The sequence below is a fragment of the Raineya sp. genome (assembly GCF_053497555.1).
This window is the reverse complement of sequence record NZ_JBRCWE010000092.1, coordinates 1-43,327: the sequence shown is the minus strand read 5'-3', so window position 1 is coordinate 43,327 and position 43,327 is coordinate 1. Positions and strand designations below refer to the sequence as shown.

Genomic DNA, 43,327 nt, shown 5'->3' with positions numbered 1-43,327 from the left:
ATACAGAAACGTAATTTTTATTTAGAATGAGTTTAGATTACACAAAGATATAACAAATTTTTGAGAAAAAAGTTTGCGTGAGCAAATATTTTTCGCAAAGCTCAGATATCAAAAAAAATAGAAGTACGATAGTCTAATTTTTATTCAGCATTTGCACAAATTCATCAAACAGATAACGCGAGTCGTGAGTGCCGGGTGAGGCTTCGGGGTGATATTGTACCGAAAAAGCAGGTTTATCGGTTCGGCGTAAGCCCTCTACGCTGTGGTCGTTGAGATTGATATGGGTAATTTGAACGCAATCGCTTTGCTCAATTTCTTCTTTATTTACCCCAAATCCGTGATTTTGGGAAGTAATTTCGCTTTTGCCCGTAAGCAAATTCTTGACAGGGTGATTTAAGCCTCTGTGTCCGTGATGCAACTTATGAGTGCCAATACCACTGGCAAGAGCTAAAATTTGATGTCCTAAGCAAATGCCAAATAGGGGGGCATTATTTTCTAAAATTTGCTTTACGGTTTCAACGGCGTAAGGCATAGCGGCAGGGTCGCCAGGTCCGTTAGAAATAAAATAGCCGTCAGGATTAAACTTCTGCATTTCAGAGAAAGGCGTTTGGGCAGGAAATACTTGCATATACACATCTCTTTCAGCCAAACAGCGTAAAATATTTCGCTTTACACCCAAATCCAGAACTGCTACCTTGTGGCGTGCTTGCGGATTTCCAAAAAAATAAGATTTTTGCGTACTTACTTGGCTGGAAAGTTCAAGCCCTTTCATTGGAGGCGTTTCTTGTAGTTTTTTTTGCAAAAAACCTATTTCCAAATTTTCTGATGAAATAACTCCATTCATAGCTCCTTTCAGGCGAATATGCTGTACCAAACGGCGAGTATCCACTCCTGCAATGGCTACAATATTGTTTTCTTCTAAATAAGTTTGCAAGGATTTTTCGGCTTTGTGGCGAGAAAAAATATGAGAAAAAGCATTGCAAACCATTCCTCGGATAGTAGGCTTTTCTGCTTCTTGCTCCTCGTGGTAGGTGCCATATACGCCTATATGGGCAGTAGTATTTACGACAATCTGCCCAAAATAGGAAGGGTCAGTATAAATTTCCTGATAGCCCGTCATTCCTGTATTGAAGCAAATTTCGCCCGTAGTGGTACCCTTTTTGCCAATCGCAAAACCTTCAAAGAGTGTCCCATCTTCTAAAAGCAAGCAAGCAGGAGCTAAGAAATTGTATTTCATCATATTGAATAGGCTTAAAAACTCGGCAAAAATAACGAGAAATTTGATTTCTACGAAAAAAAGTTTATTTTTGAGTAGCTTCAAGAAGCAAAAACTGGAAGCAAGAAAAAGATCTATCAAATTTTTGCCCCTAACTGCTATGATTGAAATTTCCAAAAAAAAGCCTGCTTTTCCTATTTCCAAAGAGTTGCGAAGCTATTTGCAAACTTATCAGCGTACTTGTGTTTTACCTGTAAGCTACGAAGATTTGCTTCGCTACACCGATGCCTTCCCTGTTTTAGATAAAAAGGGCAAAGATACGCTATGGAACTCTGTTATTTATAGCCAAGATATGACACAAGAGCTTGATAAAGCTCTTACCACCGTGTATGCTTTGCTAAAAACCGATGGCGATATTTCTGTAATGGAGCATTTGCACGTAGATAGAATTGATTACTGCGTGTTTGGCAATTCGCACCCTTTTCGTATCAGAATCATCAATAACTACAACGACAATTACGATTATTTTTATGTAAAAAAAGCCGATGCTTCTCGTATTTATGGCTTGGAATTGGAACATTTGCTTTCGCCCAACCGAATTAGCTTTTTAGTGCATAAAAATACACTTATAGAAGAACACATTGCGGGCATACCCGGCGATGCTTTTATCCAAAACTATCTCCAACGCCCCGAAATGAATACCGTTCGCATTGCCAAAGAGTTTGTAAAGTTCAATGAGCGTTGTTTTATTCGTCTTTTGGGCGATATGCGAGCCTACAATTATGTGGTGGATATTACCCCCGACTTTGATAATGAGCAATACCGAGTGCGTGCCATTGATTTTGACCAACAATCTTACGAGGGCAAACACCGAATGTATTTGCCACAATTTTTCAAAGAAAATAACCCCATTGTAGAATTGTGCCTCAAACACGTCAATAAAGAAACTGCCAAGCAATATCAGCACGAAGAGCGAACCCTCATTGGGCGAAGACTGGTTTCGGCACGTTATCGCGTAAAAGATTTGATTGATGTAATGCGAAAAGATACCATTTCAAGCTCTGAAAAAACCTATCAGCTCAAACACGAACTTGCCGAATATCACAAAAACAACGAATTTCTTAAATGTAAAACGATGGGAGATGTGGTGAGAATACAGCTAAAAGTGGCTTTGTTGAAATAATTTTGATGATAGGCATTTTCGGTGGTTTCGGCTACGCCCAACCACCGAAAATGGATTTTAGTATTACTCAATTATCAATTTACGAACTTCTTGTGTTTTGGCTTGCAAAGGCTTTAAGTCTTCGGTAGAAACAGGGACTTTTTCGCCAGTTTTGTAAGAAGCAAATTTTTCGGCATATTTCTTTTCGGCATATACCTGCTTGATAGCTTTCAGACCGTTGAGCAAATCTTGGGCTTTGCCCGTAGGTTTTACGGCTTCCAAAGAAGAGATAGCATCATCAAGCGATTTTTCTTGGTCGGCGATAATTTTTACCATTCTGCTGAAAACCAAATCTTTGGTGTTTTTGTCCATATCCGAAGGCATACCGATAATGCTTGTAGAAATATGCAAACCTTCCACAAACATTGCCCCCAAAATAATTGCAGAAATATTGGTTCTTTCGTTGGCACGCAGATATTTATCAATATTTTGTACGGTTTCGTTAGCAATCTTGATAAGCGAATCTTTTTTATCCAAGTTTTTACCAAAACGCTCAATTTTTTGTTGGTCTATGGCAGAGCTAACCCCAATTTTATCAGCCAATTTTTGGCAAGCCCCCATATAGTCGCTTCCCATCTGAATTTTCTCGTAGTTCAGTACATAGCCCAAGTCAATCACATAAGCACCGAAGTTCATAGCGGCAAGGTCGTTGGTAGTGAGGTATTTATCAACATTTTTGGTAGGATTGATGAGCTTTTCATAGAAATCATCAACACCTGCCGAAGCAAGTAAATCGGGCAGTTCTTGTACAGGAGGCAACTGCTTTACAGCATCAGCTACATTTTTGATAACTTCGTCTTTTACTTTTTGTGTGATAGTAGTGTCGGGTTTTTGTTCGCCTGAACCTTTATTTTCACAACCTACTACCCCCATACCTATTCCAAGCAAAGCGAAAATAGCGAAAACTCTTGTGGTTTGCATAAAAAACGTTTTTTGGTGAAAATTTGCAAGGCAAACATAACAAAAAAATCAAAACCAACAAGCACTTTACTGAAAATTTGAAAAAACTTTCAATGAATGTAAGACAAGGAAATATCCAATCGTTCAGCAATCTTTCAAACACATCAAATCTTTGTAAATGATTTTGATGACTTCTTTGCTTTCGGGGTTGTACTGCCAGTTATTATCAAAATGATAGACAATTTCGGGGTTCGGTTTGTGCGAAATGGTCAGGCTATGAAAGCGGGTATCTTTTTCCTGCTCCTGGCGAATTTTTTTGACAATATCTTCTCGCAAAGAAAACATTACAAAATCGGAAATCATTAGTACATCGGCTTCCTTATACTCGTTGCTTTGAAGCATACGAATTGCTTCTATAAGGGCTGGGGCGGCATCTGTACCGCCGTGAAAAGACATCATCAAAAACTCAATGAGCAAATCCATTGAGTTTGCCAAATCTAATAGATTGATGGTTTTGATACCTACGGAAAAATTGATAAGATAAGCCTTGCGGTTTTCGCTACTTGCCATTTTGAGAATAGCGAAACAGAGTGTTTTGGCTATTTGTTCAGGCGTGCCTTCCATTGAGCCACTCGTATCCACACAAACAATGAAAGGACCTTTTTCTTTTTTACGCACTTTTTGCTGACGAAAATACTGAATTTTATCGTGTTGCACCAAAGTTTTGCCCTGATACCGAAAGCTCAAAAGTTCTTTTTCAACGTATTTTTTCCAAAAAGCGTTTTCTGTGGCACTATCCCCCAAAAAAGCCATTTCCGAAGGAAGTACATTGGGCAGATAATTATCTTGAAAAACACCCCCAATTTCATCTTTTTTCTGAAAATCTGCTATCCAAGCCTTGCGGCTGATGATGTTTTCATAGATTTCCTCATTGGTTTCGGTGCGAGCTTCACGCATTTTGCCAAGCATTTCGGCAAGCTCTCGCAAACCCTGTTCTTTTTGCAGAATTTGAGCATATTTTTCAAGAAGTTCAAACCCTGCTTTGTGCCATTTGCCCGAAGACATATCCCAAAAATGACCTACCTCGTTTGCAAATGGACTAATAAGCTCTATGAATTTGCTAAACTCCTCAATTTTGCTTTCCAAGACTTGCAGAAAAGCCTCTTGCTCTTTTTCGGCTTGCTCTATTTCCCATTGCAAGCGTTTGGCAGTGAGTAGTGCTTTCCATTGCGTAAGCAAATCCTCGGCAATTATTTCAAGTTCTTGCAATTCTTTCTCATACTTTTTGCCTTCTTTTTCCAAAGCAAAAAGGTCTATATGGCGTAAAATAGCTTCAAACTTTTTTTCATAAAAGCTAATATCCAACTCTTGGGCAGTATACATTTCTTTAAGGTAATTAGTGAGGTAATACCATTGTTTTGCCCACCAAAAAGCTGGTGTAGCTTCCCATCGCTGAAAAAGGCTAATTTCATCAAGAAAAGGGTTTTGGGTATCTAATTGAGTCTGTATTTTTTTGAGCCATTTCAGCAAATCTAAAAGTATTTGCTCGCTGGCTTGCTTGTATTTTTCTGAAATACTTCTTACCTTCGGACTTTCCAAAATCTTATCAAGAGCTTGGGCTATGGGCAGGTTGTAAATTTGCAAAGAAGCGGAAAGTTTTTCCAAATCATTTGCCAAATGAAGTTTCTTTTTCAGATACTCTGCCAAATATTTGCGTGTGGGGCGGTCAAAGATTTTTCCAAATTCTACAAAACGATTTACCTCTTCTTGCATTTTTGTTTTTTCAAAAAAACACATTACAGAACTTTTTGTTTGATAGTGAATGTTATTTGCATTTACGGCTTTTTCTGCAAATAAGAAATTCCTTATTTGCAGAAAAACGTTTTCCTGCAAATATAAATTTTTATATTTGCGGCAAATCCTCAAAATAAAAAAACCTTGAAACTCTACAATACCCTTACGCGTCAGAAAGAAAACTTTGAGCCGCTGAATCCGCCTTTTGTAGGCATTTACTTGTGCGGACCCACGGTGTATAACGATGCCCACATAGGCAATGGCAGACCTGCCGTAGTTTTTGATGTCCTTCGCCGCTACCTTATTTACAAAGGCTATAAAGTACGTTTTGTAAGAAATATCACTGATGTAGGGCATTTGCTTGGCGATACCAACGAAGGCGAAGATAGAATTAGCAGGCAAGCGAAACTGGAACAGCTTGAACCAATGGAGATTGTTCAACGCTACACCATTCGCTATCACAATGTAATGGACAAACTCAATGTCTTGCGTCCCGATATTGAACCCACTGCCACAGGGCATATTTTAGAACAAATTGAAATGACACAAAAAATTCTTGACGCAGGACTGGCTTATGAAGTAAATGGCTCAGTATATTTTGATGTAGAAGCCTATCAAAGCAAAAAATACAACTACGGCGAACTTTCGGGTAGAGTAATTGAAGAATTGCTTGCAGGAGCAGGCGAGGAGCGAAGAACCTTAGAGGGGCAAGACGAAAAGAAAAATCCCGCTGATTTTGCTCTATGGAAAAAAGCCGCCCCTGAGCATCTGATGCGTTGGAACTCGCCTTGGGGCGAGGGCTTTCCTGGGTGGCATATTGAATGTAGTGTAATGAGTACCAAATACCTTGGCGAAACTTTTGATATTCACGGCGGCGGTATGGATTTGATTTTCCCGCACCACGAATGTGAAATTGCCCAAGCCAAAGCCGCTAATGCAGGCAAAATTCCTGTAAAATATTGGATGCACAACAATATGGTAACCGTAAATGGGCAAAAAATGAGCAAATCTTTGGGCAATTTCATTAGCCTTGCCGAGCTATTTGAAGGTTCTCATTCTTTGCTTTCGCAAGCCTATTCGCCTATGGTGGTGAGGCTTTTCATTTTGCAGGCTCATTATCGTAGCACTATTGATTTTTCTGATGAAGCTCTGAAAGCTACGCAAAAAAACTATTTCAAGCTCATCAATGCAGGCAAAGTGCTAAAAAACTTGCATTACAGCGAGTTTGAACCTACCACACACGATAGCAAGCTGGAAAATGAGATACAAAATGATTTTCAAAAAATTTTTGAAGCCCTTGATGACGACTTGAATACGGCACTGGCAATTACACATTTGCTTGCTATCACTAAAAAGATAAACACTTTACAGAACAATCCTGCCAAAATTTCTGCTATCCAGGAAAGCACTTTTGCTTACCTGCAAAAAATGTATCCTTTGGTGCTTACAGAAATTTTGGGCATTCAAGAAGAGCCTATCAAGGAGGTAGAACCGCTCTTGCAAACTTTGCTCAAATTGTATGCAGAAGCAAAAGCGGAAAAAAACTATGCAAAAGTTGATGAAATCCGTGCAGAACTCAAAAAGATTGGTATCACGCTCAAAGATACCAAACAAGGCATTGATTGGGCTTATACCGAAGAGTAGTTGCCTTTTAGGTATATTTTGCAATAAGGAGGTAGGAAACAAGATTCAGGAGATAGGAGATAGACGGAGTAAAACTTTTACCTCAAACACTTGAAAGACTGAACTTTTTGAACGCAAATAATTAAGATTTGCCTAAAATTTTCAAAATTAGTATGCTTGCATAATATTTTTTCGGAAAAATTTGAATTTTGCCAAACAAAATACTTAACTTGCAACTTAATTAGCCAAAAATGTTTCACTCTAAAATGAACGCAAATGAAAATTTTAGTTTGCATTACACACGTTCCTGATACCACCACAAAAATCAAATTCACGCCCGATGGCTCAAAATTGGATACCACAGGCGTACAATTTGTGATTGGTCCTTACGACGACTATGCTCTTTCGCGTGCCGTAGAACTCAAAGAACAATTTGGGGCTACTGTAACCGTGCTAAACGTAGGTACTGCCGAAACGGAGCCTTCTATTCGTAAAGCTCTGGCTTTGGGTTGTGATGATGCTATTCGCATTGATGCCGAGCCTACCGATGCTTTTTTCGTAGCCGAACAGATTGCCCATATCTGTAAGCAAAATAACTATGATTTAATCTTAATGGGGCGAGAATCCATTGATTTCAACGGCGGGCAAGTGCACGGCATTGTGGGCGAATTGTTAGGTATCCCTTCGTTTTCGCCTGTAATGAAATTGGATATTGAGGGCAATATTGCCAAAATGGCAAGAGAAATAGAAGGCGGAAAAGAATATTTGGAAGCTCCTCTGCCTTTGGTATTGGGTTGCCAAGAGCCTATCGCCGAATGGAAAATCCCTAATATGCGAGGCATTATGTCGGCGAAAAGCAAACCTTTGCAAGTAATAGCTCCTGCAAACCCACAAGAACTTACCAAAAGTCTTTCTTTTGAACTGCCACCGCCCAAAGGTGCTTGTAAGATGATACCCGCCGAGGAAGCCGAAAAGTTGATAGATTTGCTCAAAACAGAAGCCAAAGTGTTGTAGTGAGTACAGTATAAGAGTAAAATGTTGTAAATCAGCTTTATTTTGTCTTGTATTTTTTTTCATAAACCTCCAAAATTTTGAGTCCGATGTCAGTTTTAATATTTGTAGAAACCGCCGAAGGGAAAGCGAAACCCTCTTCATTAGAAGCTGTTGGCTATGGTGCAAAAGTAGCCGAAATGCTTGGCACAAGTGCCACGGCTTTGGTACTTGGCGATGCCCAAGAATTGGAAAAATTAGGCAATTATGGTGCAAGCAAGGTGCTTCACGTTGCCGATAGCCGTCTGAATACAGGTATCATTCAGGCATATAGCAATGCTATTGCACAAGCTGTGGAAAAGGAAAATGCCTCTGTGCTTGTACTTGCTAAATCTTCGTTGGGCGATGCCGTAGCGGCACGTGTAGCAGGCAGATTGAAAGCAGGACTTGCATCCAATGTGGTGGATTTGCCCAATTTGAGCAATGGTTTTGTAGTAAAAAGAAGCATTTACACAGGAAAGGCTTTTGCCAATACTGCGATTAACACCGAAAAGAAAATTTTGGCAATCAAGAAAAATATCTACGCTGTAACTCCTACAACCAATACGGCAAGTGTTGAAGCATTTGCTCCTACTTTGAACGATAGCGACTTTGCCGCCAAAATTACAAACACCGAAAAAGCCACAGGCACTATCTCTTTGCCTGAAGCCAATATTGTGGTTTCGGGGGGTAGAGGCTTGAAAGGACCCGAAAACTGGGGTATTGTAGAAGAACTTGCCAAAGTTTTGGGTGCGGCTACGGGTTGCTCCAAACCTGTTTCCGATTTACATTGGCGACCTCACCACGAACACGTAGGGCAAACAGGCGTAAAAGTAAGTCCGAACCTTTACATTGCTATTGGTATTTCGGGAGCTATTCAGCATTTGGCAGGAGTGAATTCCTCTAAATGTATTGTGGTTATCAATTCAGACCCCGAAGCACCCTTTTTCCAAGCCGCCGACTACGGCATTGTAGGCGATGCGTTCCAAGTAGTGCCTAAAATTATTGAAGCGGCAAAGAAGATGTAAAAAATCATTCAAAATCCCGAAAAAAATGTTTTTCGGGATTTTTTAATGCAAATGCCACCGCAAGCCTAAAAACCCTCTAATGCCTTGCAGAGGAGCAAAACCATAAGCCGTGTCAAAACTATCGCTAAATGGATTTTGAGGGTTGAAAAGCGGATTTTGAGGCATAAAGTTGAGTAGGTTTTTTACACCTGCATATACTTGCCATTTTTCCTGAATTGAAGTTGTAACCTGCAAGTTCTGAATACTATACCAAGGCGATTTTTCGGGACGAAAATCATTTTCTACTACTACAAGGGGCATGGGGCTGTACAAATTACCTGTCCAATCAAGGGTTGTACGAATTTTGGCAAAAGTATAACTTACGCTCCAAGTTGCTGAAAATGGTGAAACCAAAACCTGATTGCGGCGTTTTTGCTCTTGCACAAAAGATTGCAGAAGCGTAAAACCTAAGTTCCAACGCAAGCCCTGCGGGCTTTGAAAATTCAAATTACTTCCCCAGCCTCTCACTACCGAATAGCCCTGTAAGTTGTCATAGACAATTAGGTTATCATCTATTTCGTAATTGGGTAAAATACGATTGGTAAAGTAAGTGTAAAAAAGGTTATTTTCCCAAGTAAGCAAGTTTTTGCCTGCAAGCAATGTTTTTTCATAACTTATGCTTGCGTTCCAAGATTCTTCGGGTCTGAGCTGGCTGGCAAGCACTACGCTTCTTGCACCTGTAAGGGCGGCGTGGTCTTCGGTAAAAAGATTGACCACCCGAAAACCTTTTCCTACATTCAAACGCCAGATGTTATCTTCATTAGCCGTAAATTTGTAAGCCAAACGAGGCGTTAGGATATTTCCGTGAGCCGAATTGTAGTCGTAACGTAAGCCAAGCAAAAGCGAGTGTTTGGGGCTAAATGCTGTTTCATTTTGTAAAAAAATGCTTGGCAAATAGATTTTTGAGGGCTGATTGCGGTTACCATCGGCTGATGCAGTTGCAGGCGAATTATCATCATAAAAAGTGTAACGAAACGTACTACCCGCAAGCAAATGATTGCGATTATCTAACTTTTTCTCCCAAAGCATCTGTGCAAAAGCAATGCTTTGGGTAGCCTTGTAGGGTGTATTTCCATAAAAAGCATTTTGGTTGTGATGGTTGAAAGAGTATTGCAGTGATAGTTTTTCTTTCGTAGGCAAATCGTATCTGCCAAGCAGTTCAAAACGTTTGGTAAAAATGCTTTCGCCATAAATTTGTTCAGAGCCACGCAAAGCCTCTGTAAAAAGCATTTCGCCACCCAGGCGATTTTCGTAGATGTATCGCCAAGCTATAGAAGTATTTTTTTGGTCTTTTCGCTCAATTTGCCATTTGTTGAACACTGAAAAGCGTTTTTGTAAAGGTATATCCATAAAATTATCTACATTCATATCTCTTTTGCTATTGAACCAAAACAGATTAGAACTTAATAAAGTGGAAACCTTACCTATTTTTTGGCTGAAAGCCATATCGGCATTATATTCTTGGTGAGAGCTTGCAAATACATCAATGCTGAATTTTTCGGCTTGTTGTGGCGATTTGGTGATAATATTGATAAGCCCCGCAACTGCTTCCGAGCCATAAAGCGTTGAGGCTGTTCCTTTGATAACTTCAATGCGTTTAATTAGGCTCGTAGGAATACCACTGAAACCATACACCGTTCCCAAGCCACTTACTATGGGCATTCCGTCAATGAGTACCATTGTGTAAGGAGCTTCCATTCCATTGATTTGTATGCCTGTTGTGCCGCAAACACTACAAGTAATTTGGGGGCGTACCCCATTGATGTACTGCAAGGCATCGGCAAAATTGGAAGTAGGATTTTTTTGTAAAAAATGCTCGCTATACACTTCTACCAAAATCGGACTTTGGCTGGTTTCCGTTTCTCGCAAAGTGCCTGAAACTACCACTTCACCAATGTTTTCGCTACTTGCCAAAATTAGCAGATTTTCATTGGTTCCTTCGCTGATAGTAATTTTTTTTGCCCAAGGCAAAATGCCAATTCCCTGTACCAAAAGCGTGTACTGACCTACGGGAATATTATGCAAAGAAAAAAATCCTGTACTATCACTGATAGTTTGAAAAGAAGTTTTTTCCAGTTTTATTACAGCCCCTACCATTGCCTCACGGGTAACATCATCTTTTACAAAACCTTGCAAAGTGCCTGTTTGGGCGATTACGGAAACACTATACAGCCAAACCCAACCCAAAAAGAATAATTTTTTCATAGCTAAATTTATTTTTTTTTGCAACATTGTTGCAAATATAAAGTTTGTTTCCTGCAAATCCAAATTTTAGGCAAATCTAAAAATTTTTATTGATAAGCAAAAATAAAATTGTAGTAAATCTAAAAAATATCTGTGCTTTATTCTATAATTCAGTCAATACTAACAATTTGAACTTATTACACTTTTCTCCCTCTAGTCATTTCACGTTTGCCCAAAGCACCGGGCAGTTTTTCTACTTGTAAGCCGAGAGTTTTCAAATCTCTGCGAAGTTGCCCTTTAGCAGAATAAGTAACCCAAAAAGCACCTTGCTTCATTGCATCGGCAGTACGCCTGATTTGCTCTATTTCCCACAATTCGGGTTGTACGTTGGGGGCAAAGGCATCAAAATATACAATATCAAAAATAGCCTCGCTTTGGTATGTTTGTAAAGCGATTTTTCTTTTTTCCAAAACAAAATTATCAGAAATAACTACGGCTTTATTCCAATCGCTTTGGTGCATAGCCTCAAAATAAGACTCTAAATGGCTATCAATTTGCTCAACGTATTGTAAAGGTTTTATTTGCTCGTAGGCAAGAGGATAAGTTTCCAAAGTTTGGTAGTAAATAGAAAGTTTCCTCTGAAAGGCACTTTGCAGAGTGAGCAAGGCATTCAGCCCTGTACCAAAACCTATCTCCAAAATTCGGATAGTATCTTGAAAATTAGAATTTTCAGCGAGCCAATCGTGTAAGCCCGCCTGCAAAAATACGTGTAAAGACTCGGCAATAGAACCATTCCGAGAATGATAAGTTTCGTTGAGAGCCGTATTCAGAAGTGTTTTTGAGCCATCGGTAGCAGAGTAGAGCGTGAGCATATTTTTATGAATTTTTAGTAAATTTTGGAAATTTATTGTTTATTTTGCAAAAAAAATCAGAAATGCTGATTGAATTTAGTGTTCAAAACTTTGCTTCTATAAAAGACAAACAAACCCTTTCATTTGTTGCTGATAAGAGTAAGCATTTAGAAGAGCATTACGTAATTCAAACAAATGGCTTGCGACTGCTGAAATTAGCCCTTATTTATGGTGCCAATGCTTCGGGGAAAACCAATATTTTGAAAGCATTAGACTTTTTGAGGCAATTAGTAATCAATCCACTTTCGCATAAAAACGAAACTATCCATTTTCAGCCTTTTCTGTTTGATGAAAAAAGCCGAACAAGTCCAACTATTTTTGAAATCAAATTCTCGCATAATGCGAATATCTATTCTTATGAGCTTTGCTTTACAAATGAAGCTATTTTGAATGAAAAAATGGTTGTAAATAAAAATACCATTTATAGTAGGCAAACTGACCCTATCAAGAAACTTGCTCAAATTAAATTTAATGAGAAAATCTTTGATGATAAGGTTATCCTTAAAATTCTTGAAACCAATACTTTGTGGAATAATACCGTGTTGGGGGGATACCTCAAAACCAATACTTCTATTGCATATTTAGAAGGGGCAATAGAGTGGTTTAGTGGGCATTTAGAAGGTTTGTTGTTAAGCAGTTTTTTAGAAAACTTTATTCATTACCATATTTATTCGGGGGAAATTGATAAAGCGATACTTTTAGATATTTTGAAAAAAGCAGATTTTGGAATAGACGATATTTTTATCCGGGAATTAGTTGCGAGTTATATCTCCGATGATGAGCAAGCACCTAAATATATAAATGATTTGACAATTGAAGAGAGAGAAAAATTAGTACCTATTTTTGAAGTTTATTTTGTTCATAAAATTAGTAAAAACAAACACGAAAAGTTACCATTTCAGTTGGAGTCCAAAGGAACTCAACGATTTTATGAACTTGCAGGAATACTAACGTTGCTTATCAAAAAATCTTTCATATTTCCTATTGATGAAATAGAGGCTTCATTGCACCCCGACTTATTAGAACATTTCTTATTGATGTTCTTGCTCAATACTAAAAACTCGCAAATCATTGCAACAACGCATTACAGAGAATTTCTTGAAAATACAGATATTTTTAGAAACGATGTTATCTGGTTTGTACAGAAAGATGAAAACTTGGCTACAGAGCTGTATTCTCTTGCAGATTTTGATAAAAGGACATTCAATAAAAAGACAAATATTCTGCAATCCTATAAAGTAGGTAGATTGGGGGCTATTCCAAACCTAAAAGGTAGATATATTTAAGAAATGAAACGAAAAAAAACTCATATTTCCCAAATTAAACCTAAAAAATCTAAAATAGCAGTACTTGTAGAAGGAGAAACAGAGATATGCTATTTGGAAATGTTACAAAAAAATGAAGAGAATCTTCAATTTAGTATAGAACCCAAATTGCCTCAAAAAAAATCCATCAAAGAGCAGTACGAAAAAGCTATATCGTTACTGAAAGAGGGCTATCAAGCTGTTTTCTGGATAATTGATTTTGATGTTATTTTGAGTGATAATCAAGTGAAAAATTTTCTAAAATATCTTCAAAAGGCTAAACAGAAGAAAATTTTGACCATTATCAATAACCCTTGTTTGGAATATTGGTTTTTATTGCATTTTCGTTTTACGCAAAAGACTTTTAGAAGTTGTAGGAAAGCAGAAGAGGAGTTGAAAAAATACATAAAAGATTATGAAAAAACTAAAAAATACTTCATCAACCCCAATCAAGATATTTATGCCAAACTGAAAGAAAAATTGCTTACTGCAATTGAAAACTCAAAAAAATCTATCTGGCATATAGAAAATGAAAGTTTAGATTGGACAGCAAGCAGCTTTTCGGAAATGTATTTGCTTTTTGAATATATCAAACAATACAAGGAATGACTATCGCTATCGTTCAATACAACGCAGGAAACGTACAATCTGTTCTGTTTGCCTTGAAGCGTTTGGGTGTAGAGGGGATTCTTACTGATAAACCCGAAATTTTGCAAACCGCTGATAGAGTAATTTTTCCCGGTGTAGGTGAGGCAAGCTCTGCAATGAAATATCTGAAAAACAAAGGATTAGATAGGGTTATCCAAAACCTCACACAGCCCGTTTTGGGAATATGTTTGGGGCTACAACTACTTTGCAAGCACTCGGAAGAAGGAAATACAGAGTGTTTGGGTATTTTTGACTTGAACGTTAAAAAATTTCCTACCGATAAGGGCAGTAAAGTACCTCACGTAGGCTGGAATAGCATTGAAAATTTACAATCGGAGCTTTTTAGTGGCATAGCCAGTGGCTCGTATGTATATTATGTGCATAGCTATTATGCTGAAATAGGCACTGCAACTATTGCCCAAACGGAATATATTTTGCCTTTCAGTGCCGCTCTGCAATATAAAAACTTCTATGCCGTGCAGTTTCACCCCGAAAAAAGTAGTAATGTAGGCGAGCAAATTCTGAAAAACTTTCTACAAAAAGGCTGAATTTATCTTTGACAATCAAAAAATTGTAAAAAAATATAGCGGATTTGAAAAAATCTGTAAATTTGCCACTCAAAATTTTATTTTGCGAAAAAAAGCGTTGTTTTACCGAAAAAATTAAAATTTCAAAAACCAATGGCATATTTATTCACCTCTGAATCGGTATCCGAAGGACACCCCGACAAAGTAGCAGACCAAATTTCTGATGCTATCCTTGATGCAATGCTCGCCCAAGACCCCAATTCGCGTGTTGCTTGCGAAACGCTGGTTACCACGGGGTTAGCTGTAATTGCAGGTGAGGTTACCACACAAGCCTACGTAGATATTCCCGAAGTTGTACGCCAAACCATTGAACGTATCGGCTATACCAAAGCTGAATATCAATTTGAATCTAAATCTTGCGGTGTAATGGTTACCCTTCACGCCCAATCGCCTGATATTGCTCAAGGTGTTGATGAAGGAAAAGGCTTGGATAAAGACCAAGGTGCAGGCGACCAAGGAATGATGTTCGGTTATGCTACCAACGAAACCCCCGAATATATGCCAATGGCACTTGCTTTTTCACACCGAATTGTGAAAGAATTGGCTCGTATTCGCAAAGAACAGCCCGAACTAATGCCTTATTTACGCCCTGATGCCAAATCGCAGGTTACTATTGAATATGATGATAAAGGCAAACCCAAAAGAGTACATACCATTGTGGTTTCTACCCAACACGATGAGTTTGATACAGAAGCCAAAATGCTCAAGAAAATTAGCGAAGATGTGAAAAAGCACGTCATTGCACGTGTTATTCCTGCCGAGCTACTGGATAAAAAGACCGTTTATCACATCAACCCTACGGGAAAATTTGTTATTGGCGGTCCTCACGGCGATACAGGACTGACAGGTAGAAAAATTATTGTAGATACTTACGGAGGAAAAGGTGCCCACGGCGGAGGAGCGTTTTCGGGTAAAGATTCTTCCAAAGTTGATAGAAGTGCCGCCTATGCCGCCCGTCATATTGCGAAAAATATTGTTGCCGCTGGGCTGGCTGATGAGGCTTTGGTGCAGGTAGCTTATGCAATTGGAATTTCTAAGCCTGTTTCGCTCAATGTAAATACTTTTGGCACAGCCAAAGTAAAATTAAGCGATGCTCAAATTGCTGAAAAAATTGCAGAAATGTTTGATATGCGTCCCAAAGCTATTGTTGAGCGTTTGGGCTTGAAAAACCCTATTTTCTCTCCTACCGCCGCCTACGGACACGTGGGCAGAGAGCCATACAAAGCCAAAGTTGATGTTTCGTATGTAGAGGTAAAAGAGGATAAAAATAGCAAACAAGAAATCCGTAAGAAAACTAAAAAAGAGGTGGAATTCTTTACTTGGGAAAAACTGGATTACGTAGATGCTATCCGTAAAGCCTTCGGATTAAAGAAAAAATAAGTTTTTTCCGAGAAAATATTACCGAAAGCCTATCAAGCAATAGCCTGATAGGTTTTTATTTTTCAAACAATTTTACAGCCTTTTGGTTTCAAAAAAAAAACAATATACTCTGCTATGGCTCATTTTACAAAAAAATCTTTGTTAGAACTGGAAACTTTGTACCGCCGAAACCTAATGAATACCCTTTTAGGTTTCAAAAATGCCAATCTCATAGGTACAAGAGATAAAAAGGGTAATGAAAATCTTGCAATCTTTAATTCTTTGGTGCATTTGGGAGCAAATCCGCCTCATATTGCCTTTGTAATGCGACCTACTACCGTAGAAAGGCACACTTACGACAACATTCACGAAACAGGCTTTTATACTTTCAATCACGTGCATACGAGTTTTGTAGAAAAAGCTCACCAGACCTCTGCCAAATACCCCAAAGAGGTTTCTGAATTTGCGGCTTGCGGCTTGACGCCAGTTTACAAAAACGATTTTCCTGCTCCTTTCGTAGCTGAAAGCCAAATTCAGATAGGAATGAAATTCGTGGAAGCTATTTTTATCCCTACCAATGAAGTTTATTTGATAATTGGCGAAGTGCAAGAGTTTTTTGTACCTGATGATTACTTGCGTTCTGATGGTTTTATTGATTTGCAAAAAGCAGGAACGGCAGTGGTGAGTGGTTTAGATGCTTACTATCAAGCCCAAGAAATAGCACGTTTTAGCTATGCTCGCCCACAACAAGAATTGAAAAAAATGTAAGATAATTGTTTATAGGTATAGTTTGCGGTGAAACAGGAAACAGGAGACAGGAGACAGGAGACAGGATTTAGAACATTGGATATTTAGACGGAGCAAAACTTTTACCTCAAACTCTTGAACTTTTAAACTTTTTGAACGTAAATAACTTCTTACAATTTAAGTTTGAAAAGAAAAAGCGACAACACCATAGGTTGATGTTGTCGCAAAATGTTGTTTTATACGAGTTCTTCTTCGGCGGTGAGTTTGGCTACATAGTAATCTCTATTCATACGTGCGATGTTACGAAGCGAAATTCCTTTGGGGCATTGAGCTTCGCAAGCACCTGTATTGGTACAAGAGCCAAAACCTTCGGCATCCATTTGAGCAATCATTTTTTGCACACGGCGTTTGCGTTCGGCTTGTCCTTGGGGAAGTAAGCCCAAATGAGCGATTTTAGCCGAAACGAAAAGCATAGCCGAAGCATTTTTGCAGGAAGCAACACAAGCACCACAACCAATACAAGTAGCGGCATCCATAGCCTCGCTAGCTACGTGTTTGGGAATAGGAATTTCATTGGCATCAACGGTTACGCCTGTATTTACAGAAATAAAGCCTCCTGCCTGAATGATTCGGTCAAAAGCACTTCTATCTACTACCAAATCTTTGATAACAGGAAAAGCTTTGGCACGCCAAGGCTCAATATAAATTGTATCGCCATCTTTGAAACTACGCATATGAAGTTGGCAAGTGGTAGTTTGTTTGGGTCCGTGGGGCTGTCCGTTGATAAACAAACTACACATTCCGCAAATACCTTCTCGGCAGTCGTGGTCAAAAGCAACAGGGTCTTCGCCTTTGCGAAGCAAATCCTCGTTGAGTACGTCAAGCATTTCTAAAAAAGACATGTCGGGGGAGGCAGTAACTTTGTACTCCACCATTCTGCCTTTGTCGTTCTTATTTTTTTGTCGCCAAATTTTGAGAGTCAGACTTAACTTTTGTGTGCTATTACCTGCCATAGTTGTAATAGGTTTTATTTGCTATAAAAAATCTTGTTCATTCAAATTGTTTGCAGATATGGCACAATATTAAGACAATTTTTACCTAAAATCAATCTAAATAAGTGAAATTTTGAGACAAAAAATTATTACAAGGCACGAATATAATGCTAAACAAGGCTTAATCTTGCAGATATACGTCTAATAGCCCTTCGGGCAGAGCTACGTGTAGTTTTTTTTCTTTTCTATCTACTTGCAAAATCACTTCGTCGTTGATAGGGATTAGCACTTCTTTGCCTTGATATAGCATTACAAGCAAAGCCGTTTGTGTGGTAGTATAAACGTCTTGGATTTGAGCTAAATTGCCCAAAACTTTATCAACTACCAAAAAGCCAATAATTTCGTGAAAGTAAAACTGCTTTTCACCCAGCGGGGGCAGAAAAGAAAGCGGCAAAAAGAGCTTTGCACCAACGATTTCTTGAGCTTGTTCAATGCTATCAATATTTTTGAGTTTGAGCAGTGCTGTCTGAGGTTTGTTCGGCAATAGTCGTACGCCTTCTACTTCAAATTTTTGTAGTTTTTTTTCTATTTCTACCCAAACTTCTTGCAGAGCCTCATAATCTTCGGGGTAATCTACATCTAAAAAAATACTCACTTCTCCGTAAAGAGCGTGAGTTTTTAAGATTTTACCTAATTCAAAACAATCATCTTGGCGTAAGTCGGACATATATTTTGATGTTTGGAAACAACAAACAGGATATAAGAGGCAAGATTATTATTTTATAGGTTAAAATATTCAAGTTCAAACTTCAAACTTTCAAACCTACCAAGCCTCTTTTTCACTTTTTTCAAGCATATCTAATTTACAGCTTGCTTTTTTACGTTCTAATGGGCATTTCGGGGTATGGAATGAGGTTTTCAATGAGAAATATGATAGTGCCTTTTACAAAAAGTGCAATCACAATGATAATGACACCAACCAAAATACCCACAGCTATATTGTTCTGACTAATTTCTTGCAACTCATCTATTTCGGTATTGATAAGATTAAACAAGTACATTCCCAAAGCTACCACTATGAAAGAAAAAATATACCCAAGCGTAATGAAAATAAGAATATACTTCACCGCCCCGAAAAAAACACTGGTAGTTTCTGTTTCCATAGCACGTATGGTATTTACTACCTTGAAAATAGGCTCTTCCAGACCTGAAATAATGTAACCTACCGAAAAAATCACAGAAGCCAGCAGTATCGCAAAAGAAATATTTTGGGGCGTAATCTGATACTTTCGCCGGATAGCACGAAGAAAAATTCTTGTGGTACTGAAGGTTACCAAAACTGCCAAAATAAACGCCATTACTAAATGCAAAATGGCTATAAATAAATTTCCTGTCATATATTTATATGTTTTTGTTTTTGTACGTTGCAAGTTTAACAAAAAAATATAAATCGCACAAAGATAATTTTATTTTTTCAAAAATCCTTTTCATATTTGCTCAAAGTTTTGTAAATTTTGAAAAACTTTTACAAGTAGCAATGAGCCAATTAAGCAAGAATTTACGTTATTTACGCCACATCAGCGATTGTACGCAAGAAGAGTTTGCTCAAATTTTGGGCATTAAGCGTTCGGCTTTAGGTTCGTATGAGGAGGGTAGAGCCAATCCGAATTTTGCCGTAATGATGCAAATTAGTAAAATGTTTGGTATTACTATTGAGCAACTGATGTCGGTTGATGTAAGCACTTTGGAAATTAGCCCTATGAAAGTTGCTGAAAAGGTAGCTGTAAGTAGCGAAGGCGAAACAGATGAGCCTTTGAGTGAGGAGATTTTAGAAGTTTTGCACAAAGAAGAAATCCGCACCGAAAAGCCCGAAATTGAGGCGAAAAGCGATTGGCGAGCATTGGAAAAAGAAAAAATTCACCCCGAAACCAAAAAAGTTCGCAGGGAGGAAAAGCACGAAGAAGTAAAGGAAAAATTTTATCCTACGCTTGATGACGGCTTGTTTTCGGAAGAAAACCAAACCGAATTTTTTACAGATACAGATAAAGGCGATATTCCTTTTGTCAAGCAAAATAATCTTATCAATTATTTGGCTCATTACGCCGAAAAGCAGTTTGTAGAAAGTTTGCCGAAAATTCAGATAAGTCTGCTTCCCAAAAATCAGGAATACAGGGCTTTTGAAATGGATAAAACTTTTCCCTTGGAAAAATCTATTTGTATTGGCTCATACCTTAAAAATTGGTACAACGTACAAACAGGCGAAACATATCTTTTTCTTACACAAAAACAAGGCTTAATTTACGGAAAGGCTGAAAATCGTTTGAGAAATGAAGGCTACATTGCAGTTTCGGGGCTTTCGCAACATCATAAAGTATACTTGCGTGAGATTTTTGAAATTTGGCAGTTTCAGCTTTTTTTGAGTGCAGGCAAAATTGAAAATATCTGATGAAAGAAGGAGTATTTTTACGCAAGAATAAAAGAAAATGGGAGGAAATTGAGCAGGAAACTCGCGATGTAAGTTCTGTTCATCCTGATAGGCTCGGTGAAATTTTTGTAGAACTCTGCGATGACCTTTCGTATGCACGTACGCATCATAGCAATAGCCCTATTGCCAAATATCTCAATTCACTTACGGCACGCATACATCAAACTATCTACAAACAGCAAAGTATCCGTTTTTCGCAGATTGCCCAATTCTGGACAAAAGATGTCCCGCTGGTGATGGCTTCGGTACGTAAGCAGATGTTGGTGGCTTTTGTGATTTTTATGATTTCCTGTGCTATCGGCGTAATTTCTACCCTCAACGACAAAGCAGGCGAATACGAATTTGCTCGGGGTATTTTGGGCAGTGGCTATGTAGAAATGACTTTGCAAAACATTAGAGAGGGCAAGCCTATGGCAGTGTATGATGAAAAAGAGCCTATAATGATGTTTTTGGCGATAGCTTTCAACAATATTCGTGTTGCTTTTATGAGTTTTGTTTGGGGAGGTTTTGCAAGCATTGTAGGGATTTATGCTTTCTTGTTGCTTTCTATTGGCTCGGCGTACATTCTTTTTGTAAATGGTGTAATGGTAGGTACTTTTCAAACACTTTTTTACAAGGAAAATTTGCTTTGGGAATCGGCAAGTGTTATTTGGTTGCACGGTACCATTGAAATTTGGTCTATTGTTTTGGCAGGTGGTGCAGGCATAGTAATGGGTAATAGCATTTTTTTTCCAAAAACCTACTCGCGTCGCGAATCTTTCAGACGAGGGGCAGAAAAAGGTGGAAAAATAATGTTAAGTCTTTTGCCTTTCATTACACTTGCGGCGTTTATAGAAAGCTTTGTTACGCGTTATGCGGATATGCACGTTATTTTGAAACTGCTCATCATTATAGGTTCGCTGGCATTGGTGGTGTTTTACTTCGTAATATACCCTTTTGTTGTAGAAAAACGTGAAAAAATCCGTAAGGAGCAAGAAAACAACGAACTGCCAAGTGTATTTTACTAATTACAAACCTTCAATCTGTTTTTGTTTTTTAATATCGCGTTTGAGTTGTCGGAGTTCTTTGCGGGCAGTTTTACGTTTTTTATTTTTTTTTTCAGCATATCGGGCTAATTTTTCCAAATATCCTCTTGCTTTTTCCAATTCGCCTTGCTGACGATAGTGCCTGTAAAGCCATTCCAAAGATGTATGATAATAACCTGAATCGTAGGCTTTTATGCTTTCTGCAAAGTAAATAACTTTTTCAAAATACTCAATAGCTTTGGGGGTATCTTTCCCGATATGCGTTTGGGCTAAAATATAAGCGGCAAAACGACCACTAATAGCTTCGTAACCAAATTGTTTTTTTTCAATTCGGGCTAAAATTTCTTTGGCAAGCATTTCGGCTTCTTCGCTATGCCCCATAAAAAAGGTGCTGATAGCGTGTATTCGGTGAAAATAAGGATTTTGAGGATAAGTTTCGTACATTCTTTTGGCAATAGGGGCAACTAGATGTGTTTTGCCTTCGCCATTGTAAATGAACATCAAGAAATAATTTGCCATTACACGCGTGTAAAAGGCTTTGCGAGCCACTTCGTCCAATTGTTTGATGCCCAATGCTTTATTGCCTTTGGGAAAAGCCGCTACAATAGGGGCAAGAAAAGGGTAATTTTCGGGTATCCATTCGGCAAAATAGTTGTAAAGCCCGTCCCCGAACATAAATTCAGGGCTCAAAGCATTGATTTCTTTGCCTCTACGCATACTTCGTAGGGCATTTCTGCCTGCGGAAGCGGCTTTGAGCCACTGCTCGCGGTCGGCGTGGAGTCTGCCTTTGAAACCATACGCCGCCGCCAAAAAAAAGGAGGCTTCCACATTTTTGGGATTGGCTCGGTACAGATTTTCGGCTTTGTTGAGGGTGCTATCAATGTAGGCTAAAAAAATATTATCGTAGGCATTGTTATCGGTATCGGGCATAATTTTCCACCATTGGCTCAAAGCCATCAGAAAATAGGGCAGAGGATGTTCGGGATAGCGTTGGCGTATTCGGAGGAACTCTTTTTCGGCGGTTGGGAACTGAAAGTTATACATTTGGTCAAGGGCATCGGCAAGCTCGGCTTGCAAACTCTCGTCCATAAGCAAAATAGGCGGAATACTATCCAAAGCAGGATTTGCCTTGCTTTGTGCAAAGGCATTTTGTAAGCTAAAAAAAAATGAAATTAGCAAAACTTTATAGGTAATGAAGCAGATAATTTTGCTTGGTAAAATATTCAGATATTGAGTATTTGGCATTTTTTTCAGTTTAAGGACGGAAAAAAGCGACTGATTTCAACAAGCGATAACATCATTGGAAAGGCTTATCCAAAATTTAAGAAAGCAAGTTGGAAAGGTTTGAGGTTTGAGGTTTGAAGTTCAAGGTTTGAGTTTCTGAACTTTTGAACCTAATAATCAACTTGTATTCAAAAACATTGTGATAGCCTCAATATGAGTATCGCTTGCGGGTATTTTGTCGTAAATTTTTCCCTTCAAAGCTACAATTTTTGCACTTACTTTGCAAGTTTTTTATATTTGCACACAAACCAAGATTTTTGATGAAAACACTGGATTTGGCATTGCAAGGCGGAGGCTCACACGGGGCTTTTACTTGGGGCGTAATAGAAAGACTTTTGGAAGATGAGCGGTTGCAAATTGATGGCTTGTGTGGGACGAGTGCAGGGGCAATGAATGCAACCATCGTGGCTTATGGCTTGATGCAAGGTGGCAGAAAAGGAGCTATTGATTTACTCTATAAATTTTGGAAAAGAATTGCTGATGAGCAAAAATTTTCCTTCATACAACCCAGTCTTTATGAAAGATGGTTTGGCGATAGTGGTAAGTTAGATTATTCGCCTGCTTATCAGGTTTTAGATTTCTTTACAATGATGTTTTCGCCTTACCAGTTCAATCTGCTGGATTACAACCCTTTGGAAAGCATTTTGGAAAATTTAATAGATTTTGAGGCTCTCAAATCGTATAAAGGTTGTAAGTTGTTTGTGTGTGCTACGAATGTTTGTACAGGTAGGGCAAAGATTTTTTCAGGGGAAGAAATTAGCCTAAAAGCCGTTATGGCTTCGGCTTGCTTGCCTTTTTTGTTCAAAGCCGTAGAAATTGATGGCAATTATTATTGGGACGGCGGCTATATGGGTAACCCACCTATTTTCCCGCTTATCAATGATACCGAAACTTCCGATATTTTGCTGATACAAATCAATCCGATACGAATAAAAGAAGTGCCTCGCACTGCTGATGAAATTCGCGACCGTATCAATACATTGAGTTTCAACACGAGCCTGATGCACGAAATGCGGCGTGTAAATCTGATACAGCGACTCTTACAACTCGGGTTGAATTTAGACGGAAAGTCGCGAAAAATCAACATTCACCACATCAATCCCGAAGAGCTTATGAGCGAAATGAGTGTTTCCAGTAAGCTCAATGCCGACTGGAAATTTCTTTTGCGTTTGCGTGCTTATGGCAGAGAAGCCGCCGAAAAGTGGCTTGCTGAAAATTATGAAAAAATCGGGGTAGAATCTACTTGCAATTTGAGAGAAGTGTTTTTGTGAAATATGTTCGTAGTATGTTGCACCATTCTATAAAAGCTTTATTGCCTGATATTATTTGCTTATTGAAAAAACACAAAATAGAGAGGGCTTTTTTGTTTGGTTCGGTACTTACTGAAAAATTTAATCCAAATAGTGATGTAGACTTTTTAGTTTCCTTGCTTAATGATTTAGAGCCTGTTGAAGCAGGCGAACATTTATGGAATTTAACTTATGAATTGGAGGCACTTTTACAAAGGAAAGTAGATTTACTTACCGAACGCTCTCTGAAAAATCCATACTTTATTCGGGAAATAGAAAAAAATAAATTACCTATCTATGGAGTATTATTGTAAATCACTTGCCTACACTTCGCAAAGAGGTAGAAAAACTGCTGAATGAGCAATAATTTCAAATTAGATACATTTTTCATAAACAAAATTGTGAAAATCATTTTTATCTTGGGCATAGATTGATAACCAAAGAACACATACGGCTTATTTTTGGCTTGAAGGTCAAGCAGGCAAGACAAGAAAAAGGACTTTCTCTTTCCGAACTTGCCCACAAGACAGGCATTTCTGTTTCGTATCTCAACGAAATAGAGAAAGGCAAAAAATATCCGCAAAGTGAAAAAATTGCCACACTTGCCGAAACTTTGGGTGTAAATTACGATTGGCTTGTTTCGCTCAAACTCAACAAAAAACTCCTGCCACTTAGTAAATTGCTTGCTTCGGGCTTTTTTGAGGAATTTCCCCTTGAAATATTTGGCATTGAGCCAGCTCAGTTTTTAGAAATTCTTGTCAATGCTCCTGATAAAGTAACAGCTTTTATTAGTACACTGCTGGAAATAGCTCGCAGTTATGATATGCAAATTGAGGAGTTTTATTTTTCGGCTTTGCGTTCTTATCAGGAAATGCACGAAAACTATTTTGCCGATATAGAAACAGAAGCTAAAAAATGCAGAGAAATTTATTTTGCAACAAGTTCAATCCCTCAAACACAAACTCTGCAAAAAATTTTAGAGGAAAAATTTCATATTCAAGTACAAGAATTTGAGTTTGAACCCTCTCTCCAACATTTACGCTCATTACTGAAAGGTAAAACATTGCTTATCAATTGCTTGCTTAATGAAGAGCAAAGGCGTTTTGTGTTGGCACGCGAAATTGGATATGCTTTGCTCAAACCAACCTATAGAACTTATACGTTTTCTTGGGTAGAGGTAAAATCTTTTGAAGAAGTTTTGAGTAATTTTCGGGCATCTTATTTTGCAGGGGCATTGCTTTTGCCCGAAAGTGAGTTGCTTGCAGATTTAGAGATTTTTTTTGGCAAAGAAAGTTTTGAGGCAGATTTTCTTATAGACTTACTTGCCAAATATCACGTCAGTCCTGAAACTTTCTTGTATCGTCTTACCAATTTACTACCCAAGCATTTCGGCTTGAATGAACTTTTTTTCTTGCGATTTGACAACGCCGAAAAGCAGTTCAATCTGACAAAAGAACTTCATCTTTCGGGTTTGCACAACCCTCATGCCTCTGCACTTGGGGAGCATTATTGCAGACGTTGGATTTCTATTAGCATTTTGCAAGATTTGCAGCAAAAAACTAACCCCGAAAAAGAAATTTTGTGCAAATCGCAAATTTCGGAGTATTACAACTCCGACAATCGGTATTGGGTGCTGGCGATGGCACGCTCTCTTTCGCCCACACCTGCTTTGAGTAGCGTAGCCATAGGTATCAAAATTTCGTCTCATTCTCAAAAAAAGATAGTCTTTTTACAAAATAAAAATTTGCTAATGCGAAAGGTGGGAGAAACTTGTGAGCGTTGCATTGCTCATAACTGCCCCGAAAGAGCCGCCAAAGCTACTATTTTGCAAAAGTTAGAAAAACAAAAAGTAATTAGAGAAGCTATTAGTAAGTTATTGGAGTAAAGCAATGTTACTGCCCCAAGCGAAAACATCGCCTTGCCGAAGGAATAACTTGCCAACTTTGAAACAAATTCTATCTCAAAAGTGTTACACTACACAATACAACCTTATGTTTATTTATTTTGCAAGATATGTCAAAATTTTTGCGATATTTCAAGGTAGGTGAAGTTTTTGTATATTTCATAAGAGTATTCAAAAAACACGACCCCCGCTATCCTATCAATCAGAATATTCGGATAATGCACGGCATCAATAGGATTTCTATTGTGATGTTTCTAGTTTGTCTGATAGTGATTTTCGTAAGAAGATGCACTTGAAAAGTGCTTGATAGGATTGCATCGAAAACCAATCAGCGTAATATCATCAGTTTGAGCTTCATTGGCTTCTTTTTTCCATAAATACAAATTTTTGGAAAGTAAGTTTTTTTGCTGTTCTACGGGTAAAAAGCTAAACTCTTTGAGCAAACTTTTGAATTGCTTAGAGCCAAATTTTTTATTTTGCTTTCCGCCAAATTGGTCTTTGAAGCCATCGGAAGCCATATAGAAATAGGTGGGACATTCCAAATAAATTTTATGCTCATTAAATGGTTCAGGATTTCGGAAGTTGCTACCTACCGAACTTTTGTTAGCTTCTAATACGTTTAGATGATATTCTTGCACATAGTATAGCGGTATGCCTGCTCCTGCGTAATATACCACATTTTTGCCTCTATGAATAACTAATACGCCCAGTTCCATTCCGTCAATGAGTTGATTGACTTCTTTATGCAAACGAATAAGGGTTTCTTGGTGCATTTGCTCTAAAATTTCGGCAGGTTGTACGATACCTCTTTCATGAATCACTACGTTAAGAGCATTTATGCCTAAACTGCTCATCAGAGCACCAGGAACGCCGTGTCCTGTGCAATCACCTACGGCAATAATTAGCAAATCTTCTTTTTCTGCCACCCAATAGAAATCGCCGCTTACAATATCTTTGGGCTCCCAAATCACAAAATATTCTTCCAAAAGCCTATCCAGCATTGCTTTGCTGGGCAGCATAGCTTCTTGTATCACCAAAGCATACCCAATACTCTGGATAAAATCTTGATTTTTTAGCTCAATTTCTTGGTTACGAATTTCAATTTCTTTGTTTTTGGCTACAATCTGACGATTGGCTTTTTCCAATTCTTTCAAAGCATTCTTAATTTCATCGTTTTTTTCAGCAAGTTGGTAATTGATTTTATTGATTTTGCGATTGTTCAGGAAAATCCAAACGCCCCCCAGCAGTACTACAAAAGAAAATATAAAACCCAAAATACGAATTATTTGCTCTTTTTGAAGTTTTTCTTTCAGGATTTGGTTTTCACTTTCTTTTTGTTGTAAATCATAACGCACACGCATTTGGTCTATTTGTAGCATGCGTTGGTTACTGAATATAGTATCACGCAAAATCTGCCTTTTTTTGTAGTAGAAATAGGCTTTTTCAAGATTGTTTTGCTTTTCATATAGTTCGCTCAGAAGTTCGTAAATATTGCTTTCTTGCTCTTTGCTTTGAAAGTTTTTAGCAATTTCTAATGCTTCCATCAATTTTTGTTCAGCTTCTTTGTAGCGTTGGGTACGAGTAAATACTTTGCCAATATCTTGCAAAGCAGAAACTTTGGCTGTGGCATCGTTTTGTTTGATAGCAATATCTAAAGCTTTTTGGTAGTATTCCAAAGCAGTGTTATAGTTTTCACGAATAACCAAAATATCTCCTATTCTATTGAGAGCCGCCCCTAAATCTTGCTGGTTACCCAATTCTTGCCGTAAGATAAGGCATTTTTGAGCCATTTCTTCGGCTTTTTCTAAATCTCCAAGTTTCTGAAAAGCCTCACTCAAACGAATATACGTATAGGCTTCACCTCGTTTGTCTTTAAGTTTCTTGAAAAGTTCTTGAGCTTTCTGCATAAATTTGATACTCTCGGTGGTATTACCTGTCAGTCGGAGCAAATCGCCTAAATTGTTGTTAGCATAAGCGATTTCTTGTAAATTTTGGTATTTTTCAGCAATTTGGAGAGCTTCATAGAACTTTTTTTCTGCTTCGGGAAAGTCGCTAATATTTCGGTACAGAATGCCTCTGTGGTTGAAAATTTTGGCTAAAATAGCTTCATTTTTCAGTTCATTGGCAAGATAAACAGCATCGCGGTTGTATTCAAAGGCTTTGTTGATATTGGCATTGCGGTACTGCCAACCGAGTTCTATCAAAATTTGTAAGCGTATGCTATCAGGTTTGGGGTGCTTTTCGAGTTCTTTTTGCAAACTATCAATGAGAACTTTTTTCTGTGAAAAAAGCGGAAAAGCAAGTATCCAAACTATCCCCAATACAAACCAACGCATAAAGAAACTTCTAATAATGCCAGATTAAACTTGAATAGTTTTCCCCCAGTTTTCGGGATTTTTACGCCATTCTTGCAAAATAGCCATTGCTTTTTCATTTACCAAATCTCGCTTCATTGCCTCTACTACAACATCTTGGAAAGTAGTAAGTGAAACAAAGGGTACATTCATATTTTCAAAAACCTTTTCAGCTTGTTCGAAGCCATAGTTCATTATGGAAACAAGTCCGAGTACCTTGCAGTTTGCTTTTTGTAAAGCCTCTATTACTTTAGCCGAACTTCCTCCCGTAGAAACCAAATCCTCAATAACAACTACTTTTTGGTGGGGGATAACTTTTCCTTCAATCTGGTTGCCTAACCCGTGTTTTTTAGCTTCCGAACGTACATATACCAAAGGCAAATTCATTGCATCGGCAATGAGCGAGGCTTGTGGAATGCCTGCGGTGGCTACCCCTGCAATACACTCTACTTGAGAGAAATGATGTTTAATAGTTTCAACAAAGGCATTTTTAATAAAAGTGCGGATTTGCGGAAAAGAGAGCGTAAGACGATTATCACAATAAATAGGTGAGAGCCAACCCGAAGCCCACTGAAAAGGCTCATTGGGGCGTAGGCGTATCGCTTCAATTTCTAAAAGATAGCCCGCTATTTGTTCTGATGTTTTTTTCATTGCTTTCTTTCAATCTCAATAACAACAACAATAGTGAATTTGGTTTGAAAAAATGCTTTTATTTCCAAGAAAGTACCAAAATTCCTGCAATAATTAGCAAAGCTCCAAGCAGGATTCGCCACGTAAAAGTTTCGTTCAAAAAGATAAAAGAAAGTAAAAGCGTAATGAGTATGCTTCCTTTATCAATGAGAGCAACTTCTGAAACTGAACCCATTTTGATAGCTTTGTAGTAAAAAATCCAAGAAAGTGAGGTAGTAAGTCCTGAAATACCCAAAAATAACATGTCATTTTTGGTGAGATTTGAAAAATCTTTCAAAGAATTGAAAGCAAAAATATTGAGCCATACAAAGGCAAAGACAAAAAGTGTTCTGATAGCTAGCCCTGTATCTCCTGAAACATTTTTCAAACCTGCTTTAGCAATTACAGAGGTAAGCCCTGCAAAAACCATTGAAATCCAAGCTAAAACGTGGTATTGCTTCATTTAGAAGTATAAATTCTAATTTTAACTTAAAACTTTTGAACCTATTAGTATCTCCCCCTTTTCATATTACAACGGCTGATAGATTCTTGATAAATTTGAATATCGTTTTGGTTGAGTGAAAGATTGATAGCTTTTTGGTAGTTTTCAATAGCTTTGTCGTAATCGCCCTGTATTTCATACATTATGGCATATTCATTATAAATCTGATTCATAGCAATACCCGGCTGTTTGAGAGCAACTTCCAAATGTTCTTTGAGTTCTTCAAATTTGTTCATAGTAGAAAGACAAATGGCATAGTTGATGTATGCGGGCAAATATTCGGGCGAGTTTTCCAGAGATTTTTTGTAATACTCCTCTGCTTTGAGGTAATCTTTCATTTTGGTTTCATAAATCCAACCCAAATGATTGTAGGCTCTGCCATAAGCAGGATTGATTTGGGTGATTTCTTGTAGTTTGCTAATAGCATCGCCTATGCGATTTTGCTTGATAAGCTCATCTGCTTCAAAGAACATATTGTCTAATTCGGCATTTTCATACACATTACTCATACGATTTAATTTTGGGTTTATAGGAAAGTTTTACGAATATCACAAGAGGAACGAACCCCGATACTATCGTAGTGTAGGTCAAGCCATTCGGAGGCGTACTTTCTGCCCATACGGAAAAGGTGGTCAATAAATTCCCAAGTAGCATTAAGTTTGCTGGAAACGTTGTAGTCAGCAATATCTTTTTCAGGATTGATTTGATGAATAAAAATACGTCTAAATTTGCCGTCTGGGTTGATACCCATATCCAGCAGTCTATCTATGAAGGCTACTTTACGCATTTCAAGCATTAGAGGCGTGTTGAAGCTAATTTCATTGATTCGGTCGCGAATAGCGGCGGCTTCGGTAGGGCTTTCTTCAATATGAATAGGGTTGATTTGCACAATAAGAATATCGCTACAACTTGTACCATCAATGAGCGGAAACATAGGCGGATTTCCCATATAGCCGCCGTCCCAGTAGTCTTCGCCATCAATAGTTACGGTTTTGAACAAGAAAGGCAAACAGCCCGAAGCCATAACGGCATCAATGGAAATATTTTTTAAGTCAAAAACTTTGGCTCTCCCTGTGCGTACATTGGTGGCACATACAAAAAGTTTCGTTTCTTGGCAGGCTTTGAGTCTTTCAAAATCTACGATTTCCAACAGCACATCTCGCAGGGGGTTGTAGTCCATAGGGTTGAACTGAAAAGGCGAGGAGAACATTGAAAGAAACTCAAAATACAGAAAACCGGGCGAATAATCCATATTTCCTTCGCTATTGAGCTTATCGAGCCAAGTAGGTTGCAATAGCGAAAAGCGTGAGGCTTCTGAAATTTTTGTCCAAAAGGTATGCAGAAGTTCACGGGCTTTTTCTCTGCCACCAAGCATTAAACCATACGCCAGCACTGTAGCATTCATAGCTCCTGCACTTGTGCCGCAAAAGCCGTCTAGTTTCAAATTTTCCTCTTCCAAGAGCCTATCTAAAACTCCCCAAGTAAATGCTCCGTGAGAGCCACCCCCTTGCAAAGCCACTGCCAAGTGCTTTTCTTGGGTACGATTTTTACTTACACTTTTCTTTGCCATAGCTTTTTTTGCGAAAACTAAAAGGTTTTTCTGAAAAGTGCAATATTTTTTGCGTAAAAATCTGTTTTCAAAAATAAGAATCAACAAAAGGGCTTTAATGCTTGCAAGGAAATTTTGCCCTCGTAAATGGCTTTACCGATAATTACCCCCTTTACACCGATATTTTGTAAAGCCTCAATATCTTGCAAAGAAGCCACTCCACCACTTGCAATGAGCTTGAGGGTAGGGAATTTTTGTAAAATTTTCTGATATAAATGGGTTGCTGTTCCTTGCAAGAGCCCGTCTTTACTTACATCAGTGCAAATAACGTATTGTATGCCTTTTTTTTCATAAAAATCCAAAAACTCCCAAAGACTTTGGCTAGCAACTTCTTGCCAGCCACTTACAGCAATTTGCTCGCCGCGAACATCTGCCCCCAGGATAATACGCTCTGCTCCATACGTATCTATCCATTTTTGCACTAAATCGGGGTTTCGTATAGCGATACTGCCCGCAGTAATTTGCTTTGCTCCTGCGTTGAAAACTTTTTCTAAATCTTCATCAGATTGCACACCTCCGCCAAAATCTATTTGCAATGAGGTTTGGCGGGCAATTTGCTCCAAAACTTTCAGATTGATGACTTTTTTAGCTTTTGCTCCGTCTAAATCTACCAAATGTAAGTAGCGAAAGCCTGCCGCTTCAAATTGTTGGGCTACTTCCAGCGGGTTTTCGTTGTAAATTTTCTTTTGGGCATAATCGCCTTGCGTAAGGCGAACACACTTGCCCTCAATAATATCTATCGCAGGAATTATTCGCATTTTTTTCAAGGGGCTTTGGGGAGTTCATAGAAAGGATTTGTACAAGCAAGGATTTTGCCTTGTGAAGAAAAATCCTTGCCAGAAGTACGAATTACATTTATTGCGGAATGGCAATAGCTTTCAAAGCATTTTCCAAACGCTCTACCACTTCATTTTTGCCTAAAATCTGCATAATAGCGGCTAAATCGGGTCCTGCACCAACGCCTGTAAGAGCCACACGCAAAACAGGCATTACTTGTCCCATTTTCAAGCCTCTTTTTTCAGCTTCTTGGTGTAAGGCTTCTTTTGCTTTTTCACCTGTAAAATCACTTTCTTGGGCAAATTGTTCTTTGAGCGAAGCAATTACTTCGGAAGTCTGCTCATTCCATTTTTGTTTGATAACGTTCTCGTCATAAGTAGCAGGTCTTTCAAAGAAATAACGAGCTTCACGCCAAATATCATCAGGGAAAGTGGCACGCTCTTTCATTACTTCGCAAATAGCGATGAGTTGCTCTTCATTGTATTTAGCAGAATGAATACCAGCTTTTTGCAAACCTTCTGTTAGGTATGGAAGCAACTCTTTGCCCGATTTCATTCGCAAATACTGCTGATTGAACCATTTGGCTTTTTCAATTTCAAATTTTGAGCCCGATTTGCCGATACGTTCCACAGAAAATAGCTGTATAAGCTCCTGCATTGAAAAAATCTCTTGATTGGTGCCCGGATTCCAGCCCAAAAGAGCCAAGAAGTTGATAATCGCTTCGGGCAGATACCCTGCTTCACGATAGCCGATAGAACCTTGCCAAGTAAGCGGAAAAATAGGAAAGCCCATAGCTTCGGCATCGCGTTTGGAAAGTTTGCCGTGATTTTCCTGGATAATTTTTCCTTTGCTGTCTTTGAGGTCAGGTTTGAGAATAAGCGGTAAATGAGCAAATTCGGGGTGTTCCCAGCCAAACATCTGATACAGTAGCACGTGGAAAGGAGCAGAAGGTAGCCACTCTTCGCCACGAATTACGTGAGTGATTTCCATTAGGTGGTCATCAACTACATTGGCAAGGTGGTAGGTAGGCATACCATCAGATTTGAGCAAAACTTTATCGTCTAACGTAGCACTTTCTACGGCAACCCAGCCTCGTATTAGGTCTTTGAAGCGAATGGTTTGTTTGGCAGGTACTTTAAGACGTATCACATACGGCTCACCACTTTGCAAGCGTTTTTCTACTTCATCGGCAGGCAAAGTGAGCGAATTTTTCATCTGCATACGCGAAACCATATTGTAGGAGGCACTTTTTGCCTTTGCCGCCTCCAATCGCTGACGCATAGCTTCCAGCTCTTCTTCGGTATCAAAAGCATAGTAGGCACTGCCGTTTTCAATAAGTTTTTTTACATATTCCTGATAAATAGGTTTTCTTTCCGACTGGCGGTAAGGAGCGTGTTTGCCACCTTTTTCAGGACTTTCATCGGCTTCTATGCCTACCCAACGCAGAGCCTCAATGATATACTCTTCTGCACCTTCTACATAGCGAGTTTGGTCGGTGTCTTCAATGCGTATGATAAAAGTTCCGCCTGTTTGTTTGGCAAGTAAATAGTTGTAAAGAGCGGTGCGAACCCCGCCAATATGCAAACCTCCCGTAGGACTGGGAGCAAAACGAACTCTCACAGGTTTCATTCTCGTATAGCTTATTTTTTAGGACTGCAAAGTTAGCGTTTTTCAGAATACTCTTGCAGGAAATTTCAAAAAACTTGATTGCAGATTTGTAGGATTGAAGCGAAAAAGATATTTTTGCGGTGATTTTTTGCCAAGATTAAAAAATTAAAAAGCCCAATTTGCTTTACTTATACACAAAGGCCCCGTAGTTCAATGGATAGAATAGAAGTTTCCTAAACTTTTGATGTGGGTTCGATTCCCGCCGGGGCTACAAAGAACTTTCTCATCATTTCTGCAAAAAACACTTTTTTCTGTCTTTTTTCAATGAACCTCCTCGCAATTTTTTGGAAATATTCTCCGAGTTAGTTATTTTCACACCAAATTTTTTTTTCAACCATAAACCTTACTGAAAATGCAGTTTCAATTTGATGTAGCCGTTATTGGTTCGGGTCCGGGCGGATATGTTGCCGCTATTCGTTCTGCTCAATTGGGTTTCAAAACCGCCATTATTGAAAAATACAATACGCTTGGAGGAACTTGCCTGAATGTGGGTTGTATTCCTTCTAAAGCCTTATTAGACTCTTCGGAGCATTATTACAATGCCTTGCACACCTTCGCCGAACACGGCATCAAAGTAAAAGAGGTAAAAGTTGATTTTGAACAAATGATAAAACGCAAAGCCGAAGTTGTAAAAATGACTTGCGATGGTGTTCAGTTTTTAATGAATAAAAATAAAATCAGTGTTTTTAATGGAATCGGCTCTTTTGTAGATAAAAATACACTCAAAATTACAAAAGCAGATGGCTCTACTGAGCAAATTACTGCTAAAAACATCATTATTGCCACAGGCTCCAAGCCTGCCACTTTACCCGGCGTGCAAATTGATAAAAAACGCATCATTACCTCTACGGAGGCACTAAGTTTGGAAAAACTCCCTAAATCAATGATTGTAATTGGTGCGGGGGTAATTGGTGCGGAGTTGGGTTCGGTATATGCTCGTCTTGGCACGAAAGTTACAATGATAGAATATGCCAGCTCAATGATTCCTACAATGGACGGCACGATGGGCAAGGAACTATTCAAAGCTACCAAGAAATTAGGTATTGATTTCCACTTCAACCACAAAGTTACTTCGGTAGAAAACACGGGCAAAGAAGTAATTGTAAAAGCCGATAATGCCAAAGGTGAAAGTCAAGAGTTTAGAGCCGAATACTGCCTCATTTCTATTGGTAGAAAGCCTTATACCGAAGGACTGGCTCTGGAAAATGCAGGTCTGAAAACTGATGAAAGAGGCAGAATAGAAGTTGATGAACATTTAGAAACCAAAGTGAAAGGCATCTACGCCATAGGCGATGTAGTACGTGGTGCTATGCTTGCCCACAAAGCCGAAGAAGAGGGCATTTTTGTTGCTGAAACTATTGCAGGACAAAAGCCGCATATCAACTATTTGCTTATTCCAAATGTGGTTTATACTTGGCCCGAAGTGGCAGGAGTGGGTTATACCGAGGAGGAACTCAAGCAAAAAGGTATTCCTTACAAAGTGGGGCAATTTCCTTATAGGGCGTTGGGCAGGGCAAGAGCAAGTATGGATATAGACGGACTTGTAAAAGTGCTTGCTCACAAAGATACTGATGAAATTTTAGGTATGCATATTATTGGAGCAAGAGCCGCCGATATGATTGCCGTTGGTGTAACAGCAATGGAATTTAGGGCTTCTGCCGAAGATATTGCTCGCCAAAGCCACGCTCACCCTACTTATATGGAAGCTGTAAAAGAGGCTTGTCTTGCCGCCTCTGAAAATAGACCTTTGCATATTTAATTTTTAGTAATGATGTTGCCGCCAAAAGCGGCAACATCATTCAAAGCCTACAAATTTCTGAGAGCAATCACGCACCGTTCTTGTGAAAGTTTTTGAATTTCGCTGGCGATATTCAAATCTGTTTTGGCATCGTGAAAAATTTGCATATACTCTTTTTTTAGCTCTTTGCGTTTCATTGCTTCCAAAAAACGTCTTATTTCGTCTTCGGTTTCTAATAGCAAACGAGGCACAAGGGTAGGTTTGCCCGTTTCGTCTTTAGCAACCATTGTGAAATAACTTGTATTGGTGTGTCTTTGCTCACCTGTTTTGATGTTTTCAGCAGTTACTTTGATGCCTACAACCAAAGAAGTTTTTCCTACATAATTGACTGATGCGGCGAAGCGTACCAAATCACCTACTTCCACAGGGCTTAAAAATTCTACATTATCTACCGTTACGGTTACGCAATACGCCCCTGCGTGTTTGGAGGCACAGGCATAAGCGACTTTATCCATTATGGAAAGTAAAATTCCGCCGTGAATTTTTCCGCCAAAATTGGCATAAGCAGGAATCATCAGCTCTACCAACTCGGTTTGGGAGTATCGTACAGGTAAAATATCAGCAATCATAGGCAAAAAATTTAGGTGTTTTTGTAAAACTCAAAACAGCACTTGAAGTAAATCAAACTTCCAACCCAAATCTTTTTAGGGTTGCAAAATTTCATCAAAGTAAGCTAAAAAATCAAAAATAACAAGTTTTATACAAGAAATTTGCCTACAAGTTTCTTCTCTGATTTGCCTCAAACTTTGCAAGGGCATTTGGGTTTTACAATAAAAATGCTTTTCTTTGCGTTAGCAAAAAAATACAAGAGTTTTCTGTGAAAATTTATACTAAAACAGGCGATAAGGGGCAAACTTCCCTTGTAAGTGGCAAAAGAGTAGCGAAATTTCATTTACGTATAGAAAGCTATGGAACCGTAGATGAACTCAATTCTTACATAGGGCTGGTTCGCGACCAAGAAGTGAATGAAAAGCGAAAAGATGTTTTGAAAGAAATTCAGGACAGACTTTTTACGATAGGCTCACTACTGGCTTCTGAACCCGAAAATCAAAAAAAGAAAGTGCCAGATTTACTGGAAACTGATGTAGAGTTTTTAGAAAAAGAAATTGATAAAATGGACGAAGAATTGCCTGCAATGCGGTTTTTTATTTTACCCGGTGGGCATCCTTCTATTTCATTTGGGCATATTGCTCGCACCGTTTGTCGCCGTGCCGAAAGATTGGTGCTGAAACTTTCTCACGAGGAGGAAATTGTAGCAGGCGAGCTAATAGTTCGCTATCTCAACCGACTTTCGGATTATTTGTTTGTTCTTTGCCGAAAAATGCACCAAGAACTCGGCATTGACGAAATACCTTGGAAACCACGCATCTAAAACATCTAAACAACGAATTTATGATTGAAACATTGCCTTTGGAAATTGAACTTACTTCAAAATCTCGTATAGATGGCGTAGATTTTGATAATCTTGGCTTCGGGAGAGTTTTTGCAGACCATATGCTTGTAGCCGAATACAAAAATGGTGAGTGGGTAAGTGCCAAAGTGATGCCCTATGGGAATTTGTATATGAGTCCTGCAATGTCTGTATTGCATTACGGACAAAGCATTTTCGAGGGGCTGAAAGCTCAATATATGAAAGATGGGCGTATTTCTGTTTTCAGACCTTGGGAAAACCATAAGCGTATGCTGGCTTCTGCTGAAAGAATGTGTATGCCTGCTGTGCCCGAAGATTTATTCATAGGGGGAATAAAACAACTCTTGGAAATTGATAAAAAATGGATACCCAAGCAAAAAGGAGCAAGTTTGTACATTCGTCCTTTTATGTTTGCTTCCGAGGAGTTTTTGGGGGTAAGACCTTCGCAAGAGTACAAATTTATCATTTTTACTTGTCCTGTGGGCAATTACTATTCCGAGCCTGTTCGCCTGAAAATAGAAACCCATTATTCTCGGGTAGCTCAAGGAGGCATAGGCTGTGCCAAAACCGCAGGGAATTACGCCGCTTCTTTGTATGGAGCTGTAAAAGTGCAAAAAATGGGCTATCATCAGGCTTTATGGACTAATAGCCTTACCCATGAATATATTGAGGAAGTAGGGACAATGAATATTATGTTCCGAATAGGAAATAAAGTAATTACACCTGAACTTGGAGATACTATTCTGAAAGGAGTTACACGCGATAGCGTTCTTACACTGGCTCGTGAGTGGGGCTATGAAGTAGAAGAACGTAAGGTGAGCGTGAAAGAAATTGTGGAGGCATTGCAAAACGGCACATTAGACGAAGCCTTTGGTTTGGGTACGGCGGCAGTGGTTGCTCACGTAAAAATTATGCACTACGAGGGCAGAGATTTTGAACTTCCACCACTTGAAAAACGTACTTTGGGCAATAAAATTTACGACTATCTCACCCAACTTCGCAATGGTGAAATTGAAGATACACATAATTGGCTGATGATTTTGTAATTTTGCAAGTGTTTTAGAAAAATTGTAAGCGGCAGTATCATTATAGGGTATTGCCGTTTTGTATTACATTCCTCATTAAATCCTTTTCAAAAACTTTCTTTTGGAACAAAATTTGCCTTACCTTTGGAAGGAAAATAACCTGCACTATGTATAAAAAACTTGTAGCAGTGGCTTTATTGCCTGCTCTTATTCCTTTGTTTCATCTGTTACAGCATAAAAAAGCAGTTTCGTTTGCAGAAAAATATATTGAGCCAAATTTTGTTTTTTTCAGTCAGCAGGAGCGTTGGGTAGATAGTGTTTTTCGTAGGTTGAGCCTTGATGAAAAAATCGGGCAACTTTTTATGGTGGCGGCGTATTCCAATAAAGATGAAAAACACTACCGAGAAATTGAAAAACTCATCAAAGACTATCATATCGGCGGACTGATATTTTTTCAAGGCAATCCGTACAAGCAAGCCCAACTGACCAATCGGTACCAAGCTAAAAGTGAAGTGCCACTGCTTATTGCCATTGATGCCGAATGGGGGCTGGCTATGCGTCTGGATAGCACTTTGGCGTATCCTTATCAGATTACCTTGGGGGCATTGCGAGCAGAAAACGATAGCCTTATTGAGGCAATGGGTGAACAAATTGGTAAGCAGTGCAAACGCTTGGGCATACACGTAAATTTCGCCCCTGTGGTTGATATAAACAACAACCCCGCTAACCCTGTGATAGGTTTCCGCTCTTTTGGGGAAAATAAAGAAAAAGTGGCTCGCAAAGGCATAGCCTATATGCGAGGTTTGCAAAAAAGTGGTATAATGGCAGTAGCCAAACATTTCCCTGGGCACGGTGATACAGACCAAGACTCGCACTATGCTTTGCCTCAACTCAAACACAGCACAGAGCGTTTGGATAGCCTTGAACTTTATCCTTTTCGCCAACTGATTGAGGCGGGTGTGCAGGGTATAATGGTTGCTCATTTGAATATACCTGCCTACGAAACGCGTCCTAATTATGCTACAACGCTTTCTGAAAATGTAATTAAAAATTTGCTTACGCAAAAAATGGGATTTTCGGGGCTTATTTTTACCGATGCCCTCAATATGAAGGGAGTAAGCGATTATTTTCCCGCAGGCGAATTGGAAGTGCTTGCCTTGCAAGCGGGAAATGATGTTTTGCTATTTCCAACCAATATCCCTTTGGCAGTGAAAGCCATTAAAAAGGCATTGAAAAAGAAAAAAATCAAAAAAGAGGATTTTGAGCGAAGTGTTAAGAAAATTTTGAGAGCCAAGTACCAAGCAGAACTTCATTGCTACAAGCCCATTGCCTTGCAAAATTTAACCCAAGAACTTAATCCTGAAAAAGAATTTGAGGAACTCACCGAAAAAATCTACCAGAAATCTATCACACTGGCTCGTAATCAGGATAGTTTGATGCCTTTTGTACATTTAGACTTTCATAGCTTTGCTTCGGTGGCAATCAATGCAAGTCCGAAAACTGAGCAAATTTGGCAGGAAATGCTTTCCAATTATACCGAATTTGAGCATTTGAGTTTGCAAACTACCAAAGAAAATTGGCAAAATATTGCTGAAAAACTGCAAAAAATAGATAGTAGCAAAACTTTAGTTGTAGGTATTTTTGGAATGAGCAGACTTGCTACCAAAAAATATGGTATTGATAGTCTCACTATCCGAGCAGTAGAGCAAATTCAACGCAAGCATAAAAATACATTGCTTTGTGTATTTGGCAATCCGTATAGTATGCGATTTTTCAAGCCTCGCAATGCTTTGGTGGCTTATGAGGAGAATGAATTTACGCTCAAATACGTTCCACAAATGGTCTTTGGGGCTTTTGGCACAGAAGGAGAGATGCCTGTATCTGTGGGGAATATCCGAGAAGGAGACGGACAAAAAACTACGGAAATAGCTCGCTTGCAATATGGTTTCAGTCCTGAAAGTGTCGGAATGAGTAGCGATACACTTCGTAAAATGGATACCCTTATTCAGAGTGCCATTTTGAATAGAGTTTTCCCGGGCTGTCAGGTGCTTGTAGCTCGCAAGGGAAAGGTAATATGGCACAAAGCCTACGGCTATCACGAATATGAAGGTACGCAGAAGGTTACTTTGCAAAGTATTTACGATTTAGCCTCTATTAGCAAGGTAGCGGGTACTACACAAGCCTTGATGTTTCTTTTTGATGTAGGCAAATTAGACCTTTCGCTCAAAGCCTCCGAATACTTACCTGAACTTGCTAAAAGCAATAAAAAAAATTTGATTATTCACGATATTTTGCTTCATCAGGCGGGGCTGAAACCTTATGAACTCTTTTACAAGCGTACTTTGGGTAAAATGCGAGAGCCTTCCGAAAAATACTTCAGCTACACCAAAAATGATACTTTTTGCGTGCAAGTTGCCCCCAATTTATTTGCTCGCAAAGATATTGAGGATATTGTTTGGAAGTGGCTGATTCAAACCGATTTGCTCAAAAAGAAAGGCAAACGTTATCCTTACGAATACAGCGATTTAGGATTTTTCATAATGAAAAAAATCGTTGATAAATTGCTCAATGAGCCGATGGATAAGTTTTTGAGGCGAAATTTCTATTTACCTTTGGGAGCAAATACCCTTTGCTATAAGCCACTGGAACATTTTCCCAAAGAACGAATAGTTCCCACTGAAAACGATAAGTATTTCCGCCGAGAACTTATTTGGGGCACCGTACACGACCCTACTGCCGCACTCATTGGGGGCGTAGCGGGACACGCAGGGCTTTTTGGTACAGCCAACGACCTTGCCAAACTTTTGCAGATGAATCTGCAAAAAGGGTATTATGGGGGAGTTCGCTATCTTGTTCCCGAAACCCTTGAACTTTTTACTTCACAAACCGATAGCCTCAATCGTAGAGGTTTGGGTTGGGATAAACCGCCCAAAGATGCTGTTTTTACTTATATTTCGCAGTTTTCTACACAAAAATCTTACGGACATTCAGGCTATACGGGTACAGTAGCTTGGGTGGAGCCTGAAAAAGAACTGATTATCATTTTTCTTTCCAATCGTGTGCATCCCAACGACAACAACCGCATTATCAAACAGCACACCCGCCGAAAAGTGCAAGATATTGTCTATCAGGCACTATTGGAGTAATAATGGGCGATTGAGCCGCTCTTCTAATGAAATAAAAGTTTCGGTACGTTGCACACCGGGCACGGTTTGAATTTTCTCGTTTAGTACGGATCGCAAATGATTGGTGTCTTTGCAAATAATTTTTGCAAAAATACTATATGCTCCTGTCGTATAATGCAAGTTTACCACTTCGGGAATAGCCTCTAAGGCTTCTACGGCTTCTTCGTATAGCGAACTTTTATCCAAATAAATACCAATAAATGCGGTAATATCCCACCCAAGTTTGTGATAATCTACTTTGAGAGTAGCTCCTTGTACTACTCCCAATCTTTTGAGCTTTTCCATTCTTACGTGTACGGTGCCATTGGAAACAAAAGCCTTTTCTGCTACACTGCTATATGGCTGATTAGCATCTTGTAAAAGCAAATTGATGATGCGAAAGTCGGTTTTATCAAATTGATAATTTTCGGGCATATCCAAAGAGGGTTTTTGAAAATTTTTCAAATAAAATGAATATTTTTGAAAAAATCATAATTTTTTGAAAGTTTTTTTGAAAAAATTTGCAGTAAAATCGTGTTTCCTTTAATATTGTAGCAGAAATTCAGTTACTACCTTGTAGGGTGGTGAAATTCTGGCAGACACACCCTCCATTCTCGGGGGCGGGGATACAGAAAAAAAGCTGTGGCTCGGTAGGTGTAAATATTACAGCTACGAAGCCTTTTGCCTAATCTCCCTGTGAAGGTTCGATTCCTTCCCCTACAGCTAAAACCTCCTTTCAAAGGCTTTGAATATTTACCAAAATATTCAAGCCTTTTTTGTTTTTTGTCAAATTTTCAGTAAATCTTGAAAAGTTTTTTAGATTTGCATAGCAAATTGTATATCAAACAAGTACAGAAAACAACAAATCAATAAATCTATGGAGGGTAAAATTTCTACTCAAAAAATTTGGCTTACCGTAATGGTAGCGGCACTGGGGTATTTTGTAGATATTTACGATTTATTGCTTTTCAGTATTATTCGCATAGAAAGCCTGAAAGGTTTGGGCTATACTTCTGCCGAAGATATTGAAAACTACGGTCATTTGCTTATCAATACGCAAATGATAGGGCTATTGCTTGGCGGCATTGTGTTTGGAGTTTTGGGCGATAAAAAAGGACGTCTTTCGGTGCTTTTTGGCTCTATCATTACCTATTCGCTTGCCAATATTGCCAATGGTTTTGTTACGAGTATTGAGCAGTACGTGGTTTTACGTTTTATTGCGGGTATTGGGCTGGCAGGAGAGTTGGGGGCGGGTATTACGCTTGTCAATGAAATAATGAGTAAAGATAGGCGAGGTTATGGGGTTACGGTGGTGGCTTCGGTAGGGCTTTTGGGGGCGGTGGTAGCTTCACTGATAAGTAATAAATTTGGCTGGCGACCTGCCTTCTGGATAGGTGGCGGTATGGGAATTGCACTATTACTTTTGAGAGTAGGAGTAGCCGAATCAGGTCTATTTTCACAATCCAAAGTAGAAGGCGTACAAAGGGGCAATTTTGCAATGATTTTCAACAATCCTAAAAGATTGAAAATTTACATCTATTCTATTATTTGCACCATTCCTGTTTGGTATGTGATAGGGCTTTTAGTTTCTTTTTGTAAAGAGTTTGGCGAAGCCTTACAAATGCCTGAAATTCCTTTGCCACGTTGGGCGATACTATTTGCTTATGCGGGCTTGAGTGTAGGAGATATGGCAAGTGGTCTGATAAGTCAATGGACACGCTCTCGTAAAAAAGTGCAATTTCTATTCCTCACCCTTGGTTCTGTTTTTAGTGCCATTTATTTATTGAGTGGGGGCATTTCATTGGAGATGTTTTATGCCTTGTGTTTTGTGTTGGGAGTGGCTTCGGGGTATTGGGTAATTTCTATTACTTCGGTATCGGAGCATTTTGGTACAAATTTGCGAGCAACCGTAACTACCACCGTGCCAAATTTTGTAAGAGGCTCTTTTGTACTTGTTGATGTAAGTTACAACTTGCTCAAAAGCTCTTTGGGGAGGCTAGAAAGTGCCGCAGTAGTAGGAGCGGTGGTATTTGCCCTTGCTATTTGGTCGGTAAGTCAGCTGGAGGAAACTTTTGGCAAAGACCTAAACTTTCAGGAGTATTGAACCGATAAACGCTTCTTTATGAAACAAGTTTTTTTCCCTTACGGAATCAGCAATTTTGCACAGATAGCTACACAAAATTATGTGTATGTGGATAAAACTTCCTACATTGAACTATTTGAGAAAAGGCAAGAAAAATTTGTGAGCTATTTGCGTCCTCGTCGTTTTGGGAAAAGTTTGTTTGTATCGCTTTTGGAACACTATTACGATATAAACCGAAAGGCTGATTTTCAGGAACTTTTTGGTCGTTATTATATTGGCAAAAACCCTACTCCAAAGGCAAATAGCTATCGGATATTGTATTTTAATTTTAGTGCCATAGATACTACAACAGCCGAAAGTAGCCGAGAAGGCTTCAATTCTAAGGTAATGGCGGCTTTGAGTGAGTTTTTTGAAAGAAATTCCATTTTTGAAGCAGATAAGAAAAAGGAAATTTTTTCTTTTGAGAAAGCAGAGGAGATGCTTACACATTTTTTTAGAAGCTACCCTTCTAAAAGTGAGAAAATCTATTTACTCGTAGATGAATACGACCACTTCACGAATGAAATTCTTGCCCGTAGCATACAGGAGTTCAAAGAAACGGTATCGCTGAATGGTTATGTGCGAAAATTTTACGAGGCAATCAAAAACGCTACCCAGCAGGGCATTGTAGATAGGTTTTTCATTACAGGGGTTTCACC

The 43,327-nt window shown here is 38.8% G+C and carries 39 protein-coding genes and 1 tRNA gene; 22 read left to right on the top strand and 18 right to left on the bottom strand.

The features are described from left to right. Positions 1–133: 133 nt before the first annotated feature. A complete protein-coding gene (gene carA, locus ACWITO_RS12075) occupies positions 134–1,237 on the bottom strand; it encodes a glutamine-hydrolyzing carbamoyl-phosphate synthase small subunit (protein ID WP_448530252.1) in 1,104 nt (367 codons plus the stop codon). A gap of 139 nt (positions 1,238–1,376) precedes the next feature. On the opposite strand from carA, the gene ACWITO_RS12070 reads away from it, so the two are divergent. Further along, entirely contained in the window at positions 1,377–2,399 is a 1,023-nt protein-coding gene (locus ACWITO_RS12070; protein WP_448530251.1) for a hypothetical protein, read from the top strand. 63 nt (positions 2,400–2,462) lie between these two features. On the opposite strand, the gene ACWITO_RS12065 is transcribed toward ACWITO_RS12070, so the two are convergent. Beyond that, positions 2,463–3,359, bottom strand: a complete 897-nt coding sequence (locus ACWITO_RS12065) for a hypothetical protein (RefSeq protein ID WP_448530249.1) — start codon at positions 3,357–3,359, stop codon at positions 2,463–2,465. 123 nt (positions 3,360–3,482) lie between these two features. Further along, the gene (locus tag ACWITO_RS12060) at positions 3,483–5,135 is read right to left on the bottom strand and encodes a VWA domain-containing protein (RefSeq protein WP_448530248.1); all 1,653 of its coding nucleotides are present in this window, start codon (positions 5,133–5,135) and stop codon (positions 3,483–3,485) included. 141 nt (positions 5,136–5,276) lie between these two features. On the opposite strand from ACWITO_RS12060, the gene cysS reads away from it, so the two are divergent. The 3 genes from cysS (at position 5,277) to ACWITO_RS12045 (ending at position 8,812) form a co-directional block, all read left to right on the top strand. Continuing rightward, positions 5,277–6,776: a cysteine--tRNA ligase gene (gene cysS, locus ACWITO_RS12055; RefSeq protein WP_448530247.1), complete on the top strand. Its 1,500-nt coding sequence runs from the start codon at positions 5,277–5,279 to the stop codon at positions 6,774–6,776. A gap of 255 nt (positions 6,777–7,031) precedes the next feature. Beyond that, positions 7,032–7,769 carry an electron transfer flavoprotein subunit beta/FixA family protein gene (locus tag ACWITO_RS12050; protein WP_448530246.1) on the top strand — a complete coding sequence of 246 codons (738 nt, stop codon included), beginning with the start codon at positions 7,032–7,034 and terminating at the stop codon, positions 7,767–7,769. Between the two features lie 86 nt (positions 7,770–7,855). After that, positions 7,856–8,812, top strand: coding sequence for an electron transfer flavoprotein subunit alpha/FixB family protein (locus ACWITO_RS12045; protein ID WP_448530245.1), 957 nt, complete (start codon positions 7,856–7,858; stop codon positions 8,810–8,812). A 42-nt stretch (positions 8,813–8,854) separates the two neighbouring features. On the opposite strand, the gene ACWITO_RS12040 is transcribed toward ACWITO_RS12045, so the two are convergent. Further along, the gene (locus ACWITO_RS12040; RefSeq protein ID WP_448530244.1) at positions 8,855–11,056 is read right to left on the bottom strand and encodes a TonB-dependent receptor; all 2,202 of its coding nucleotides are present in this window, start codon (positions 11,054–11,056) and stop codon (positions 8,855–8,857) included. 176 nt (positions 11,057–11,232) lie between these two features. Next, positions 11,233–11,907 (bottom strand): tRNA (5-methylaminomethyl-2-thiouridine)(34)-methyltransferase MnmD, encoded by a 675-nt coding sequence (gene mnmD, locus ACWITO_RS12035; RefSeq protein WP_448530243.1) that lies wholly within the window; start codon positions 11,905–11,907, stop codon positions 11,233–11,235. 62 nt (positions 11,908–11,969) lie between these two features. Here mnmD and ACWITO_RS12030 point away from each other — a divergent pair, with 62 nt between their 5' ends. The 5 genes from ACWITO_RS12030 (at position 11,970) to ACWITO_RS12010 (ending at position 16,612) form a co-directional block, all read left to right on the top strand. Then, positions 11,970–13,232: an AAA family ATPase gene (locus ACWITO_RS12030; protein ID WP_448530242.1), complete on the top strand. Its 1,263-nt coding sequence runs from the start codon at positions 11,970–11,972 to the stop codon at positions 13,230–13,232. Between the two features lie 3 nt (positions 13,233–13,235). Further along, complete coding sequence (locus ACWITO_RS12025; RefSeq protein ID WP_448530241.1) at positions 13,236–13,859, top strand: RloB family protein; 624 nt, start codon at positions 13,236–13,238, stop codon at positions 13,857–13,859. Next, positions 13,856–14,446, top strand: coding sequence for an imidazole glycerol phosphate synthase subunit HisH (gene hisH, locus ACWITO_RS12020; protein ID WP_448530240.1), 591 nt, complete (start codon positions 13,856–13,858; stop codon positions 14,444–14,446). The genes ACWITO_RS12025 and hisH overlap by 4 nt, the downstream gene beginning before the upstream one ends. Before the next feature lie 132 nt (positions 14,447–14,578). Further along, complete coding sequence (gene metK, locus ACWITO_RS12015; protein WP_448530239.1) at positions 14,579–15,865, top strand: methionine adenosyltransferase; 1,287 nt, start codon at positions 14,579–14,581, stop codon at positions 15,863–15,865. Between the two features lie 114 nt (positions 15,866–15,979). Beyond that, positions 15,980–16,612 (top strand): flavin reductase family protein, encoded by a 633-nt coding sequence (locus tag ACWITO_RS12010; RefSeq protein WP_448530238.1) that lies wholly within the window; start codon positions 15,980–15,982, stop codon positions 16,610–16,612. Between the two features lie 215 nt (positions 16,613–16,827). Here the strand turns inward: ACWITO_RS12010 and ACWITO_RS12005 are convergent, their stop codons facing one another. The 3 genes from ACWITO_RS12005 to ACWITO_RS11995 all read right to left on the bottom strand — a co-directional run bounded on the left by ACWITO_RS12005 (position 16,828) and on the right by ACWITO_RS11995 (position 18,980). Continuing rightward, complete coding sequence (locus ACWITO_RS12005; protein ID WP_448530237.1) at positions 16,828–17,604, bottom strand: succinate dehydrogenase/fumarate reductase iron-sulfur subunit; 777 nt, start codon at positions 17,602–17,604, stop codon at positions 16,828–16,830. Positions 17,605–17,764: 160 nt separating this feature from the next. Further along, entirely contained in the window at positions 17,765–18,310 is a 546-nt protein-coding gene (rimM, locus tag ACWITO_RS12000; RefSeq protein ID WP_448530236.1) for a ribosome maturation factor RimM, read from the bottom strand. A 151-nt stretch (positions 18,311–18,461) separates the two neighbouring features. After that, positions 18,462–18,980, bottom strand: coding sequence for a DUF350 domain-containing protein (locus tag ACWITO_RS11995; protein WP_448530235.1), 519 nt, complete (start codon positions 18,978–18,980; stop codon positions 18,462–18,464). Positions 18,981–19,120: 140 nt separating this feature from the next. Between ACWITO_RS11995 and ACWITO_RS11990 the strand changes: the two genes are divergently transcribed. Both ACWITO_RS11990 and ACWITO_RS11985 read left to right on the top strand, forming a co-directional pair. Further along, complete coding sequence (locus ACWITO_RS11990; RefSeq protein ID WP_448530234.1) at positions 19,121–20,029, top strand: helix-turn-helix domain-containing protein; 909 nt, start codon at positions 19,121–19,123, stop codon at positions 20,027–20,029. Then, entirely contained in the window at positions 20,029–21,075 is a 1,047-nt protein-coding gene (locus ACWITO_RS11985; RefSeq protein ID WP_448530233.1) for a stage II sporulation protein M, read from the top strand. Before ACWITO_RS11990 ends, ACWITO_RS11985 begins: the two co-directional genes overlap by 1 nt. Here the strand turns inward: ACWITO_RS11985 and ACWITO_RS11980 are convergent, their stop codons facing one another. After that, on the bottom strand, positions 21,076–22,338 hold the full coding sequence (locus tag ACWITO_RS11980) for a hypothetical protein (protein WP_448530232.1): 1,263 nt from the start codon (positions 22,336–22,338) through the stop codon (positions 21,076–21,078). Positions 22,339–22,637: 299 nt separating this feature from the next. Here ACWITO_RS11980 and ACWITO_RS11975 point away from each other — a divergent pair, with 299 nt between their 5' ends. The 4 genes from ACWITO_RS11975 (at position 22,638) to ACWITO_RS11960 (ending at position 25,865) form a co-directional block, all read left to right on the top strand. After that, positions 22,638–23,648, top strand: coding sequence for a patatin-like phospholipase family protein (locus tag ACWITO_RS11975; RefSeq protein WP_448530231.1), 1,011 nt, complete (start codon positions 22,638–22,640; stop codon positions 23,646–23,648). A 14-nt stretch (positions 23,649–23,662) separates the two neighbouring features. Then, positions 23,663–23,980, top strand: a complete 318-nt coding sequence (locus tag ACWITO_RS11970; protein WP_448530230.1) for a nucleotidyltransferase family protein — start codon at positions 23,663–23,665, stop codon at positions 23,978–23,980. A 116-nt stretch (positions 23,981–24,096) separates the two neighbouring features. Continuing rightward, a complete protein-coding gene (locus tag ACWITO_RS11965; RefSeq protein ID WP_448530229.1) occupies positions 24,097–25,551 on the top strand; it encodes a helix-turn-helix domain-containing protein in 1,455 nt (484 codons plus the stop codon). A 128-nt stretch (positions 25,552–25,679) separates the two neighbouring features. Next, on the top strand, positions 25,680–25,865 hold the full coding sequence (locus ACWITO_RS11960; RefSeq protein WP_448530228.1) for a DUF6728 family protein: 186 nt from the start codon (positions 25,680–25,682) through the stop codon (positions 25,863–25,865). Here the strand turns inward: ACWITO_RS11960 and ACWITO_RS11955 are convergent. The 7 genes from ACWITO_RS11955 to gltX form a co-directional block, all read right to left on the bottom strand. Beyond that, on the bottom strand, positions 25,824–27,905 hold the full coding sequence (locus ACWITO_RS11955; RefSeq protein WP_448530227.1) for a tetratricopeptide repeat protein: 2,082 nt from the start codon (positions 27,903–27,905) through the stop codon (positions 25,824–25,826). The two genes, ACWITO_RS11960 and ACWITO_RS11955, sit on opposite strands and share 42 nt — an antisense overlap. Positions 27,906–27,929: 24 nt before the next feature. After that, positions 27,930–28,574 (bottom strand): orotate phosphoribosyltransferase, encoded by a 645-nt coding sequence (gene pyrE, locus ACWITO_RS11950; protein ID WP_448530226.1) that lies wholly within the window; start codon positions 28,572–28,574, stop codon positions 27,930–27,932. A 58-nt stretch (positions 28,575–28,632) separates the two neighbouring features. After that, positions 28,633–29,055 (bottom strand): EamA family transporter, encoded by a 423-nt coding sequence (locus ACWITO_RS11945; RefSeq protein ID WP_448530225.1) that lies wholly within the window; start codon positions 29,053–29,055, stop codon positions 28,633–28,635. 44 nt (positions 29,056–29,099) lie between these two features. Then, a complete protein-coding gene (locus tag ACWITO_RS11940) occupies positions 29,100–29,603 on the bottom strand; it encodes a tetratricopeptide repeat protein (RefSeq protein WP_448530224.1) in 504 nt (167 codons plus the stop codon). 17 nt (positions 29,604–29,620) lie between these two features. Continuing rightward, positions 29,621–30,664: a patatin-like phospholipase family protein gene (locus tag ACWITO_RS11935; RefSeq protein ID WP_448530223.1), complete on the bottom strand. Its 1,044-nt coding sequence runs from the start codon at positions 30,662–30,664 to the stop codon at positions 29,621–29,623. Between the two features lie 80 nt (positions 30,665–30,744). Continuing rightward, the gene (gene hisA, locus ACWITO_RS11930) at positions 30,745–31,461 is read right to left on the bottom strand and encodes a 1-(5-phosphoribosyl)-5-[(5-phosphoribosylamino)methylideneamino]imidazole-4-carboxamide isomerase (RefSeq protein ID WP_448530222.1); all 717 of its coding nucleotides are present in this window, start codon (positions 31,459–31,461) and stop codon (positions 30,745–30,747) included. A gap of 97 nt (positions 31,462–31,558) precedes the next feature. Then, a complete protein-coding gene (gene gltX / locus ACWITO_RS11925; protein ID WP_448530221.1) occupies positions 31,559–33,109 on the bottom strand; it encodes a glutamate--tRNA ligase in 1,551 nt (516 codons plus the stop codon). A 178-nt stretch (positions 33,110–33,287) separates the two neighbouring features. On the opposite strand from gltX, the gene ACWITO_RS11920 reads away from it, so the two are divergent. Next, a tRNA-Arg gene (locus tag ACWITO_RS11920) sits at positions 33,288–33,359 on the top strand. A 141-nt stretch (positions 33,360–33,500) separates the two neighbouring features. After that, the gene (gene lpdA / locus ACWITO_RS11915; RefSeq protein WP_448530220.1) at positions 33,501–34,907 is read left to right on the top strand and encodes a dihydrolipoyl dehydrogenase; all 1,407 of its coding nucleotides are present in this window, start codon (positions 33,501–33,503) and stop codon (positions 34,905–34,907) included. A gap of 47 nt (positions 34,908–34,954) precedes the next feature. On the opposite strand, the gene ACWITO_RS11910 is transcribed toward lpdA, so the two are convergent. Next, complete coding sequence (locus ACWITO_RS11910; RefSeq protein WP_448530219.1) at positions 34,955–35,515, bottom strand: acyl-CoA thioesterase; 561 nt, start codon at positions 35,513–35,515, stop codon at positions 34,955–34,957. A gap of 248 nt (positions 35,516–35,763) precedes the next feature. Here ACWITO_RS11910 and ACWITO_RS11905 point away from each other — a divergent pair, with 248 nt between their 5' ends. From ACWITO_RS11905 to ACWITO_RS11895, 3 genes are all read left to right on the top strand, one after another. Next, the gene (locus ACWITO_RS11905) at positions 35,764–36,318 is read left to right on the top strand and encodes a cob(I)yrinic acid a,c-diamide adenosyltransferase (RefSeq protein WP_448530218.1); all 555 of its coding nucleotides are present in this window, start codon (positions 35,764–35,766) and stop codon (positions 36,316–36,318) included. Between the two features lie 20 nt (positions 36,319–36,338). Beyond that, positions 36,339–37,403, top strand: a complete 1,065-nt coding sequence (locus ACWITO_RS11900) for a branched-chain amino acid aminotransferase (RefSeq protein WP_448530217.1) — start codon at positions 36,339–36,341, stop codon at positions 37,401–37,403. Positions 37,404–37,549: 146 nt separating this feature from the next. Further along, the gene (locus ACWITO_RS11895; RefSeq protein WP_448530216.1) at positions 37,550–40,528 is read left to right on the top strand and encodes a glycoside hydrolase family 3 N-terminal domain-containing protein; all 2,979 of its coding nucleotides are present in this window, start codon (positions 37,550–37,552) and stop codon (positions 40,526–40,528) included. On the opposite strand, the gene ACWITO_RS11890 is transcribed toward ACWITO_RS11895, so the two are convergent. Then, positions 40,517–40,981 carry an Lrp/AsnC ligand binding domain-containing protein gene (locus ACWITO_RS11890; RefSeq protein WP_448530250.1) on the bottom strand — a complete coding sequence of 155 codons (465 nt, stop codon included), beginning with the start codon at positions 40,979–40,981 and terminating at the stop codon, positions 40,517–40,519. The two genes, ACWITO_RS11895 and ACWITO_RS11890, sit on opposite strands and share 12 nt — an antisense overlap. 442 nt (positions 40,982–41,423) lie before the next feature. On the opposite strand from ACWITO_RS11890, the gene ACWITO_RS11885 reads away from it, so the two are divergent. Both ACWITO_RS11885 and ACWITO_RS11880 read left to right on the top strand, forming a co-directional pair. Next, positions 41,424–42,650 carry an MFS transporter gene (locus ACWITO_RS11885; protein ID WP_448530215.1) on the top strand — a complete coding sequence of 409 codons (1,227 nt, stop codon included), beginning with the start codon at positions 41,424–41,426 and terminating at the stop codon, positions 42,648–42,650. An 18-nt stretch (positions 42,651–42,668) separates the two neighbouring features. After that, the coding region (locus ACWITO_RS11880) for an AAA family ATPase (protein ID WP_448530214.1) at positions 42,669–43,327 on the top strand (659 nt) is incomplete at its 3' end.

Bases quoted from the DNA above. Each gene is read 5' to 3' on its own strand.
- ACWITO_RS11935 (WP_448530223.1), bottom strand. From the start codon at position 30,664: ATGGCAAAGAAAAGTGTAAGTAAAAATCGTACCCAAGAAAAGCACTTG.
- ACWITO_RS12050 (WP_448530246.1), top strand. From the start codon at position 7,032: ATGAAAATTTTAGTTTGCATTACACACGTTCCTGATACCACCACAAAA.
- ACWITO_RS12070 (WP_448530251.1), top strand. From the start codon at position 1,377: ATGATTGAAATTTCCAAAAAAAAGCCTGCTTTTCCTATTTCCAAAGAG.
- ACWITO_RS11960 (WP_448530228.1), top strand. From the start codon at position 25,680: ATGTCAAAATTTTTGCGATATTTCAAGGTAGGTGAAGTTTTTGTATAT.
- hisA (WP_448530222.1), bottom strand. From the start codon at position 31,461: ATGCGAATAATTCCTGCGATAGATATTATTGAGGGCAAGTGTGTTCGC.
- ACWITO_RS11985 (WP_448530233.1), top strand. From the start codon at position 20,029: ATGAAAGAAGGAGTATTTTTACGCAAGAATAAAAGAAAATGGGAGGAA.
- ACWITO_RS11975 (WP_448530231.1), top strand. From the start codon at position 22,638: ATGAAAACACTGGATTTGGCATTGCAAGGCGGAGGCTCACACGGGGCT.
- ACWITO_RS12060 (WP_448530248.1), bottom strand. From the start codon at position 5,135: ATGTGTTTTTTTGAAAAAACAAAAATGCAAGAAGAGGTAAATCGTTTT.
- ACWITO_RS11945 (WP_448530225.1), bottom strand. From the start codon at position 29,055: ATGAAGCAATACCACGTTTTAGCTTGGATTTCAATGGTTTTTGCAGGG.
- lpdA (WP_448530220.1), top strand. From the start codon at position 33,501: ATGCAGTTTCAATTTGATGTAGCCGTTATTGGTTCGGGTCCGGGCGGA.
- ACWITO_RS11980 (WP_448530232.1), bottom strand. From the start codon at position 22,338: ATGCCAAATACTCAATATCTGAATATTTTACCAAGCAAAATTATCTGC.
- ACWITO_RS12030 (WP_448530242.1), top strand. From the start codon at position 11,970: ATGCTGATTGAATTTAGTGTTCAAAACTTTGCTTCTATAAAAGACAAA.
- ACWITO_RS11940 (WP_448530224.1), bottom strand. From the start codon at position 29,603: ATGAGTAATGTGTATGAAAATGCCGAATTAGACAATATGTTCTTTGAA.
- mnmD (WP_448530243.1), bottom strand. From the start codon at position 11,907: ATGCTCACGCTCTACTCTGCTACCGATGGCTCAAAAACACTTCTGAAT.
- ACWITO_RS11970 (WP_448530230.1), top strand. From the start codon at position 23,663: ATGTTGCACCATTCTATAAAAGCTTTATTGCCTGATATTATTTGCTTA.
- ACWITO_RS12045 (WP_448530245.1), top strand. From the start codon at position 7,856: ATGTCAGTTTTAATATTTGTAGAAACCGCCGAAGGGAAAGCGAAACCC.
- ACWITO_RS12040 (WP_448530244.1), bottom strand. From the start codon at position 11,056: ATGAAAAAATTATTCTTTTTGGGTTGGGTTTGGCTGTATAGTGTTTCC.
- ACWITO_RS11995 (WP_448530235.1), bottom strand. From the start codon at position 18,980: ATGACAGGAAATTTATTTATAGCCATTTTGCATTTAGTAATGGCGTTT.
- ACWITO_RS11890 (WP_448530250.1), bottom strand. From the start codon at position 40,981: ATGCCCGAAAATTATCAATTTGATAAAACCGACTTTCGCATCATCAAT.
- ACWITO_RS12010 (WP_448530238.1), top strand. From the start codon at position 15,980: ATGGCTCATTTTACAAAAAAATCTTTGTTAGAACTGGAAACTTTGTAC.
- ACWITO_RS11910 (WP_448530219.1), bottom strand. From the start codon at position 35,515: ATGATTGCTGATATTTTACCTGTACGATACTCCCAAACCGAGTTGGTA.
- hisH (WP_448530240.1), top strand. From the start codon at position 13,856: ATGACTATCGCTATCGTTCAATACAACGCAGGAAACGTACAATCTGTT.
- ACWITO_RS12025 (WP_448530241.1), top strand. From the start codon at position 13,236: ATGAAACGAAAAAAAACTCATATTTCCCAAATTAAACCTAAAAAATCT.
- ACWITO_RS11990 (WP_448530234.1), top strand. From the start codon at position 19,121: ATGAGCCAATTAAGCAAGAATTTACGTTATTTACGCCACATCAGCGAT.
- ACWITO_RS11885 (WP_448530215.1), top strand. From the start codon at position 41,424: ATGGAGGGTAAAATTTCTACTCAAAAAATTTGGCTTACCGTAATGGTA.
- pyrE (WP_448530226.1), bottom strand. From the start codon at position 28,574: ATGAAAAAAACATCAGAACAAATAGCGGGCTATCTTTTAGAAATTGAA.
- ACWITO_RS11895 (WP_448530216.1), top strand. From the start codon at position 37,550: ATGTATAAAAAACTTGTAGCAGTGGCTTTATTGCCTGCTCTTATTCCT.
- ACWITO_RS11900 (WP_448530217.1), top strand. From the start codon at position 36,339: ATGATTGAAACATTGCCTTTGGAAATTGAACTTACTTCAAAATCTCGT.
- ACWITO_RS12065 (WP_448530249.1), bottom strand. From the start codon at position 3,359: ATGCAAACCACAAGAGTTTTCGCTATTTTCGCTTTGCTTGGAATAGGT.
- metK (WP_448530239.1), top strand. From the start codon at position 14,579: ATGGCATATTTATTCACCTCTGAATCGGTATCCGAAGGACACCCCGAC.
- rimM (WP_448530236.1), bottom strand. From the start codon at position 18,310: ATGTCCGACTTACGCCAAGATGATTGTTTTGAATTAGGTAAAATCTTA.
- gltX (WP_448530221.1), bottom strand. From the start codon at position 33,109: ATGAAACCTGTGAGAGTTCGTTTTGCTCCCAGTCCTACGGGAGGTTTG.
- ACWITO_RS12005 (WP_448530237.1), bottom strand. From the start codon at position 17,604: ATGGCAGGTAATAGCACACAAAAGTTAAGTCTGACTCTCAAAATTTGG.
- carA (WP_448530252.1), bottom strand. From the start codon at position 1,237: ATGAAATACAATTTCTTAGCTCCTGCTTGCTTGCTTTTAGAAGATGGG.
- ACWITO_RS11955 (WP_448530227.1), bottom strand. From the start codon at position 27,905: ATGCGTTGGTTTGTATTGGGGATAGTTTGGATACTTGCTTTTCCGCTT.